Source organism: Olsenella sp. SW781 (assembly GCF_012027725.1).
Taxonomy (GTDB): domain Bacteria; phylum Actinomycetota; class Coriobacteriia; order Coriobacteriales; family Atopobiaceae; genus Thermophilibacter.
In genome coordinates, this window is record NZ_SJOU01000001.1 from 57672 (window position 1) to 115342 (window position 57671).

48 protein-coding genes and 1 tRNA gene (2 of these 49 cut by a window edge) are annotated in these 57671 nt (G+C 68.8%); 45 read left to right on the forward strand and 4 right to left on the reverse strand.

The genetic code is table 11. From position 1 onward, the window contains the following. Positions 1-593, forward strand: the final stretch of a protein-coding gene (rpoD, locus tag E0L17_RS00210; protein WP_167929291.1) for an RNA polymerase sigma factor RpoD. 763 nt of this gene lie to the left of the window's left edge; the window shows 593 of its 1356 coding nt (coding positions 764-1356); its start codon lies beyond the left edge, outside the window; it ends in the stop codon at positions 591-593. Positions 594-1074: 481 nt separating this feature from the next. Here the strand turns inward: rpoD and E0L17_RS00215 are convergent. Continuing rightward, positions 1075-1149, reverse strand: a tRNA-Asn gene (locus E0L17_RS00215). Between the two features lie 428 nt (positions 1150-1577). Here E0L17_RS00215 and E0L17_RS00220 point away from each other — a divergent pair. The 17 genes from E0L17_RS00220 (at position 1578) to holA (ending at position 16052) form a co-directional block, all read left to right on the forward strand. After that, a complete protein-coding gene (locus E0L17_RS00220; RefSeq protein WP_167929292.1) occupies positions 1578-2417 on the forward strand; it encodes an ABC transporter permease in 840 nt (279 codons plus the stop codon). A gap of 12 nt (positions 2418-2429) precedes the next feature. Next, a complete protein-coding gene (locus tag E0L17_RS00225) occupies positions 2430-3185 on the forward strand; it encodes an ABC transporter ATP-binding protein (RefSeq protein ID WP_167929293.1) in 756 nt (251 codons plus the stop codon). 174 nt (positions 3186-3359) lie between these two features. Beyond that, complete coding sequence (gene pyrR, locus E0L17_RS00230) at positions 3360-3911, forward strand: bifunctional pyr operon transcriptional regulator/uracil phosphoribosyltransferase PyrR (RefSeq protein WP_167929294.1); 552 nt, start codon at positions 3360-3362, stop codon at positions 3909-3911. A gap of 19 nt (positions 3912-3930) precedes the next feature. Beyond that, positions 3931-4866: an aspartate carbamoyltransferase catalytic subunit gene (locus E0L17_RS00235; RefSeq protein WP_167929295.1), complete on the forward strand. Its 936-nt coding sequence runs from the start codon at positions 3931-3933 to the stop codon at positions 4864-4866. Next, positions 4850-6163 carry a dihydroorotase gene (locus E0L17_RS00240; protein ID WP_167929296.1) on the forward strand — a complete coding sequence of 438 codons (1314 nt, stop codon included), beginning with the start codon at positions 4850-4852 and terminating at the stop codon, positions 6161-6163. The genes E0L17_RS00235 and E0L17_RS00240 overlap by 17 nt, the downstream gene beginning before the upstream one ends. Then, positions 6160-6948, forward strand: a complete 789-nt coding sequence (locus tag E0L17_RS00245; protein ID WP_167929297.1) for a dihydroorotate dehydrogenase electron transfer subunit — start codon at positions 6160-6162, stop codon at positions 6946-6948. Before E0L17_RS00240 ends, E0L17_RS00245 begins: the two co-directional genes overlap by 4 nt. Beyond that, complete coding sequence (locus E0L17_RS00250) at positions 6948-7892, forward strand: dihydroorotate dehydrogenase (protein WP_286163175.1); 945 nt, start codon at positions 6948-6950, stop codon at positions 7890-7892. Before E0L17_RS00245 ends, E0L17_RS00250 begins: the two co-directional genes overlap by 1 nt. Next, a complete protein-coding gene (gene pyrF / locus E0L17_RS00255; RefSeq protein ID WP_206108919.1) occupies positions 7886-8608 on the forward strand; it encodes an orotidine-5'-phosphate decarboxylase in 723 nt (240 codons plus the stop codon). The genes E0L17_RS00250 and pyrF overlap by 7 nt, the downstream gene beginning before the upstream one ends. A gap of 197 nt (positions 8609-8805) precedes the next feature. Next, the gene (gene mihF / locus E0L17_RS00260; protein WP_075280074.1) at positions 8806-9114 is read left to right on the forward strand and encodes an integration host factor, actinobacterial type; all 309 of its coding nucleotides are present in this window, start codon (positions 8806-8808) and stop codon (positions 9112-9114) included. Then, positions 9115-9720: a guanylate kinase gene (gmk, locus tag E0L17_RS00265; protein ID WP_075280075.1), complete on the forward strand. Its 606-nt coding sequence runs from the start codon at positions 9115-9117 to the stop codon at positions 9718-9720. Further along, positions 9695-9979 carry a DNA-directed RNA polymerase subunit omega gene (locus E0L17_RS00270; RefSeq protein ID WP_075280076.1) on the forward strand — a complete coding sequence of 95 codons (285 nt, stop codon included), beginning with the start codon at positions 9695-9697 and terminating at the stop codon, positions 9977-9979. Before gmk ends, E0L17_RS00270 begins: the two co-directional genes overlap by 26 nt. A gap of 7 nt (positions 9980-9986) precedes the next feature. After that, the gene (gene thiI, locus E0L17_RS00275) at positions 9987-11234 is read left to right on the forward strand and encodes a tRNA uracil 4-sulfurtransferase ThiI (protein WP_167929298.1); all 1248 of its coding nucleotides are present in this window, start codon (positions 9987-9989) and stop codon (positions 11232-11234) included. A gap of 197 nt (positions 11235-11431) precedes the next feature. Next, the gene (locus tag E0L17_RS00280; protein ID WP_167929299.1) at positions 11432-12130 is read left to right on the forward strand and encodes a ComEA family DNA-binding protein; all 699 of its coding nucleotides are present in this window, start codon (positions 11432-11434) and stop codon (positions 12128-12130) included. Continuing rightward, positions 12123-14456, forward strand: coding sequence for a ComEC/Rec2 family competence protein (locus E0L17_RS00285; RefSeq protein ID WP_167929300.1), 2334 nt, complete (start codon positions 12123-12125; stop codon positions 14454-14456). The genes E0L17_RS00280 and E0L17_RS00285 overlap by 8 nt, the downstream gene beginning before the upstream one ends. 44 nt (positions 14457-14500) lie before the next feature. Continuing rightward, positions 14501-14770 (forward strand): type II toxin-antitoxin system Phd/YefM family antitoxin, encoded by a 270-nt coding sequence (locus E0L17_RS00290; RefSeq protein WP_167929301.1) that lies wholly within the window; start codon positions 14501-14503, stop codon positions 14768-14770. Then, positions 14760-15071 (forward strand): type II toxin-antitoxin system RelE/ParE family toxin, encoded by a 312-nt coding sequence (locus tag E0L17_RS00295; protein WP_286163192.1) that lies wholly within the window; start codon positions 14760-14762, stop codon positions 15069-15071. Before E0L17_RS00290 ends, E0L17_RS00295 begins: the two co-directional genes overlap by 11 nt. 18 nt (positions 15072-15089) lie before the next feature. Beyond that, positions 15090-16052 (forward strand): DNA polymerase III subunit delta, encoded by a 963-nt coding sequence (gene holA, locus E0L17_RS00300; RefSeq protein WP_167929303.1) that lies wholly within the window; start codon positions 15090-15092, stop codon positions 16050-16052. Positions 16053-16440: 388 nt separating this feature from the next. On the opposite strand, the gene E0L17_RS00305 is transcribed toward holA, so the two are convergent. Further along, positions 16441-17118, reverse strand: a complete 678-nt coding sequence (locus E0L17_RS00305; RefSeq protein ID WP_167929304.1) for a GntR family transcriptional regulator — start codon at positions 17116-17118, stop codon at positions 16441-16443. Positions 17119-17395: 277 nt separating this feature from the next. On the opposite strand from E0L17_RS00305, the gene E0L17_RS00310 reads away from it, so the two are divergent. The 11 genes from E0L17_RS00310 to E0L17_RS00360 all read left to right on the forward strand — a co-directional run bounded on the left by E0L17_RS00310 (position 17396) and on the right by E0L17_RS00360 (position 37026). After that, the gene (locus E0L17_RS00310) at positions 17396-19009 is read left to right on the forward strand and encodes a mannitol dehydrogenase family protein (protein WP_167929305.1); all 1614 of its coding nucleotides are present in this window, start codon (positions 17396-17398) and stop codon (positions 19007-19009) included. A 45-nt stretch (positions 19010-19054) separates the two neighbouring features. After that, the gene (gene uxuA, locus E0L17_RS00315) at positions 19055-20137 is read left to right on the forward strand and encodes a mannonate dehydratase (RefSeq protein WP_167929306.1); all 1083 of its coding nucleotides are present in this window, start codon (positions 19055-19057) and stop codon (positions 20135-20137) included. 161 nt (positions 20138-20298) lie between these two features. Continuing rightward, positions 20299-21714 (forward strand): glucuronate isomerase, encoded by a 1416-nt coding sequence (gene uxaC / locus E0L17_RS00320; RefSeq protein WP_167929307.1) that lies wholly within the window; start codon positions 20299-20301, stop codon positions 21712-21714. A gap of 280 nt (positions 21715-21994) precedes the next feature. Next, entirely contained in the window at positions 21995-23035 is a 1041-nt protein-coding gene (locus E0L17_RS00325; RefSeq protein WP_167929308.1) for a sugar kinase, read from the forward strand. A gap of 22 nt (positions 23036-23057) precedes the next feature. Beyond that, positions 23058-23699 carry a bifunctional 4-hydroxy-2-oxoglutarate aldolase/2-dehydro-3-deoxy-phosphogluconate aldolase gene (gene eda, locus E0L17_RS00330; protein WP_286163177.1) on the forward strand — a complete coding sequence of 214 codons (642 nt, stop codon included), beginning with the start codon at positions 23058-23060 and terminating at the stop codon, positions 23697-23699. Positions 23700-24025: 326 nt separating this feature from the next. Beyond that, the gene (locus E0L17_RS00335) at positions 24026-25990 is read left to right on the forward strand and encodes a glycoside hydrolase family 2 protein (protein WP_167929309.1); all 1965 of its coding nucleotides are present in this window, start codon (positions 24026-24028) and stop codon (positions 25988-25990) included. 463 nt (positions 25991-26453) lie between these two features. Beyond that, positions 26454-27416: a hypothetical protein gene (locus tag E0L17_RS00340; RefSeq protein ID WP_167929310.1), complete on the forward strand. Its 963-nt coding sequence runs from the start codon at positions 26454-26456 to the stop codon at positions 27414-27416. Between the two features lie 419 nt (positions 27417-27835). Then, on the forward strand, positions 27836-31081 hold the full coding sequence (locus E0L17_RS00345; protein WP_167929311.1) for a glycoside hydrolase family 3 C-terminal domain-containing protein: 3246 nt from the start codon (positions 27836-27838) through the stop codon (positions 31079-31081). Between the two features lie 4 nt (positions 31082-31085). Continuing rightward, positions 31086-31535 (forward strand): hypothetical protein, encoded by a 450-nt coding sequence (locus E0L17_RS00350; protein ID WP_167929312.1) that lies wholly within the window; start codon positions 31086-31088, stop codon positions 31533-31535. A 399-nt stretch (positions 31536-31934) separates the two neighbouring features. After that, on the forward strand, positions 31935-34931 hold the full coding sequence (locus E0L17_RS00355; RefSeq protein ID WP_167929313.1) for a glycoside hydrolase family 3 C-terminal domain-containing protein: 2997 nt from the start codon (positions 31935-31937) through the stop codon (positions 34929-34931). 493 nt (positions 34932-35424) lie between these two features. Continuing rightward, positions 35425-37026, forward strand: a complete 1602-nt coding sequence (locus E0L17_RS00360; RefSeq protein WP_167929314.1) for an MFS transporter — start codon at positions 35425-35427, stop codon at positions 37024-37026. Positions 37027-37382: 356 nt separating this feature from the next. On the opposite strand, the gene E0L17_RS00365 is transcribed toward E0L17_RS00360, so the two are convergent. Together E0L17_RS00365 and rpsT are read right to left on the reverse strand one after the other, a co-directional pair. Beyond that, the gene (locus E0L17_RS00365; RefSeq protein ID WP_167929315.1) at positions 37383-38414 is read right to left on the reverse strand and encodes a type IV toxin-antitoxin system AbiEi family antitoxin domain-containing protein; all 1032 of its coding nucleotides are present in this window, start codon (positions 38412-38414) and stop codon (positions 37383-37385) included. 432 nt (positions 38415-38846) lie between these two features. Continuing rightward, on the reverse strand, positions 38847-39110 hold the full coding sequence (rpsT, locus tag E0L17_RS00370; RefSeq protein ID WP_167929316.1) for a 30S ribosomal protein S20: 264 nt from the start codon (positions 39108-39110) through the stop codon (positions 38847-38849). A 108-nt stretch (positions 39111-39218) separates the two neighbouring features. Here rpsT and lepA point away from each other — a divergent pair, with 108 nt between their 5' ends. The 16 genes from lepA to E0L17_RS00450 form a co-directional block, all read left to right on the forward strand. Beyond that, positions 39219-41030, forward strand: coding sequence for a translation elongation factor 4 (lepA, locus tag E0L17_RS00375; protein WP_167929317.1), 1812 nt, complete (start codon positions 39219-39221; stop codon positions 41028-41030). Next, on the forward strand, positions 41027-42040 hold the full coding sequence (locus E0L17_RS00380; RefSeq protein WP_353652918.1) for a tRNA dihydrouridine synthase: 1014 nt from the start codon (positions 41027-41029) through the stop codon (positions 42038-42040). The genes lepA and E0L17_RS00380 overlap by 4 nt, the downstream gene beginning before the upstream one ends. Before the next feature lie 437 nt (positions 42041-42477). Next, positions 42478-43698 carry a radical SAM family heme chaperone HemW gene (gene hemW, locus E0L17_RS00385; protein WP_167929318.1) on the forward strand — a complete coding sequence of 407 codons (1221 nt, stop codon included), beginning with the start codon at positions 42478-42480 and terminating at the stop codon, positions 43696-43698. 182 nt (positions 43699-43880) lie between these two features. Then, complete coding sequence (locus E0L17_RS00390) at positions 43881-44351, forward strand: deoxycytidylate deaminase (protein WP_167929319.1); 471 nt, start codon at positions 43881-43883, stop codon at positions 44349-44351. 374 nt (positions 44352-44725) lie between these two features. Next, positions 44726-45826, forward strand: coding sequence for a DnaJ domain-containing protein (locus E0L17_RS00395; RefSeq protein ID WP_167929320.1), 1101 nt, complete (start codon positions 44726-44728; stop codon positions 45824-45826). Between the two features lie 102 nt (positions 45827-45928). Then, positions 45929-47152: a molecular chaperone DnaJ gene (gene dnaJ, locus E0L17_RS00400; protein WP_167929321.1), complete on the forward strand. Its 1224-nt coding sequence runs from the start codon at positions 45929-45931 to the stop codon at positions 47150-47152. Next, entirely contained in the window at positions 47149-48444 is a 1296-nt protein-coding gene (locus E0L17_RS00405) for a MiaB/RimO family radical SAM methylthiotransferase (RefSeq protein WP_167929322.1), read from the forward strand. Before dnaJ ends, E0L17_RS00405 begins: the two co-directional genes overlap by 4 nt. 413 nt (positions 48445-48857) lie before the next feature. Continuing rightward, entirely contained in the window at positions 48858-49832 is a 975-nt protein-coding gene (locus E0L17_RS00410; RefSeq protein WP_167929323.1) for a PhoH family protein, read from the forward strand. Beyond that, positions 49822-50334, forward strand: a complete 513-nt coding sequence (gene ybeY / locus E0L17_RS00415; protein ID WP_167929324.1) for an rRNA maturation RNase YbeY — start codon at positions 49822-49824, stop codon at positions 50332-50334. The genes E0L17_RS00410 and ybeY overlap by 11 nt, the downstream gene beginning before the upstream one ends. Then, a complete protein-coding gene (locus E0L17_RS00420) occupies positions 50331-50708 on the forward strand; it encodes a diacylglycerol kinase family protein (RefSeq protein WP_167929325.1) in 378 nt (125 codons plus the stop codon). Before ybeY ends, E0L17_RS00420 begins: the two co-directional genes overlap by 4 nt. A gap of 28 nt (positions 50709-50736) precedes the next feature. Continuing rightward, positions 50737-51660, forward strand: coding sequence for a GTPase Era (gene era, locus E0L17_RS00425; protein ID WP_167929326.1), 924 nt, complete (start codon positions 50737-50739; stop codon positions 51658-51660). Between the two features lie 2 nt (positions 51661-51662). Next, on the forward strand, positions 51663-52415 hold the full coding sequence (gene recO, locus E0L17_RS00430) for a DNA repair protein RecO (protein ID WP_167929327.1): 753 nt from the start codon (positions 51663-51665) through the stop codon (positions 52413-52415). A gap of 175 nt (positions 52416-52590) precedes the next feature. Beyond that, the gene (locus tag E0L17_RS00435; protein ID WP_167929328.1) at positions 52591-53307 is read left to right on the forward strand and encodes a gamma-glutamyl-gamma-aminobutyrate hydrolase family protein; all 717 of its coding nucleotides are present in this window, start codon (positions 52591-52593) and stop codon (positions 53305-53307) included. Between the two features lie 568 nt (positions 53308-53875). Then, complete coding sequence (gene rpsO / locus E0L17_RS00440; protein WP_167929329.1) at positions 53876-54154, forward strand: 30S ribosomal protein S15; 279 nt, start codon at positions 53876-53878, stop codon at positions 54152-54154. Positions 54155-54283: 129 nt separating this feature from the next. Next, positions 54284-56518, forward strand: coding sequence for a polyribonucleotide nucleotidyltransferase (locus E0L17_RS00445; RefSeq protein ID WP_167929330.1), 2235 nt, complete (start codon positions 54284-54286; stop codon positions 56516-56518). A gap of 407 nt (positions 56519-56925) precedes the next feature. Further along, a protein-coding gene (locus tag E0L17_RS00450) for a ribonuclease J (RefSeq protein WP_167929331.1) crosses the window boundary here: on the forward strand, positions 56926-57671 show its 5' portion. It continues 919 nt past the right edge of the window; 746 of the gene's 1665 nt are visible here — the first part of the coding sequence; its start codon is at positions 56926-56928; its stop codon lies beyond the right edge, outside the window.

Sequence of the window (57671 nt, forward strand, 5' to 3'; positions counted from 1 at the left end):
AGAAGTTCGACTACACCAAGGGCTTCAAGTTCTCCACCTATGCGACGTGGTGGATCCGCCAGGCCATCACCCGCGCCATCGCCGACCAGGCGCGCACCATCCGCATCCCGGTGCACATGGTCGAGACCATCAACAAGCTCATCCGCGTGCAGCGCCAGCTCCTGCAGGACCTCGGGCGCGACCCCACCCCCGAGGAGATCGGCGCCGAGATGGGCATGAGCCCGGACCGGGTGCGCGAGATCCAGAAGATCTCCCAGGAGCCCGTCTCCCTGGAGACCCCGATCGGCGAGGAGGAGGACTCCCAGCTCGGCGACTTCATCGAGGACTCCTCGGCTGTGGCGCCCCCTGAGGCCGCCTCCGACTCCATGCTGCGCGAGCAGCTCGACCAGGTCCTCGACGGCCTCGCTGACCGCGAGCGCAAGGTCATCAAGTTCCGCTTCGGCCTCGAGGACGGGCACCCGCGCACGCTCGAGGAGGTCGGGCGCGAGTTCGGCGTGACGCGCGAGCGCATCCGCCAGATCGAGTCCAAGACCCTCGCCAAGCTGCGCCACCCGAGCCGCTCCGGCCGTCTCAAGGACTACATGGAAGACTAGACCGTCCCTCTGGCCCTGCCCGCGGTCCCGCGCCCCTCACGGTGCGGGGCCGCTTCTCGTGCGGGGGCGAGAGCGCCGAGCATGCCCCCGTGCACGGTTTTTGCCCACTCGACCCCGATCCGTGCGCGGTGGCATGCTCAAGCACGTCTTGCGAGAAGAACGTGCGCCCCTCACGCCTCATCGAGCATGCCTCCACTCACGGAAGCCCCGTCGAGCCCGCAGCACGCGGTCCTTCTCGTCTCGCAAGCCATTTCGTGCACGGGGGCATGCTCGGGTCCGTCTGCCAACAAGAAGAACCCGCTCCCAAGCCCCGTCGAGCATGCCTCCACTCACACAGTCGTCGAGCATGCCCCCGCGCACGGAACCGGCCGTCTCAGGCCCGGAAACCGTGCGTCAAGGCATGCTCGAGGGACATCGTGGGTTTCGTCTGCGGATAACAAAAAAAGGGACCGAAGCTCGAACTTCGGTCCCTCGCATGTCCTGGCTCCCCGGGTAGGATTCGAACCTACGACACGCTGATTAACAGTCAGCTGCGCTACCACTGCGCCACCGGGGAATGTGGTGTGCGCGTTCGCACAAGAGAAGAGTATACAGATTCCTCTGAGGCGCGCAAGGGAAAATCGCAGATTTCTTTTGGGACGGGGCCGGGGAGGGCAGCTCTTCTCGCCCGCGCCGACGGACCTCCTTCACTGACGTTGTCGATATGTGGGTTGTGGCAGCCCTGCGGGTGAAGGCGTTGCTGAATCTGGGGTCGTGGCAGTATCTGGCCTGCCATGACCCCAGATTCAGCAACGGGGCGAGAAGAACGTCCAGCTGGCTCTTTCCTGCGGTTGCCACAACCCCAGAAGCGGCAACACAGCAGCTCCGAGAATTGCCATGGCCCCCTTTTCAGAAGCGGCGACGGCAGGAGCCCTACCCCCGGCCTCTGCCGTTTCTATGACTCCCGACGCCCTGTGTTAGGATTTCAACGCAACAGCCATCCGCATGCCGGGAGGAACCGTGAGCCACACCATCGAGGCGGCCGACAGGGCCGCGCACGTCACCGGCGCGCTCGCCAAGGACCGCTTCATCCTTCAGCAGCTCGTGACCAAGGACTTCAAGCTGAGGTACCGCCGCTCGGTCCTCGGCGTCATCTGGAGCGTCCTCAACCCGCTGCTCATGATGATGATCATGAGCTTCGTCTTCTCGTACTTCCTGCGCGGATCCAACGTGGAGAACTACCCGCTCTACCTCATCGTGGGCAACATCACGTTCTCGCTCATGAGCGAGGCCACCAACGGCGGCCTGACGTCCATCATCAGCGCGGCCCCGCTGCTCAAGAAGGTCAAGGTCGACCGCTGGGTGTTCCCGGTCCAGAAGGTCTTCTCCGCGATGATGAACTTCGGGTTCTCGCTCATCGCCGTCGTCGTGGTCATGCTGTTCTTCCAGGTCATGCCCACCTGGCATATCGTCTGGATGATCCCGGCGCTCTTCCTGCTCATGCTCTTCTGCATAGGCATCAGCCTGCTCATCGGTGCCGCCGCGGTCTTCTTCCGCGACATGATCCACCTCTGGAGCGTCGCCCTCACGGCCTGGACCTACCTCACGCCCATCTTCTGGGACCTCTCCCTGCTCACCAACGCCGGCGCCCCCCAGTTCGTGGTGTGGGTCGTCAAGGCGAACCCCATGTACAACTACCTCGAGATGATGCGCTGCGCCATCGTGTACCAGTCGAGCCCCACCACGACGGTGCTCCTGCTCGCGGCCTTCTGGGCGCTGCTCATGCTCGTCATCGGCTACCTCGTCTTCCGCAAGACCGAGCACAAGTTCATCCTCTTCATCTAGGGCGGTATCCCCATGGCTGACACCACCGGCTCCGAGTACGCGATCGAGGTCAACGACGTCTCGATGATCTTCAACATCGCGAGCGAGCAGCTCAACAACCTCAAGGAGTACTTCATCAAGATCATGAGGCACGAGCTCTTCTTCAAGGAGTTCCGCGCGCTCGACCACGTGAGCTTCAAGGTGCGCCGCGGCGAGGTCGTCGGCCTCGTGGGCACCAACGGCTCCGGCAAGTCCACGATGCTCAAGTGCATCGCCGGCGTGCTCGAGCCCTCCGAGGGCTCGATCGTCGTGCGCGGCAACATCGCCCCGCTCATCGAGCTCGGCGCGGGCTTCGACGCCGAGCTCACCGCCCGGGAGAACATCTACCTCAACGGGTCGCTGCTCGGCTACTCCCGCGAGTTCGTCGACGAGCACCTCCAGGAGATCATCGACTTCGCCGAGCTCCAGGACTTCATGGACATGCCGCTCAAGAACTACTCCTCCGGCATGGTGGCGCGCATCGCCTTCGCCATCGCCACGGTGACCGAGCCCGACGTCCTCATCGTCGACGAGACGCTCTCCGTCGGCGACGTCTTCTTCCAGGAGAAGTGCGAGGCGCGCATCAAGAGCTTCATCGACTCGGGCAACGTCACGGTGCTCTTCGTGTCCCACTCCATGAAGCAGGTGGAGCGCATCTGCGAGCGCGCGATCTGGATCGAGAAGGGCGTCCAACGGATGGACGGCCCCGTCGAGGAGGTCGTCGAGGCGTACGAGCGGCAGTTCGGGTAGGTGGTCCGCGCGGTCGCGTCCCGGCGCGCCCGAATGGTGTACACTGTGGGGGATTCTTTAAGCCGGTGCGAGACGCCAGCAAGGTCAGGTCCTCCCATGGGGACGCTCTCATAGCCTTATCTCGACGCTCGTGCCGGCATACGGCAGGGCGTCTTTTTGTGAGAAGGGAGTCCCATGGAACAGCCACAGCTCAAGGCCCAGATTATGGACGAGCAGGCCATGAGCCGCGCGCTCACCCGCATCGCCCACGAGATCATCGAGAAGAACGAGGGGGCCGAGGGCATCGCGCTCGTGGGCATCGTGCGCCGCGGCGCCGCGCTCGCGCCGCTGCTCGCCGACGAGATCGAGAAGATCGAGGGCACCCGCCCGCCCGTGGGCACGCTCGACGTGAGCTTCTACCGCGACGACGTCCGCCGCAAGATCGCGCCCGTGGAGTTTGGCACGGACATCCCCTTCGACGTCGACAAGCGCGACATCATCCTCGTCGACGACGTCCTCTACACCGGGCGCACGATCCGCGCCGCGCTCGACGCGCTCATCGACCTCGGCCGCCCGAGGACCGTCCAGCTGGCCGTCATGATCGACCGCGGGCACCGCGAGCTTCCCATCCGAGCCGACTACGTGGGCAAGAACGTCCCCTCCTCGCACGAGGAGGACGTCCGCGTGACCATCGCCCCGTACGACGAGACCAACTCGGTCTCCATCTGGACCAAGCCCACCGAGTAGCACAGGAGGTGCCAACCACATGCTGTCCGTCAAGCACCTGATCGACACGACGAGCCTCACCGCGGACGACATCACGCAGATCCTCGACACGGCCCGCTCGTTCTCCGAGGTCAACAAGCGCGCCATCAAGAAGGTCCCGGCGCTGCGCGGCCGCACGATCGTGAACCTCTTCCTCGAGCCGTCCACGCGCACCAAGAGCTCCTTCGAGCTCGCCGAGAAGCGCCTCTCCGCCGACTCCCTCTCCATGGGCGGCGCCACGAGCTCCGTCGTGAAGGGCGAGAGCCTCGCCGACACCATCGAGACGATCGACGCCATGAACGTCGACATGTTCATCTGCCGCGCCAAGCTCGCCGGCACGCCGCAGAAGATCACCGAGCACACCGACGCCATCGTCATCAACGCCGGTGACGGCAAGCACCAGCACCCCACGCAGGCGATGCTCGACCTCTACACCATCCGCGAGAACTTCGGCCACCTCGACGGCCTCAAGGTCGCCATCGTGGGCGACCTCTCCCACAGCCGCGTGTGCGGCAGCCTCGTGCCCGCGCTCAAGACCATGGGCGCCGAGGTCACGCTCGTGGGCCCGCCCACCTTCCAGGTGGACGACCCGGACTACTACGGCGTCCCGCAGACGGCCGACCTCGACGCCGTCATCCCCGAGATGGACGTCGTCTACATGCTGCGCGTCCAGCTCGAGCGCATGGAGGGCGCCGCGATCCCGTCCCGCCGCGAGTACAACCGTCTCTGGGGCCTCGACATGGCCCGCGTCAACAGGATGAAGCCCGAGGCCATCATCTGCCATCCCGGCCCCATGAACCGCGGCATGGAGATCAACGCCGACGTGGCCGACTGCGCGCGCTCGCGCATCCTCGACCAGGTGAACGCCGGCGTCCTCACGCGCATGGCTGAGATGTACCTGCTTCTGGGAGGAGAGAACAATGGCGTATCTGCTTAAGGGTGCCCACGTCGTCGACCCGCAGGTGGGCCTCGACGACGTCCGTGACGTGCTCATCGACGGCGACAAGATCGCCGCGGTGGGGGAGGGCCTTGACGCCCCGGAGGGCGCGGAGGTCATCGACGCCGCCGGCAAGTACCTCGTGCCCGGCCTCGTGGACATGCACGTGCACTTCCGCGACCCCGGCTTCGAGTACAAGGAGACCATCGAGACCGGAGCCCGCGCGGCCACCCACGGCGGCTTCACCGACGTGGCCACGATGCCCAACACCGACCCGGTGACCGACAACGGCGCCGAGGTCCGCTACCAGATCGACCGCTCCCGCCACGCCGGCCTCTGCCACATCCGCCCGATCGGCGCGCTCACGGTGGGCGAGAGGGGCGAGACGCTCGCGGAGATCGGCGACATGGTCATGGAGGGCGCGGTCGCCTTCTCCGACGACGGCCACGGCGTCCAGAGCGCCGGCATGATGCGCACCTGCATGGAGTACGTCTCCCAGTTCGACAAGGTCGTCTCCGCCCACTGCGAGGTGGAGTCGCTCACCACGCACGGCGTCATCAACGAGGGGCGCGCCTCCACGCGCCTTGGCATGTTCGGCTGGCCCGCGCTCGGCGAGGAGCTGGAGATCTACCGCGACATCGAGCTCTGCCGCATGACCGGCTGCGCCCTGCACATCGCCCACATCTCCACCGAGAAGGGCCTCGAGCTCGTGCGCGCCGCCAAGGCCGAGGGCCTGCCCGTCACCTGCGAGGTCACCCCGCACCACCTGTTCCTGTGCGAGGACGACATCACCGACGCCTACGACACCAACCTCAAGATGAACCCGCCGCTGCGCACCGCCGCGGACGCGGCCGCGCTGCGCGAGGGCATCCTCGACGGCTCGATCGACTGCATCGTGACCGACCACGCCCCGCACGCCCCGCACGAGAAGGACTGCGAGTGGGAGATCGCCTTCTTCGGCATCGTGGGGCTCGAGACGTCGCTGCCGCTCATGCTCACCAACCTCGTGCTGCCCGGCACGATGAGCTGGTCTCGCCTCGTCGAGGTCATGGCCGTGAACCCGCGCCGCTGCCTGCGCCTGCCGGAGATCCGCGTGGAGGCGGGCAGCACCGCCGACCTCACGCTCATCGATTCCGCGGCCGAGGTCACGGTCACCGAGGACTGGCTCCAGAGCCGCTCCAAGAACTCCGCGTGGCTCGGGGCAACCCTTACGGGTGCCGCGTGTGACGTCTTCGTCGCCGGTCGCCACACGCTCACCGACGGCGAGGTCACCCCGGTCAAGCGGGTCCTGCGATGAGCGCCGGGCTTGACGTCCACGGCTTCACCGTCGTCTCCAACGAGCCGGTGGCCGACGGCCTCATGCGCATCGTGCTCCGCGCGCCCGAGCTCGCGGCCGCGCTCGCCCCGGGCCAGTTCGTGAACATCCACGTGCCCGGCGACGCGAGCCAGGTCCTGCGAATCCCACTGTCCTTCAGCTGCGCGGACGCTGAGGCCGGCACCGTGGAGATTGTCTACGCCGTCGTGGGCGACGGGACGCGGCGCCTCTCCGAGATGGCGGCGGGGGAGACCTCGACCGCCGTCGGGCCCTGCGGCAACCCCTGGCCGTCCGTCGCGGGCGCGCGTCGCGCCTGCGTCGTGGCCGGCGGCGTGGGTGTGACCCCCATCGTCGCGTGCGCCCGCATGCTCGCTGCCTCGGGTGTGGCCTTCGACGCCGTCGTGGGCGCGCAGACCGCCGGCAGGCTCTGGGGAACGGACGTGCTCGAGGGCCTTGGTGCCGGCGCCGTCGCCGTGACCACCGACGACGGTACCGCCGGGCGCCGCGGCTTCACCACCGACGCCCTCGCCGACCTTCTCGCCGCGGGCGACTACGACGTCGTCTACACCTGCGGTCCTGAGGTCATGATGGCGGGCGTCGCGCGCCTCTGCCGCGAGGCCGGGGTCGCCTGCCGCGTCTCCATGGAGCGGATGATGTGCTGCGGCTTCGGCGCGTGCGGCACCTGCAACGTGGCCATGGCCGACGGCACCTACAAGTCCTGCTGCAAGGACGGTCCGGTCTTCGACGCCGAGGAGGTGGCGTGGTGATGGGCGAGAAGAACCTGGTCGAGAAGGGCGTGAGCATGGCCGTCGACCTCGGCGGCGTGCGCATGCAGAACCCCGTCAACACCGCCTCGGGCACCTTCGCCTTCGGCTCGGTCTTCGAGGACTTCTTCGACGTCTCGCGCCTCGGCGCGATCACCCTCAAGGGCTGCTCGGCCGAGCCGTGGAGCGGCAACCCGGCGCCGCGCATGTGCGAGGTGCCGAGCGGCATGATGAACACCGTCGGCCTCGCCAACCCCGGCGTCGTCGGCATGGTAGAGCAGTACGGCGAGTACCTCGCCGGGCTCGAGGGGCGCGGCTGCCGCGTCATCGTGCAGGCGGCCGGACACTCCGTCGAGGAGTACGTGGCCGCCGTCGAGCTCATCGAGGAACTCTGCCCGTGGGCAAGCGGCGTCGAGATGAACATCTCCTGCCCCAACATCGCCCGCGGCGGCGTCCTCGTGGGCGGGACCCCCGAGAGCGCGGCCGAGGTCGTGCGCGCGGTGCGCCCGCGCGTGCACCGGCCGCTCCTCGTCAAGATGGCGCCCGTCCGCGTTCCCGAGATCGCGCGCGCCTGCGAGGCCGAGGGCGCGGACGCCCTCTCGCTCATCAACACGATCAACGGCATGTCCATCGACGTGCGCACCAGAAGGAGCCGCCTCTCCAAGCCCACGGGCGGCGTCTCCGGCCCCGCCATCCACGCCATCGCCGTGCGCATGGTCTGGGAGGCGGCGCAGGCCGTCAAGATCCCCATCAACGGCATGGGCGGCATCGCCACGTGGAGGGACGCCGCCGAGATGATCCTCGCCGGCGCCACCTCGGTCACGGTGGGCACCGCCAACTTCTACGACCCCACCTGTGCGGCGGACATCGTGGACGGCCTCGCCTCCTGGGCCGCCGAGCAGGGCGTCACGGACATCAACGAGCTGATTGGAGCCTTCGAATGCTGACGTACGAAGAGGCAAGCGACAAGATCATCATCGCGCTGGACTGCTCCCGCGAGCGCGCCTTCGAGCTGGCGGACCTGCTCGCCGGCAAGGCCACCTGGGTCAAGGTGGGCATGACGCTCTTCTACGCGGAGGGTCCCGCCATCGTCGACGCCATGCGCGAGCGCGGGCTGCGCGTCTTCCTCGACCTCAAGGTCCACGACATCCCGTTCCAGGTGCAGGGCGCCGTCCGCGCGGCGTCCCTTACGGGCGCGGACATCCTCTCCATCCACGGCCTCGGCAGCTCCGCGATGATCGCGGCGGCGCGCAAGGGCGCCGAGGAGGCGGCCGAGCAGCGCGGCGGAGACCGCACGCGCCTCGTGGCCATCTCCGTGCTCACGAGCATGGACCAGGCGGCGCTTGCGGAGATTGGCGTGGAGTCGCCGGTCGCCGAGGAGGTCGCGCGCCTCGCGAGCCTCGCCTACGGCTCGGGTGCCGACGGCATCGTCTGCTCGCCGCAGGAGGCCGCCGAGATGCGCGCCCTTCTCGGCCCCGACGCCCTGATCGTCACCCCGGGCGTGCGCCCCGCGGGCGCCGAGGTCGGTGACCAGAAGCGCATCGCCACGCCGTCGGCCGCCATCGAGGCCGGCGCGTCCAAGCTGGTCATCGGCCGGCCCATCACGGGCGCCGAGGACCCCGTGGCCGCCTTCGACGCCATCTGCGCGGAGCTGATGGCGTAAACGGCCTCAATGGCCCTGAGCTGCGCTTTTGTCGCACCTGGCCCAGACGGCGCATGGCGTCGACGTGAGGGTTTGCCCCTTGACCTGCACCTTTGGTGAAGAAGGGTTGCAAAAGCGGAGCTAAATGGGCACACTAGTTTCTTGCGAAGCCGTCGGGCAGGGTCCTGCGGCTCACCGGATTGAAATGGAGGAACACCATGGCTCTACCCCAGCTTACCGACGAGCAGCGCAAGGCCGCTCTCGAGAAGGCCGCCCAGGCTCGTCACGAGCGCGCGGAGCTCCGCGAGAAGATCAAGAGCGGCAAGGTCGCCCTCGAGGACGTCCTCGACTCCGACGACCCCATCGCCAGCCGCATGAAGGTCTCCACCCTCATCGAGTCGCTCCCCGGCTACGGCAAGGCCAAGGCCTCCAAGATCATGGACGAGCTCGGCATCTCCGCCACCCGTCGCGTCAAGGGCCTCGGCGCCCGCCAGCGCGAGCAGCTCGTCGAGGCTCTCTCCAAGTAAGTGGCGAGAAGAGCCAGGCTCTTCGTCGTATCCGGACCGTCAGGCGTGGGCAAGGGAACGCTCGTCTCGCTCCTTCGCGAGAGGCTCCCGCGCCTGGGCCTGACGGTCTCTGCAACGACGAGGGAGCCACGACCGGGCGAGAAGGACGGCGTCTCCTACCACTTCCTCGATGACGACGAGTTCGAGCGTCGCGTCGAGGCGGGGGAGTTCCTCGAGTGGGCGTGGGTGCACGGGCACCGCTACGGCACGCTGAGGAGCGAGGCCGACCGGCTGCTCTCCGAGGGCCGCTCGGTGGTCCTGGAGATCGACGTGCAGGGCGGCATGAGCGTGCGCGCGGCCCATCCTGACGCCGTGCTCGTCTTCATCGAGCCCCCCAGCATGGAGGAGCTCGAGCGGCGCCTGCGCGGCCGCGGGACCGAGGACGAGGCGTCCGTCGAGCGCCGCCTCGCCAACGCCCGCAGCGAGATGGAGCGCGCCGGCGAGTACGACGCCCGCGTCGTCAACGACGACCTCGAGCGCGCCGTGCGCGAGCTCGCCAGTGTTATTGAACGCTTTGAGACTAACGGAGGTCCCACGAACGATGTCTGTGACCAAGCCCGAGATTGACGCCCTGCTCGACAAGACCGAGCACAACCCCTTCCTGCTCTGCTCGATCGCGTCCAAGCGCGCCTGCGACATCAACAACATGGTGCGCGGCCAGCACCTGCGCGTGACCGCCATCCAGGACTTCGACGACATCACGACCGTCGTCTCGGGCAAGGACCCCGTGTCCGTTGCCATGAAGGAGATCGAGGACGGCACCCTGAGCTTCGTCAAGGAGGACTTCGACGAGGACATCAGGGGCGCCAACACGATCGCTCTGTAGGCGCTCCATGACGGAGAGACTCTGCCTCGTCCACTATCACGAGATCGGCCTCAAGGGAAAGAACCGCTCGACCTTCGAGAACCAGCTCGTCACGAACCTCCACCGCGCGCTCAGGGCCTTCGAGCCCTCCAAGATAGCGCGCGTGTCCGGGCACCTCGTGGTCGAGGTGGCGGACGGCCGCGCGAGCGAGGAGCTGGCCGCCGCCATCCGGCGCGTGCCGGGCGTCGCGCGCGTCTCGCTCGCCTACAAGTGCGGCCTCGACGAGGGCGAGTACGTCGCCGCCGCCATCCGCGCCCTCGGCGAGGCGGGGGAGTTCGGGAGCTTCAAGGTCCATGCCCGCAGGTCGTCGACGACCTACGAGCTGCACAGCCTCGACATGAACCGCCTCGTCGGGGCCGCCCTCTGCGAGGCTTTCCCCGACAAGAAGGTCGACGTCCACAACCCCGACGTCACGGTCGTCGTCCATGTGGTCCAGGGCAGCACCTACGTCTACGCCGCGTCGGCGCCGGGCGTGGGCGGCCTTCCGGTGGGCACCGCCGGCAAGGTCGTCACGCTGCTCTCGAGCGGGTTCGACTCGCCCGTGGCCACCTGGATGGTGGGGCGGCGCGGCGCCACCTGCATCCCCGTGCACTTCTCCGGGCGCCCCATGACCTCGGACACGAGCGAGTGGCTCTGCCAGGACGTCGTCGACGCGCTCGCGCCCTCCGGCATCGTCGGCCGCCTCTACGTGGTCCCGTTCGGCGAGCGCCAGCGTGAGATCTCGCTCGCCGTGCCCCAGGGCCTCAGGATTATCATGTACCGTCGCGTCATGATGCAGGTCGCCGAGCGCATCGCGCGCCTCGAGGGCGCCAAGGCGCTCGTCACCGGCGAGTCCCTCGGCCAGGTCGCATCCCAGACGCTCGACAACATCGCCGTCGTGAACGAGGCCGTCACCATGCCGGTGCTCCGCCCGCTCATCGGCTCCGACAAGCAGGAGATCATCGCCCGCTCGCACGAGATCGGCACCTACGACATCTCGTGCCAGACGGCGCCCGACTGCTGCACGCTCTTCATGCCGCGCCGGCCCGAGACGCACGCCCGCCTCGAGCAGGTCCTCGAGGCCTGGGGGTCCTTCGACCACGAGGCCATGGTCGACGACCTCGTGAGCAACGTCGAGTGGCGCGACTTCACCCAGTGCCCGTCGTATCACGCGCCCAGGGGAGGCCTTCGGGAGCACCATAACGAGCTCTCCCCCTGGATGGGCGGCGAGCGGTAGCGTCCGCCTCGCGAGCGGAGCCCCCGAGGGGGCACCCCATATCAAACCCTGTAGTGGCGTGCCCCGGCTGAGCTGGGGCGCGCCCTTTTCCGGTCAGCGTCGCGTCCGCCTCGTGGCAGCGAGCTGGCGAGAATCTCGCCGTTCCCGGGCCGAGGACGCCCCCGGGGGAGCACGCTGGGTGGGGGAGGCGATGTGGAATGGCTCAGCGAAGGTCATCGGCGCCGCTTGGGAGGCTGGCGCGCAGGTACGGGGTCGTGGGGCGGGGCGCGGTCGCAGCCGCGCTCGTGCTCGCGCTGCTCGTCGCTGGGGGCGCGGCCGCGGCCGCGATGGCGGCGACGGGCGGCGTCGAGGTCGTGCGGGGCGAGCCCTCCGCCGCCGGGGCGGCGGAGGGCTCGCCCGAGCGGGAGGGCGAGGTGACGACGCGCGGCGACGAGACGTTGGGGGAGGGCGAGGAGGCCGACGAGGGGGTCGTGGTGGTGCATGTCGACGGCGCGGTCGGCTCGCCCGGGGTCTACGAGCTCGAGGGCGAGCCGCGCGTGAACGACGCCATCGCCGCCGCGGGAGGGCTCGCGGAGGGCGCGGACACCTCCGGGCTCAACCTCGCGGCCCGGCTCGCTGACGGGGAGAAGGTCCACGTGCCGCTCGTCGGGGAGGCGCCCCAGGCGAGCGCGGAGCCCGCGTCCGGCTCGGGGGGTGGGTCGGACGGCCCCGTGAACCTCAACACCGCCACCGTCGAGGAGCTCGACGAGCTCCCCGGCGTCGGCGAGGCCACGGCGCTCGCGATCGTCGAGGACCGCGAGACGAACGGGCCCTTCTCCTCGCCCGAGGACCTCATGCGGGTCTCGGGGATAGGGGAGAAGAAGTTCGCGAAGCTCGAGGGGCTCGTCTGTGTCTGAGCGCATCCCGCCGCCCCCGCGCCCGGCGCTCCCCCACGCGTTCTGGGCCCTGCTCGTCGCCCTCGGGGCCATGCGCGCCGCCCTCGCCCTCACGCCGCCCGCCCTCGCCCTCGCGGCGGGGTCGGCGCTCGCCGGCGCCGCCGCGCTCGCGGCCTTCGGGCCGCGACGCGGGCCGAGGCTGCTGCCGCTCGCCGCCGTGATCCTCGCCGCGCTCTCGGCCTCGGGCCTCGCCTGCGCGGCGGAGCTCTCCCGGCAGGGGGCGCTCGCGGCGGCGCTCTCCTCGAGCCCCGTCTCCACTTGGGAGCTCAGGCTCGCGAGCGACATGTCCCGCGGCGCGGACGCGTGGCGCGGCAGGGCCGTCGCCTCGCGCGACGGGGCGGTCGCGGGCGAGGTCTGGCTGCTCTTCGACGATCCGATCGAGCAGGGGCTCACGGTTCGGTGCGTCGGGCGCTTCTCGGCGAACGGTGACGACGACTGGGGCGCGTCCTCGCGCGCCCAGGGGATCGCGGGGACCGTGCGCGTGGTCCGCCTCTTGGGCGCCGAGCCGCCGGGCGGCATCGCCGGGGCGGTCCTCGGGCTTCGAGAGGCGGTGCTCTCGAGCTTCGACGCGGGCTCCTCGGACGCCCGGGCCCTCCTCGCGGGCAGCGTCTGCGGGTCGACTGCGGCGATCTCAGAGCGCGGGCTCGACGAGGCGTTCGCGCGCTGTGGCGTCTCGCACCTCGTCGCGGTCTCGGGCGGGCATCTCGTGCTCGTCTGCGCGCTCGCGGCCGCCCCGATCGAGCGCTCGCGCCTCGCCCCGCTCGCCCGCGCCGCGGCCCTTCTCGCCCTCACGGCGCTCTTCGTCGCGTTCTGCGGGTCGCCCGCCTCGGCCGTGCGGTCGTGGGCCATGTCGCTCGTGGCCTCGCTGTCGCGCCTCGCGGGAAGGCGCGGGCATCCCCTGTCGTCCGCGAGCCTGGTGTCGCTCTCCATGGCGCTCGCCGACCCCGGCGTGACGGGGCAGCTCGGGTACCTGCTCTCGGTCGCCTGCGTCTGCGGCATCTGCGCGCTCGGCGGCTACGCGCGCTATCTCGTGCGCGTCCTTCTCCCCGCGCCGCGCCCGCCCGCGGCGGCGCCCCCGCGCCTGGCGCGGGCGCTCTCGCGCCTCGCGGGCGACGCCGGGGACGCCCTTGCGCTCACGCTCGTCTCGCAGGCGGTCACGCTGCCGCTCACCTGCGCCGCGTTCTCCCAGCTCTCGCTCGTGGCGCCGCTCGCCAACGTGCTGCTCGCACCGCTCTTCTCGCCGTTTCTGGGGGCGGGGCTCGTCGCCGCCTGCCTCGCCTGGGCGCCCCCGCTGCAGGCGCCCGCGCTCCTCGTGACCGACGCGCTCGGGGGCGTCGTGGCGTGGCTCGTCGCCGTGCTCGGGAGGATCCCGCTCGCGAGCGTGGCGGCGAGCGTCGACGAGGGCGTCGCGCTTGCCGTCATGCTCGGGGCGTCCGGGGCCCTGCTCGTCTGGTGGCCGCCCGTCTCGCGCCGCGCGCTCGCCGCCGGGCTCGGGCTCGCCTCGGCCGTCGGCCTCGCCTGGCTGCTGCGCTGGCGCCTGCTCGCCCCGGCGCGCGTCGTGGTCATGGACGTGGGGCAGGGCGACGCCATCCTCGTCACGGACGGCGCCTCGTCGCTGCTCGTGGACACCGGGCCCGGCGACGCCGTCGTGGCGGCGCTCGCGCGGGCCAACGTCACGCACCTCGACGCCGTCCTGCTCACGCACCTGCACGACGACCACGCGGGGGGACTCGGGGACGTCATCGGGGCGGTGTCGGTGGGCCGCGTCATCGTGGGCGAGGGCGTGGACCCGGGCGATGCCGCGGCGGGCCTGCCGGTGGGGCTGGTCGGATACGGCGACGCCCTCTCCGTCGGGCGCTTCTCGCTCGAGGTGGTCTCGCCCCTCGAGCCGGCCGACGGGTCCGGCAACGAGGGCTCGCTCGAGCTCCTGCTCTCCTTCGACGGCGGCGCGAGGAGCCTCACGGCGCTTCTCGCCGCCGACGCCGAGGAGCCTGAGACGTCGGCGGCCGTCGCGCGCGGGGACGTGGGCGACGTCGACCTCCTCAAGGTGGGCCACCACGGGTCTGCCGCGTCCGTCGGGGCTGGGACCGCCGCGGCGCTTGACCCCGAGGTGAGCGTCGCGAGCGCGGGGGAGGGCAACTCCTACGGCCATCCCGACCCGGCCTGCGTCGAGGTCCTCGAGGGGGCGGGGTCGCTCTTCCTGTGCACCATCGAATGCGGGGACGTGACGGTCGAGCCGGGGGAGTCCGGGCCGGTCGTTACCTGTCAGAAGGGGGTAGCGCCATGAGTGCTACACTAGGGGCCACGATTGTGGCCCAAAGGGGGTGTGAAATGCCGAGGTGCGTGCCCATCAAAGAGATCAAGAACACCGTCGAGTTCGCGCGGATCGTCGAGGAGTCGCCGGAGCCCGTCATCGTGACCCGCAACGGGCGTGAGGCCTTCGCGGCCATGTCCATGGAGGTGCTCGACGCGATGCGCATGGAGCGCGCCCGCGCCGAGCTCTACCGCCTCGTCGACGAGGCGGAGGAGGACTTCCGCGAGGGCAGAGTCGTGGACGCCCGCGAGTCGATACAAAGGACACGTGAGCGCTATGGCCTATGACGTCTTTTTTGCCAACGCCGCCCAGAGAGACAAGGAGCGGATTGCTTCCTACCTGCTGCACGAGGCTCGGAGTCAGACGGCCGCGCGGGGCTTCCTGGACGGTCTCGAGCGCGTGACGGGCAATCTCGCCCAGTTTCCCGAGATGTACCCGCGCGCCGCCGAGGGCAGACTCGCCGCGGGCGGCTACCGCAGGGCGCGCTTCGGGAGCTACGTCGCGCTCTACCGGGTCAATGACGACGAGCGCGCGGTCGAGGTCGCCCGCGTCTTCCACGCGCTTCAGGACTACGCGCGGCTGCTCTAGCCGCGAGGGGAGGAGAAGATGGCAGACAAGCCCGCGCTTCTGGCGGCCTATCTCATCGTGGGGCCGGACGAGCTCAAGCGCAAGCAGGCGCTCGCCCGCCTCAAGGCGCGCGTCGACGGGCCCTTCGCGGCCTTCAACCTGGAGGAGCTCGTCGCCTCGGGGGACCTCGAGCCGGTGGGCGTGCTCGCCTCGCTCAACACGCTGCCGATGGGCGGCGACCGTCGCGTCGTCGTCATCGAGAACGCCGAGAAGCTCCCCAAGCCCGTCTCCGAGGCCCTCGTGGGGTACCTCGACAACCCAAACCCGAGCTGCACGCTCGCGCTCGTGGCAACGACGCTCGCCAAGACCACGCGCCTCTACAAGGCCGTTGCGAAGGTGGGCCCCCGCACGGTGATCGACTGCGCGGCCAAGAAGGGGCGCGACCTGCCGCCCTACGTGCAGAAGCTCGCGGCCGCCCACGGCGTCTCCATCGCGGCCGACGCGGCGCGCGAGCTCGTGGCGCGCGTCGGCGAGTCAACGACGATGCTCGACACGCAGGTCGCGACCCTCGCGGCGCTGCTCGGCGGCTCGGGGACGATCACCGCCCCCTTCGTCGAGGCCAACGTCGCGCGCGTGGCCGAGGTCAAGCCCTGGGAGTTCCTTGACCGGCTCTCCGCGCGGGACGCCCATCGCGCCCTCGCGCTCTACCGCCTGCTGGACGGCTCGGCGCTCGGGCTGCTCTCGCTCGTGGCGGGGCGCCTGCGCGAGCTCGTCTGCGCCCGCTCGCTCGCGGCGCGCGGTCAGGCCCACGCGCTGGCCTCGGAGCTGAAGAAGCAGGACTGGCAGGTGAGAAACCATGGCCGCTGGGCGCGCGCCTTCTCCGAGGGCGAGCTGGAGCGCCTGCTCGGCGCCTGTGCCGAGGCCGAGCGCGCGCTCAAGAGCGGCGCGGAGGCAGACGAGGTCATGCCCGCCCTCATCGCCCGCGTCTGCGGCGTGGCCTGATCCCGCGGGCGAGAAGAACGTCGCCATCCCCCCGCGCAGCCGTTATGCGGGGCCTTCGCGACAATCCGTCATCCCAAACCGTCGCGAAGCCCCCGCGCACCCGACCTGCGGGGCCTTCACGACAGAACGTCGCCCAAGACTGTCGCCAGACCCCTGCAAACCTACTCTGCGGGGCCCTCGCGACATTTCGCTGCCCGGAATCGTCGCGAAACCCCCGCGCACCTAGTCTGCGGGCGATTCGCGACGTTTCGCCGCCCGGAATCGTCGCGAAACCCCCGCACACCCGCCCTGCGGGGCCGAGGCGACGAGCCTGCGCCCAGAGACGTCGCGAGGGCCCCGCATCCGTTGTCCGCGGGGCCCTCGCGACGGTTCTTCTCGCCGTGCGCCGTCAGCTCTCCGTGAAGTACTCCGGGTGGGAGGCCGAGATGGGGTGGTAGTCGATGTGCGCCTTGCGCAGGTGGCGCGAGGTGAGGTAGGAGGCCTCGTTCGTGTCGTGCGCGGCGATGGCGTCGCGGATCTTGTGGTGCTGGTCCATGACGACGTCCCACTCGACGCCCGAGGTCAGCACCGCCAGCCAGCGGAAGCGCTCGTAGTGGACGTTGGTCATGTTGAGCCAGTCCCAGAGCGGCGCGCGGTCGGCGATGACGAAGAAGGTCTCGTGCATGAGGTTGTCCGACTCGAAGAACGCGAGCTCGTCGGCGGCCTCGACGGCCTCCTCCTGCTGCGCGATGATGGCGTCGATGCAGGCGATGTCCGCCTTCGTGGCCTTGGCGCAGCACTCGATGACGACCTGCCGCTCGAGGCACTCGCGGGCGAAGCGCGCGTCCTCGCACGCACGCATGTCGATCTTCGAGACGTAGGTACCGCTCTGGGGCACCGTGTTCACGAGCCCCTGCTGCTGGAGGAGCACGAGCGCCTCGCGCACGGGGGTGCGGCCGAGCCCGAGCTCCTCGCACAGGCGCTTGGGGACGAGGCGCTCCCCGGGCTTGTAGCGCGAGAACACGAGCGCGCGCCGCAGGGCCTCGTAGGCCTGGGTCTGCAGGGTGGGGGTGTCCTTCTCGTGCATGCTCGTCCTTCTCGCCGCTCGCTAGCCTGTTGCTAACGTCTTATTTTACGGGTTGCCGCATCCTCGCGCCGCCCCGATTCGAGTCCGCGACGCAATCTGCAGACCGCTCGGACACTCAAAGCGAAATACCGACCGCTGGCGGATTCCCGGCAAAACCTCGGGGAGTCACTGTTGAGTTGAAGGCACGCTCAAACTAATATATCAGTTCAAGGGGGAACCGACGGGCCCCGTGCGACGCCGACATCAGCGCCGGCGGGCGAGAAGGACGGAGGAGCAGATGGCAACACTCAAGAACTGGCAGGAGAGCCGCGACGAGCTCGAGGGCAAGGGGGTGTGCGTGCCCCAGTGCGACGTCGACGCCCTGCGCAAGGCGGGCGCCGAGCAGCCGGTGTGGATGCACTTCGGCGGCGGCAACCTCTATCGCGCCTTCCACGCCCAGATCGCCCAGGACCTCGCCGACAAGGGCCTGCTGAACCGCGGCGTGGTCGTCGCGGAGACCTTCCGCCCGTTCACGATCGACGAGGTCTACGCCCCCTACGACAACAACATCCTGCAGGTCGTCATGAACGCCGACGGCACGCTCGACGAGCGGGTGCTCGCGGTCACGGCCGGCGCCATCTTCGCGAACGCCGACCGCCCGACCGACTACGCCCTCGCGCGCCGCTACTTCGAGAGCCCCGACCTGCAGATGGTCACCTTCACCATCACCGAGAAGGGCTACGGCCTCACCGACGCATCCGGCAGGCTGCTGCCCTACGTCGCGGCCGAGATCGAGGCCGGCCCCGCGCACGCCACGAGCTCGATGGGCATCGTCTGCGCGCTGCTCGTCGACCGCTTCGAGGCGGGCGCCGCGCCCATCGCCATGGTCTCCACCGACAACTTCTCGCAGAACGGCCGCCGCTTCCAGGAGGCCATCCTCACGATCGCCCGCGGCTGGCTCGAGCACGGCCACGTCACGCAGGACTTCGTCGACTACGTCTCGGACGAGTCGCGCGTGAGCTTCCCCTGGTCGATGATCGACCGCATCACCCCCAACCCCTCGCCCGAGACCGAGGCCGCCCTCAGGGAGCAGGGCTGGGAGGACCTCGACCTCATCAAGACCTCCGGCCCGACCTTCGCCGGCTTCGCCAACACCGAGGCGGCCCACTACCTCGTCATCGAGGACTCGTTCCCCAACGGCCGGCCCGCGCTCGAGGAGGGCGGCGTGATCATGTGCGACCGCGAGACCGCGGAGCGCGCGGACACCATGAAGGTCACGGCCTGCCTGAACCCGCTGCACACGTGCCTCGCCGTCTACGGCTGCCTGCTCGGCTACACCCGCATCTGGCAGGAGATGGAGAACCCCGACCTGGTGGCGCTCATCAGGAAGCTCGGCTACGACGAGGACCTTCCCGTCGTCGTGGACCCCAAGGTCATCGACCCCAAGACCTTCATCGACGAGCTGCTCGCCGAGCGCCTGCCCAACAAGAGCCTGCCCGACGCGCCGCAGCGCATCGCGGCGGACACCTCGCAGAAGGTGCCCATCCGCTACGGCCACACCCTGAACGCCTACCTCGAGGCGGGGCGTGACGTCTCCGGCCTCGTGGCCATCCCCCTCGTGATCGCGGGGTGGCTGCGCTACCTGCTCGCCGTCGACGACAGGGGAGAGGCCTTCGAGCCGAGCCCCGACCCGCTGCTGGCCGACCTCAGGGCCCAGCTCTCCGGCATCTCGCTCGGCGAGACCGACCCCGCCAGGATCCACGAGGCGGTCAGCCCCATCCTGTCCAACGCCGAGATCTTCTCGCTCGACCTCTACGAGGCCGGCCTCGGCGAGAAGATCGAGGGCATGTTCGCGGAGCTCAACGCCGGTCCCGGCGCCGTCGCCGCGACCATCGGAAAGTACGTCGGCTAGGCAAACGAAGGACCGGGCGCGCGCCCGGAGAGAGAGGAGAGGGACATGGAGCTCACCTTCCGCTGGTACGGCCCCAACGAGGAGAAGATCACGCTCGAAGAGATCAGCCAGATCCCCGGCTGCAAGGGTATCGTCGGCACGCTCTTCGACATCCCCGCGGGCGAGGTCTGGCCGCGCGAGCGCATCCACGAGCTGCGCGAGATGGTCGAGGCCCACGGGCTCACGCTCAAGGTCATCGAGTCGGTGAACGTCTCCGACGACATCAAGATCGGCACCGACAAGCGCGACGAGCACATCGAGAACTACAAGGAGACGATCCGCAACCTCGCCGCCGAGGGCGTCAAGGTCATCTGCTACAACTTCATGCCGGTCTTCGACTGGGTGAAGTCCGACCTCGACTACGTCCTGCCCGACGGCTCGCGCACGCTCGCCTTCGTCAAGGCGAACATCCCCGACGACCCGCAGGTCATCATCGACCGCGTGGCCAACGGGTCGGGCGACTTCACGCTTCCCGGCTGGGAGCCGGAGCGCCTCGCGCAGGTGCGCGCGCTGCTCGACGCCTACAAGGACATCGACGACGACAAGCTGCGCGAGAACCTCGTCTACTTCCTCGAGGCCATCATGCCGACCTGCGAGGAGTGCGACGTCAAGATGGCCATCCACCCGGACGACCCGCCCTACTCGCTCTTCGGCCTGCCGCGCATCATCAAGAACCGCGAGGACCTCGACTGGCTCTGCACCGCGGTGGACACGCCCTACAACGGCATCACGCTGTGCTGCGGCTCGATCGCCGAGGAGCCGGGCAACGACATCTACGACATCCTCGCTGAGTTCACGCGCCGCGGTCGCATCCACTTCGTGCACATGCGCAACATCAAGTACATCTCCCCGGATGAGCCGGGCAACAAGGACTTCTACGAGGCCCCGCACCCCAGCCCCTGCGGCTCGCTCGACATGTACAAGATGATGAGGGCCCTCCACGACAACGGCTTTACGGGCTACATGAGGCCCGACCACGGCCGCATGATCTGGGGCGAGACGGGACGCCCGGGCTACGGTCTCTACGACCGCGCCCTCGGCATCGCCTACATCAACGGAATGTGGGAGGCAATCGAGAAGGGCGCGTAGGCCACCCCAACGGGGCGTGCCGCACATGCCCCGTCCTCAAACAGCGCTGCGCGAACTGCGGGCGGGGCATGTGCGGCACGCCCTGACCGCAGTTCGCGCCCTTCTCGGTTGCTCCCACGCGATTCCCACCCTCTGGCTTCTGGGAGAAAGGGGACTCTTCCATGCTGCTGAACGACGACTTCCTGCTGACAACCGAGTGGGCGCGGAGGCTCTTCCACGACCACGCGGAGAAGATGCCGATCATCGACTACCACTGCCACCTCGACCCGAGGCAGATCTACGAGGACGTGCACTTCTCGGACCTCGCCCAGCTCTGGATCTGCGACAACGGCGCGGGCGACCACTACAAGTGGCGCCTCATGCGCGCCAACGGCACGCCCGAGCGCCTCATCACCGGCGACGGCGAGCCCTACGAGAAGTTCCTCGCCTACGTGGACACCATCGAGCGCGCGCCCGGCAACCCGCTCTACGAGTGGAGCCACCTGGAGCTGCGCCGCGCCTTCGGGATCGACCTCACGATCTGTCGCGCCAACGCCGACGAGATCTGGCGCCGCGCCAACGAGCGCATCGCCGAGGCGGGCTTCTCCGCCAAGGGCCTCATCCGCGCCTTCGACGTCCGCTGCGTCTGCACCACCGACGACCCGGCGAGCGACCTCGCCTGGCACAAGCTGCTCGCCGCCGAGGAGGCCGAGAACGGCTTCAAGGTCCTGCCGACCTTCCGCCCCGACGGCCTCATGGGCATCGACAAGCCCGACTTCGCCGCCTACCTCGCGCGCCTCGCGCAGGTCTCCGGCGTGGCCGTCACCGGCTGGGAGAGCCTGAAGGCCGCCGCCGCCCAGCGCGTCGACTACTTCCACGAGGTCGGCGGGCGCCTCGCGGACCACGGCATGAACTCGTTCACCTATGTCGGCGCCACCGAGGACGAGGTGGCCGGCATCGTGGCGCGCGCCCTTGCGGGCGATGCCCCGAGCAAGACGGAGGTGGACGCCTACCAGAGCGCGCTCACGCTCTTCCTCATGGGCGAGTACGAGCGCCACGGCTGGACGCTCCAGCTGCACGCCAACGTCTTCCGCAACGCCAACTCCCGCGGCTTCGCCGCGCTCGGCGCCGACGCCGGCTTCGACTCCGCCGGCGACCAGCCGGGGCTCGTGGGCCAGCTCGCCCTGCTCCTCGACGCGGCCAACAGCGCCGAGGCCCTGCCCAAGACGATCATCTACACGCTCGACGAGTCCCAGTACATGGGCATCGCCACGCTCATCCAGTCCTTCCAGGGCGGCTGCCGCCAGCGCCTGCAGCTCGGCTGCGCCTGGTGGTTCTTCGACCACTTCGCCGGCATGAAGAGCCAGCTCACGATGTACGCGCAGGAGAGCCTGCTCGCCAACTTCACCGGCATGCTCACGGACTCCCGGAGCTTCCTCAGCTACCCGCGCCACGAGTACTTCCGCCGCGTCCTGTGCCACACCGTCGGCGAGTGGGTCGAGATGGGCCGGCTCCCCGAGGACGAGGCCTACCTCGGCGGCCTCGTGGAGGACATCTGCTACAACAACGCGCACGACTACTTCGGCTTCTTCGAGTAGGGGCCGGCGCCATCGACGCCCGCTTCCCGTTTCCGTCGCCGGGGCCCCGCAGATCAGCTCCGCGGGGCCCCGGCGACGTTTCTTGCCCGGGAAGCGTCGCCAGCGCCCCGCACGGCGACTCGGCGGGGGTCCGGCGACGCTTTCGGGGAGCTGGGGGGCGCGGGCCGGGGTCCTGCCGCCCGTCGAATTGCGGCGCCGCTCGCTGAACCGTCGTGATGGGGGCGGCGCCCAGCGGATAAACTACTCTCATTAGTGATATATCACAGGGCAAGGAGATACCATGGCTGATGATGCTACGGGCCGCAGAAAGGTCCTTGCGCTCGGCGAGATCATGTGCCGCCTCTCCGTGGGCGGCGGGGTGCGCCTGGCGGACGCCTCGTCCTTCGACGCGCACTACGGCGGCGCGGAGGCCAACGTCGCCGTCTCGCTCGCCAACTTCGGGCACGACGCCGCCTTCGCCACGAAGGTGCCGGACAACCCGCTCGGCGACGCGGTGGTGCGCCACCTCCGCAAGAACGGCGTCGACGCCTCCCAGGTCCTTCGCGGGGGCGCGCGCCTCGGCACCTACTACCTCGAGATCGGCACCGCCAACCGCGGGTCGGTCGCCGTCTACGACCGCGCCGGCTCCTCGTTCGCGACGATGGCGTCCTGCGAGTGGGACGTCGACGAGCTCCTCTCCGGCGTCGGGCTCTTCCACGTGACGGGCATCTGCCCGGCGCTCTCCGCGTCCTGGCGCGCGCTCACGCTCGAGCTCGTGCGCGCCGCCGCCGAGCGGGGCATCCCCGTGAGCTACGACGTCAACTTCCGCGGCAAGCTCTGGACGTGGGACGAGTGCATGGACGCCTTCCGCGACGTCCTGCCCTACGTCACCTACCTCGCCGCGAGCTGGGGCGACGTCCAGAGCGCCCTCGGCCTCGAGCGCACGCCCTGGAGCGAGGAGGCCATGGTCGCGGCCTACGACGCGCTCGTCGCCGCGCGCCCGGGCGTCCGCGCCATCTACTGCACGCGCCGCGTCGCGCACTCGAGCAGCTCCAACGACCTCACCGGCTACCTCTACACGGCCGACGGCACCGGCGCCGCGGGCGCGCTCGCGCGCTCCCGCACCTGGCACGTCGAGCCCATCGTGGACCGCGTGGGCGGCGGCGACGCCTTTGCCGGCGGCGTGCTCCACGGGCTTCTCGCCGAGATGGCGCCCGCGGACGCCATCGAGTTCGCGGCGGCCGCGAGCGTGCTCAAGCACAGCGTGGCCGGCGACGCCAACCGCTTCACCGCTGCCGAGGTCACCGACTTCATGGCCAGCGGCGCCGACGTCAAGCGCTAGCAACCCAGGAGGGGAGACGCACATGTACATGGATAGCTACTACGAGAAGGTCGAGAGGCTCGCGATCATCCCGGTCGTCGTGCTGGACGACGCCGCCGACGCCAGGCCGCTCGCCGACGCCCTCGTGGCCGGCGGGATGCCCTCGGCCGAGGTGACGTTCCGCACGGCCGCGGCGGCCGACTCCATCCGCGCCATGCGCGAGGCGCACCCGGACATGGCGGTGGGCGCGGGCACCGTGCTCAGCGTCGAGCAGGTCGACGAGGCCGTCGACGCGGGCGCGGAGTTCATCGTGAGCCCCGGCTTCGACGAGGAGGTCGTGCGCCACTGCATGGAGCGCGAGCTCCCGGTCTTCCCGGCCTGCGTCACGCCCACGGAGGTCATCGCCGCGCGCAAGCTCGGCATCCACGTGACCAAGTTCTTCCCGGCCGCGCAGTACGGCGGCCTCTCCACCATAGGCGCGCTCGCCGCGCCCTTCGTGGGGCACCGCTTCATGCCCACGGGCGGCGTCTCTCCGGCCAACGTGGCCGAGTTCCTCGCGAGCCCGCACGTGATCGCCTGCGGCGGCACCTGGATGGTCAAGGCCAACCTCATCAAGGAGGGACGCTTCGACGAGGTCGAGCGGCTCTGCCGCGAGGCCATGGAGATCGTGGCCACGGTGCGGTAGCGCGCCGCGCGTCCTTCTCGCGCGTCCCTGTCGGCGGCGGGCCCCTGCGGGCCTGCCGCCGCCTTTCTGCCGCATTCCGCCCTCGCCGCTCCCGGTCCGTCCGGCGCCCAGGGGATGAGTGACGGGTTTTGGACGGATGATGCCCCTCTGAGCGCCCTGTCCATCCAAAACGCGTCACTCGCCCTCATTTCTGCCCGATATCCCGCTCAGGCGTCCAAACCGTCCGGTCAGGGGTACGACACCGGAAAGGCCGCGTTATGCGCTAGACTAATATATCAGTTGGAAGTGCCGTACTGGAGCGGCGGGGAGCCGAGGAAAGAGGGAGCATGCGCACGTATACGAACCTGAACGCGGGCTGGACCTTCACCAAGCCGGGGGACGCCCCGATCACGGTGGACGTCCCGCACACCTGGAACAACCTTGACGGCCAGGACGGCGGCAACGACTACTGGCGCGGGACCTGCGCCTACGAGCGCCGCTTCACGGTCCCGGCCTTCGACCCCACGAAGCAGGTCGTCTACCTCGAGTTCGAGGGCGTCAACGCCACGGCCGACGTCGAGGTCAACGGGATCGCCTGCTGCCACCACGACGGCGGCTACTCCACCTTCCGCACCAACGTCACCGAGCTCGTGAAGCCCGGCGAGAACGGCCTGCTCGTCCACGTGGACAACTCAAAGAACGACCGCGTCTACCCTCAGAAGGCCGACTTCACCTTCTACGGCGGCATCTATCGCGACGTCAAGCTCCTCGTGGCCGACGCCACGCACTTCTCGCTTGACTACCACGGCGGCCCCGGCATCGCCGTCACGCCCAAGATCGCCGACGGCGAGAAGGACGCGGACGTGCGCGTGCAGACCTGGGTGGACGGCCCTGAGGCCGACTCCGCGGAGGTCCGCGTGACCCTCACCGACGCCTCCGGCGCCACGGTGGGGACCGCGACCGGCACCGACGTCACCCTCGCGCTGCCCGACGCGCACCGCTGGGACGGCCTCGACGACCCGTACCTCTATGCCGCGAAGGCGCAGCTCGTCGTCGCCGGCACCGTCGTGGACGAGGTCTCCACGCGCTTCGGCGTGCGCAGCTTCTCCTATGACGCCAAGGGCGGCTTCTTCCTCAACGGCCGCAGCTACCCCCTCCGCGGCGTGTGCCGCCACCAGGACCGCAAGGCCCTCGGCAACGCCCTCACGGAGAAGGAGCACCGCGAGGACATGGCCCTCATCCGCGAGATCGGCGCCAACACGCTGCGCCTCGCGCACTACCAGCAGGCCCAGTTCTTCTACGACCTCTGCGACGAGGCCGGCATCGTCGTGTGGGCGGAGATCCCCTACATCTCCGAGCACATGCCCAACGGCCGCGAGAACACCATCTCGCAGATGACCGAGCTCATCACCCAGAGCTACAATCACCCCTCGATCGTGTGCTGGGGCGTCTCCAACGAGATCACCATCTCCACCAAGGACAAGGCGGACATGCTCGACAACCACCGCGTCCTCGACGAGCTCTGCCACAAGCTCGACCCCACGCGCTTCACCACGCTGGCCTGCTACGCCATGTGCGGGCCCTTCAACAAGTCCGCCTTCGTGACCGACGTCGTGAGCTGGAACCTCTACCTCGGCTGGTACGTGCCGGGCCTCTTCCTGAACGACCTCTGGTTCGGGTTCTTCCACCTCGTGCACCCCAACCGCGTCATCGGCATGTCCGAGTACGGCTGCGAGGCCATGCCCAACCTCCACTCCTCGCGGCCGCGCCGAAACGACCACACCGAGGAGTACCAGTGCGTGTACCACGAGTACATGCTCAAGTTCTTCGCCAAGCACCCGTACCTGTGGGCCACGCACGTCTGGAACATGTTCGACTTCGCGGCCGACGCGCGCGACCAGGGCGGCGAACCCGGCATGAACCACAAGGGCCTCATCACCTTCGACCGCAAGACCAAGAAGGACTCCTTCTACATCTACAAGGCCTGGTGGAGCAACGAGCCCTTCGTGCACCTGTGCGGCAAGCGCTACGTCGACCGCGCCGAGGAGGCCACGAGCGTCAAGGTCTACTCCAACCAGAAGGAGGTCACGCTCTTCGTCAACGGCTCCAAGCTTGAGACCCGCCGCGAGGACCCCAAGAACCCGCACGTCTTCACGTTCTTCGTCCCGCTCAAGAAGGGCGAGAACAGCATCGAGGTCACGTCCGGCCAGCTCGCCGACTCCGGCACGATCCGCCGCGTCGACACGCCCAACCCCGACTACGTGCTCCAGAAGAAGAGCACCCAGAAGTCCAACTGGGCGGACAACGAGTAGCCTAAGCCCGACCATCCTTCCCGGGAACGCCCCGGCGCCGCGCGCGTCGGGGCGTTCCCGTTCTTCTCGCCAGCCCTTCCGGATACGTACGCGCCCCGTCCGGGTACGTACACCTCCTCTCCGGGTACGTACGCGCAGCGGGGGCTGTGGGCACCGGCATCCCGAAGAACCCGCAGGTAGAGGGCGGGCGAGAAGAACATCAAGCCGTAAACCTCGTACGTATCCGGAGGTGGGGTGTACGTATCCGGGAGAAGGCCTGGGCACCCGGGGGTGCGCCCGGGCGGGGCGGCATCTGGAGAAGCCGTGACGCCGGATGTCGTCGGGCGAATCGCCGCATATGAGAAACTGTTGCGCACCGTGGGCCATGAGCTGCGGTGGCATGCATCTCGGAAGGGCCTTCTCGCAAGGGGCGTCAGCGTCGTGCGCGCTTGGTGCAAGGGGCCGGGAAGCGCCCATCGCTAGCATGGGCGCCATGATTACCGTATGTGACATATCGGCACTTGCGCGCTGGGGAGAGGTCGGCCTGGCGCAGCGGCTGGGGGAGCCATGTCCCGAGCCGCCGGAAAAGGCGTGGTCCCTCGCCTCGGCGGCGGCCCTCGGGGCAAACGACCTGCGCGGCGCACGCATCGAGGCAACGGAGGCGCGCCCCCTCCACATCCTCGTGAGCGGGGAGGCGAGAAGGGTGAGGACGCCCGTGGTGCGCTGCCACATCTGGTCGACCGCGCTTCCCCCTGACGCGCTCTACCAGCTTACTGACGAGGTCCTTCTTGCCTCGCCGGCCTTCTGCCTGCAGCAGATGGCCGCGCGCTCGAGCCTTGCGCGGGCGGTTGCGGTGGGTACCGAGATATGCGGGAGGTACGCGCGCTCCCCGCGGGCCAAGGACGGCTTTCACCGCAGGCCGCCGCTCATGACTCCCGACGAGCTCGCCCGGCGCTTTGCGGACGCCCGCGGCTATGGGACGCGGCGGGCGCGCGAGGCCGTGGCGTTTGTCGTGGCCGGCTCGCGCTCTCCCATGGAGACGGTCGTCGTCCTCCTGTTCACGCTGCCCGTCGAGGCGGGCGGCTGCGGGCTGCCCGCGCCGCGGCTCAACGCCACCATAGAGATTCCCGCCTCGCTGCAGCTGGCCCTGGGGAAGCCGTACCTCGTCGTCGACCTCTGCTGGGAGGAGCTCGGGATCATCCTCGAGTACGAGAGCTACCTCTTCCATCGCACCAGGCAGCAGATAGACTCCGACAGCGCGCGCAACGAGGGGCTCCGGGACCTCGGCTGGATGGTCCGCTCCGTGACGGAGGGGATGCTCGCGGACCCGCAGATGCGCCGGGAGCTCGTCGAGAAGGTCTCCGCCCGCGCCGGGATCCGCCTGCCGACGGACGAGGACTACTGGCTCCGTCAGGAGGCGCTCGTGCGGGAGCTCCTCGCCCTCTAGCTCCACCTCTCCGGGTACGTACACGCCCCCTCCGGGTACGTACGAAGTTCACGGCTTGATGTACTTCTCGCTAAGCACTTTACCTGCGGATTCTTCAGAAGTGCTGCGCCTGCCGGCTTTGTGGCGTGTACGTATCCGGGGGAGGGGCGTACGTACCCGGAGGAATCGCCTCGGCGTCGGCCGCGCCCCGCCATCTACCGCAGGGCGAGAAGAACCGTCCGCTGGCGGGTCGCGAAGATTATTTTCCACCCCCGCGGGCGGTTTGTGGTTAAACTGATATATCAGTTTCCAGCCGCCCCGTGGAGGGAGGGGGAATTCCCGTACGGGACGCGGAGCGCACGCAATGCGAACGCACGCAGAGAAAGGAAGGGAAGGTACATGCACGACGTAAGGGAAAGCGTACAGAGGGGGGATCTCTCATGAGCAACGATGCTCGTCCCAAGACGCTGGTGACACGCCGCGGCCTCTTCGGCCTCGGTGCCCTCGGCGCCTCCGTCGCCGTGGGCGCGGGCGGCGTCATGGAGCAGTTCGCCTCCACGCTCGACACCAACCTCGGCACCCAGAGCGAGAAGCTCACCTCCCAGAGCACGGAGAACGAGCCCCTCTATGAGGCGTTCAAGCCCTCCGACGAGGTTCTGAACGAGGACGGCACGGGCAACTCCCACGCGCTCATCCAGAAGGCCATCGACCTCAACCGCAAGCAGGCGGCCGAGGGTGCGGTCCTGATGAAGAACAGCTCCGAGGAGGGGAGGGGCCTGCCGCTCGCCGAGGGCTCCAACGTGACCCTGCTCGGCATCAGGTCCCACATGCCCATGCTCGGCTCGAGCTTCGGCCTCAAGCTCTACGGCCCCTGCATCACGCTCGAGCAGGCGCTCACCCAGAGCAAGACCGACTTCGCCAACACCATCACCACGAACGTCGACCGCAGCACGGGCGCGATCGCCCCGACCATCTCCGCCTGGTCGGGCGACGAGTTCGACTTCGACGGCGCCGGCTTCAACGTCAACCCCACGATGGTCGACGCCTATGAGGCGCTGGGCGAGTCCTTCCCGCACGCCACGTGCGAGATGACGGTCACGGAGTACGACCCGAAGGAGCCCGGCGTCGCCGACATCGAGGGCGTCAACGGCGACTTCCGCTCGAGCTTCGCCGAGTACGGCGACGCCGCGATCGTGGTCATCTCCCGCCCGTCCGCCGAGTCGATCGACTACCTGCCCGGCAGCGTCGTGGCGGGCCTCGGCGCCGACGAGCCGCTCCAGCTCACCGACAACGAGCGCGCCGCGATCGACCTCGCCAAGGAGTGCTCCGACAACGTCGTGGTGATCCTGAACACCGCCAACGCGGTCGAGATCAGGGACCTCGCCGACGACCCGGACGTCTCCGCCATCCTGTGGATCGGCTTCCCGGGCTGCTACGGCATGCTCGGCGTGGCCGACGTGCTCTGCGGCAAGGTGAGCCCCTCGGGCGCCCTCACGGACACCTACGCCACGCACAACCTGAGCGCCCCCGCCATGCAGAACATGGGCGACTACCACTACGCCAACACCGACGTCCTCACCCGCAAGGGCGGCATGTTCGGCGACCTGTCCTCGAACTACGTCATCGAGTGCGAGAGCATCTACGTTGGCTACAAGTACTACGAGACCCGCTACTTCGACCAGGTCATGGGCCAGGGCAACGCGACATCGGCCGCCGGCGCGACCGCGGGCGACACGTGGAACTACGCTGACGAGATGGTCTACCCGTTCGGCTACGGCCTCTCCTACACCACCTTCAGCCAGGAGCCGGTCGGCGAGCCCGAGCTCGAGCTGACCACGCTCGACAACGGCGCCACCACCGCCTACGTGACCTTCAACGTCAACGTCACCAACACCGGCGACACGGCGGGCAAGTCCATCGTCGAGGTCTGGGGCCAGGCCCCCTACACCGCGGGCGGCGTGGAGAAGTCCGCGATCCAGCTCCTCAACTTCGAGAAGACCGACGAGCTCGAGCCCGGCGCCTCCCAGCAGGTTGCCGTGAAGGTCGACCTCCAGTACATCGCGAGCTGGGACAGCTCCCACGAGAACGAGGACGGCACCCAGGGCACCTACGTGCTCGACCCGGGCATGTACTACTTCGCGCTCGGCAACGGCGCGCATGAGGCCGTGAACAACGTCCTGGCCGCCCAGGGCGTCGAGGCGAGCCGCCTTACCGGCACCGGCGACGCGGCCAAGGTCTGGTCCATGGCCATCACCGAGGCCGAGGTGCCCCGCACCGCGCTCTCGATCTCCAAGAACGGCTACCAGGTCTCCAACCACCTCGAGACGGCCGACTGGAACTACTTCCAGCCCGGCGAGGTCACCTACCTCTCCCGCTCCGACTGGGAGGGCACCTGGCCTGTCGAGTACGCCGAGATGACGCTTGAGAACGAGCAGCTCATCGACTACCTCAACGGCCACTACTACGAGGTCAAGACCGACGACGACGTCTCCGGCATCACCTGGGGCGCCGACTCCGACCTCATGATCTGGGACATGGCCGGCAAGACCTACGACGACCCCGCCTGGGGCGAGCTGCTCGACAAGATGACCCTCGAGGAGGCGCTCTACCTCGCCACCTTCGGCGGGCCCTCCATCCCCGGCGTCGAGTCGATCGGCCTGCAGGAGCACTACCTCACCGAGAACGCCGGCAACGGCATCGTCATCGCCCTCAACGCCACGCAGGACTCCAACGCCCCGTGGACCATCGGCGCGGACGACCCCAACGGCGCCTGGAACGGCGCGGTCTTCGGCAACGCGCCCCTGACCGCCGCCTCGTTCAACAACTCCCTCTACTACGAGATGGGCGAGTTCATGGGCGAGGAGTCGCTGTTCACCGGCATCGCGATGCTCTGGGGCCCGGGCCTCAACATCCACCGTCAGCAGTACAACGGCCGCAACGGCGAGTACTACTCCGAGGACCCCGTGCTCTGCGGCAACACCGCCATGGAGTACTCCATGGGTGCCCTCGAGTACGGCCTCATCGCGTCGCCGAAGCACTTCGCCTTCAACGACCAGGAGACCAACCGCTCCGGCGTGGCGCCGTACATGACCGAGCAGCAGGCCCGCGAGGGCGAGCTGCGCGGCTGGCAGATCGCCTTCGAGGCCACCGACTACGACACCGAGGACCACAACGCCAACATGACGGGCCTCATGACGTCGTTCTCCAAGATCGGCCCGGTCGAGTGCACCTGCTCCACCGGCCTCATGACCGACATCCTCAAGAACGAGTGGGGCTTCCGCGGCTACGCCGTCACGGACATCTACGACGACACCGACCTCTGGGCGGCCGTCCTGGTCTCCGGCACCACCTGCTTCGACACCCGCGGCATCTCCGGCTTCTATGACTCCACCACGCTCGAGAACTGCTCGACCTTCGCCAACCAGGTCGACGGCATCTCCATCGGCGTGGACAAGGTCAAGGGCGACGCCACGGTGCAGGCTGCCGTCAAGGAGTCCGCGCACATGATCCTGTACGCCATGACCCAGTCCAACCTCACCAACCGCTACAACAGCACCACGCACATGGAGCCGCAGCTCACCTGGTGGCGCGGCGCGTACATCGGTGCGGCCGCCGCGTTCGGCGTGCTCGCCGTGGGCGCAGCCGCCTCCGCGGCCATGAGCTCCAAGAAGAGTAAGGAGGCGTAGGGGCATGTCCACCACTACCGCTAAGAAGGGAATCGGCTTCTTCATCGAGGCCGTCGCCCTGGTGCTCGCCGTCGTCGGCATCGTCGCCATGGTCGTGAGCGGCAGCATGGGCGTTGGCTATGAGTTCCCCAACATGCCCGTCTACCTCGTCCTCTCGGTCTTCGCTATCGCGCTCGTCGTGGTCTCGATGACGCTCGACGCCAAGAGTGCCGACAAGGGCCCCGGCATCGTGTCTCTTCTCGCCCTCGGCGTCGCCGTCTTCATCCTGGCGTACGCCGGCATCCAGGTCGTCGCGTCCCGAGCCCTCAACATCTCGGCGATCTTCTCCTGGAACTCGGGTGACACCACCGGCTGGAACATGTTCTATGCGGCCGCGGCCTCCGCGGGCTGCATGGTGGTCTCGGCCGTGCTGCTCACCGTGGCCGGCTTCATGCCCACCTTCAAGCGTCGCTAGGTCCGTCCGCAGAGCCTGCCGACCGACCGGTCGGCAGGCAGCACGGGGCCGCGGGGACACGTCTCCGCGGGCCCCTTCTCATGCCTTGGGCCGCCGCGGCGGCGGACGGGCCCGCGCCGCGCGCGGGGACCTGCCGCAGGGCGAGAAGAACCGTCCGCTGGCAAGGTTGAGGAGGCATTCTCACAAGTTTGTGAAGAATCTGCGACTAATCTGATATATCAGGTTATGAGCTCCCCTCGGTACGGGGGAGCGCCGGTGGGTCATGGCGGCAAGCGTTTCCGCGTCATGGAAGGGAGGGGAGTCTTGCGCCCCGCGATGTCCCTCGAGGCGACGCGACCGCACGGGGACGGGCGCGTCGCGGCATAGCGCACGCATTGGAAAGGAAGGGGGATGCCAAGCATGAGCAACCCAACTAAGAAGCGGAAGGGGAAGGTGTTCTGGGGCGTGCTCGCCGGCGTCGGCGTCGTGCTCACGGGCGCCCTGGCGTTCGGTACGAACTACGCGCTCAGCAACGCAACCGTAGTCAACACCTACCTCGACACGCCGACCTCGCAGGTCGTCAAGGGCGAGGACGACGGCACCGACACCAACTACTTTACGAGCGCCTTCGAGACCGAGGAGGAGCTCTCCGAGTACGAGCAGGGCATCGCCGAGCAGGTCGAGGCTGAGGGCGCGGTCCTCCTCATGAACAACGGCGCCCTGCCGCTCGCCAAGGGCGACAAGGTCAGCGCCGTGAGCCACTCCTCCGTGGACATCGTCTACGGCGGCACGGGCTCCGGCTCCGTTGACGCCTCGAGCGCCCCGACGCTCCAGCAGTCGCTGACCGACGCGGGCCTCGAGGTCAACCAGACCCTCTGGGACTTCTACCTCTCCGAGGAGATCGACGGCACCTACAGCCGCCTCATGGCCGGCGACATCGCTGACGACCCGCAGGCCTCCAAGGAGTTCGGCGTCAACGAGGTGCCTTGGGACAAGGTCCTCGCGGGCGCGGGCGACTCCTTTGCCGAGTACGGCGACGCGGCGATCTTCGTGATCTCCCGCTCTGGCGGCGAGGGCGCCGACCTGCCGATGGGCGACAACGGCCAGGGCCTCGACTATACGAGCGGCGTCGAGGGCAACTACCTCGAGCTCACGCAGGAGGAGCAGGACAACCTTGCCGGCCTCAAGGCGCTCAAGGACGAGGGCACCATCTCCAAGATCATCGTGCTCATCAACTCCTCCAACGCCGTCGAGGTCGACTTCCTCAACCCGGAGGTCTGCGGCGTTGACTACGGCATCGACGCGGCGCTCTGGATCGGCGACCCGGGCCAGGTGGGCCTCAACGCCGTGGGCGACATCCTCGTGGGCGACATCAACCCGTCCGGCAGCCTCGTCGACACCTACACCTACGACAACCTGTCCTCCCCGGCGGCGCGCAACTTCTACCCGCTGCAGTACGAGGGCTGGGAGGGCTACGGGCTGGGCACCGACTCGGCAACCGGCCGCCCCAACTACAACGTCAACAACTCCTATAACGTCTACCAGGAGGGCATCTACGTAGGCTACCGCTACTACGAGACCCGCTATGAGGACGCCGTCATGGGCACCGGCAACGCCGGCGACTACGACTACGCGAGCACCGTGGCCTTCCCGTTCGGCTACGGGCTCAGCTACACCGACTTCACGTTCTCCAACTTCCAGGTGAGCGAGGGCACCGACGCCTTCACCGTGACCGTCGACGTCACCAACGCGGGCGACGTGGCCGGCAAGAAGGCCGTCCAGGTCTACCTGCAGTCCCCCTACACCGAGTACGACCGGCAGAACGGCGTTGAGAAGGCCGCCATCGAGCTCGCCGGCTACGCCAAGACGGGCCTGCTCGAGCCGGGCGAGACCCAGACCGTCACCATCGACGTCGACAAGACCGAGCTGAGGGCCTATGACGCCAACGGCGCCAAGACCTACATCCTCGACTCCGGCGACTATTACCTCACCGTCGCCACCGGCGCCCACGAGGCCCTGAACAACGTGCTCGCCGCCAAGGGCTACACCGTGGCCGACGGCATGACCGCCGAGGGCGACGCCGCCATGGCGTGGAAGTGGACCAACCCGACGCTCGACACCGAGGTCTTCTCCACCTCCGCGGCAACCGGCGCCGAGATCACCAACCTCTTCGACGAGGCCGACCCCAACAAGAGCTCCGTCGAGCCCGGCGAGGTCACCTGGCTCTCCCGCTCTGACTGGGAGGGCACGTTCCCCACGGAGAACATCGTCCTGACCGCCAACGATGCTCTCGTCGAGTCCATTAAGGACGTCAACTACGACGCCGCCACCTATGACGGCGAGTATGCCGGCGCCGAGATGCCCACGCTGGGCGCTGACAACGGCATGACCCTTGCGCAGATGATCGGCAAGGACTATGACGACCCCGACTGGGAGCCCCTGCTCGACCAGATGACCTTCAGCGAGATGAACAACCTCATCACGCTCGGCTTCCACACCACCGCCGAGGTCCAGTCCGTCTCCAAGCCCAAGACCAACGACGAGAACGGCCCGCAGGGCTTCACCGCCAACGTCGTGGGCGGCGGCTCCGGCATGGCCTACACCTCCGAGGACGTCATGGCCGCCACGATGAACGACGAGCTCATCAACACCATGGGCTCCTGCATCGGCGAGGACGTGCTCTGGGCGGGCTACTCCGGCCTCTACGGCCCGGGCGTCAACATGCACCGCACCCCGTACGGCGGGCGCAACTTCGAGTACTACTCCGAGGACCCGTTCATCGCCGGCCACATCGCCGCCGCCGAGATCCAGGGCATCCAGTCCAAGGGCGTCTACGTCTTCATGAAGCACGCCGCCCTCAACGACTCCGAGACCTACCGCATGGGCCAGAGCGTCTGGATCAACGAGCAGGCCGCCCGTGAGATCTACCTCGAGACCGTCGAGACCGCGGCCGTCGAGGGCGACGCCTCCGGCGTCATGAACGGCTTCAACCGCTGGGGCACCAAGTGGTGCGGCGAGTACGGTGCGCTGCAGGATGGTTTCCTCCGCGGCGAGTGCGGCATGGAGGGCGCCTTCATCACCGACATGTCCGCGTTCAGCGAGTACATGAACCCGATGGACGGCATGCTCGGCGGCTCCGACCTCTGGGACAACATGTCCACGGCGGTTCAGACCACCATGCTCGCCGAGTACGAGGACGACCCGGTGATCGTCTCCGCCATGCGCGAGGCCTCCCACCGCATCCTCTACACCGTCGCCAACTCCAACGCCATGAACGGCATGGGCCCGAACGACACCATCGAGCCCGTCACCCCGTGGTGGCAGACCGCGCTCTACGCCCTGACCGGCGTCTTCGCGGTGCTCACCGTCGGCGCCGTGGTCATGTGCGTCCGCGCCCCCAAGAAGGGCGTCCAGTAGGGGAGGGCTGCCTGAGAAAGGCGCCTCCGGCACGTGGTCGAGCCTGGGCCCCGCGGGTTCTTCTCGCCCGCGGGGCCCTCTCTGTGAGGTGGCGTTGCGGGATCTGGGCTTGTGGCAGCCGCACCCCTTGCAGCGTTGTCGGATTTGGGGTTATGGCAGGCGAGAAGAACGACGAGCTGCGGCTCTTCTCATTGTCGTTGCGAGGATTGGGGTTATGGCAGCCCACACCCTGCCATAACCCCAATCCCCGCAACGACAAAGCCACGTCGATCGCCATAACCCCTGGTCTCGCAGCGTCGCGACAGGCCGACGCCGAGTGGCCGGTCCTTCTCGCCTCGACAGCCGCCCACGGGACCACCCACGCCGCTGTTTCCGCCGCTCGCGGAAGAAGCCTGTTTTTGAAGATTCTATTGGCCTGTTCACGCTAAACTGATATATCAGTTAGAGGGGCAAGAAGCCCCGTGGAAGGGCCGCAACAACAAGGGGAGAGTGTATGGCAGAAAAGACAGCGCAGGCGCCGCATCACAATGCCGGTGCCACCAACCGGGCGAAGATGTACCAGCTCGTCCTGTTCCCGTTCAACAACGGCGCGACGAACGTGTACTACGTCCTGCTCATGAACTACATCGCCTACTATGCCAACGGCGTGCTGGGCCTGCTTCTGGCCTTCGCGACCACCATGGTCACGGTCACACGCATCTTCGATGCCGTGATCGACCCGTTCATCGGCGTCTTCATCGACCGCACCGAGACCAAGATCGGCAAGTTCCGCCCGTTCATCATCCTGGGCAACGTGGTCATGGCCGTCTCGTCGCTGCTGCTCTTCTACGGCACGCGCCTCATCCCTGCTGACATGGAGCTGCTGCGGTATGTGGGCTACACCCTCTGCTACATGCTCCTCATGGTCGGCTACGCCATGCAGACCTCCTGCACGCGCTCCGGCCAGACCTGCCTCACCAACGACCCCAACCAGCGCCCGACGTTCACGATGTTCAACACCATCGCGTCGCTCGTCGGCATGGGCGTGACCATGGCCACCGCCTCCATCGTGGGCGGCCAGGTCGGCTTTGGCACCGAGGCCTTCTTCAACTTCCTCATCCCGCTCGTCATCATCCTCTCCGCCGCCCTCACCGCGCTCGCCGTCGTCGGCATCGCCGGCAAGGACCGCAAGGAGTACTGGGGCTTCGGCGAGTCCGAGGGCGAGAAGACCCAGCTCAAGATCAAGGACTACATCGAGATCGTCAAGGGCAACAAGGAGCTCCAGCGCCTCATGGTCGCGGCCTCCGGCACCAAGTTCGCCTTCGCCGTCGCCACCAACACCACGGTCGGCGTCCTGCTCTATGCCTGCATGATGGGCGACTACAACCAGTTCTACCTGCCCATGTACGTGATGGGCTACGTCTTCTCCGCTCCGTTCTTCATCGGCGGCCTGCGCATCAGCCAGAAGTTCGGCCAGAAGAAGACCCTCGTCACCTTCACCTCGGTCGCTCTCATCTGCTACATCGGCGTCGTCGTGCTGCTTGGCATGTGGAACCCCAACGACCCGGCGTTCGGCCTCTCGCTCTGGAGCACCGAGGGCGGCTTCCACCTTACGCTCAACGCGTACACGCTCATCTTCATCGTGCTCTATGGCCTCGGCTACGGCGCCTACTACTCCACCGCCGACATGGCCATCCCGATGGTCGCCGACGTCTCCGACTACGAGATGTTCCGCTCCGGCAACTACGCCCCGGGCGTCGTGGGCACGCTCTTCTCGTTCGTTGACAAGCTCGTGAGCTCGCTCTCCACGACCGTCGTCGGCATCGCCATCACCGCCGTTGGCCTTGCCACGCTGCCCGACACCGACACCCCCTACATGGAGGGCATGAACGTCCTCACGATCGTCCTGTTCTGCATCATCCCCATCGTCGCGTGGATCCTCACCCTCATCGCCATGAAGGGCTACAAGCTCACCGGCCCGCGCATGAAGGAGATCCAGGCCGTCAACGCCTGCCGCAAGGACGCCATCGCCGACGGCATGACCGTCGAGAAGGCCCTCGAGACCTACAAGGACGTCGAGGACATCCCCGCGGAGTACAAGGCCTCGCTCTCGTAGCGCCGCCGCGCTCTGGCGCAACCTAGATAGCGTCTCCTCCCTGGGGCGTCCGGTCTCTGCCATGCACCGGACGCCCCACTCCTTTGAGAGGGCGTCCTGCACGGGTCTTCTCGCCATGCTCTCCTCCTCATGCCTCCTCCCCATGCCTCCCGAGTGTCTCGTTTCGGACGGACGCGCCCTCTCCGGAGCCCTCGTCCGTCCGAAACGAGACACTCGACCGGCAGGCCACCCCGGCCGTGACGCCACGCCTCGTCTCTCCCCGGCTGAGTGACGCGTTTCGAACGGATGGGGGCCTCAGAGGGCGTTCATCTGGTCTAAAGCTGTCACTCAGCGCGAGTGGGCCGAGGGCGGGCGCCTCACGCCAGCCCGTATGCCTCCGCCGGAACGAGGTCGTGGGTCGGGCCGTCCGGAATGGAGACGAGCGGCTCGTGGTCGCGCGGCACGCCGAAGGTCCCCAGCAGGCGGTTGAACTCGTACAGGTCGCCGACCTCCTCGGGGGAGAAGCGGATAATCTTCGGCCGGTCGATGGTGATGCGGGACTCGCGCCGGCGCTCTCGTCTCAGCGCAACGAGTGGACTGCCGCCGTTCATCTCCGGGTTCCATACCTTCTCGCCCCCGTCGAGCTCACCGATGATAATGGTGCCGTCAGGGAGCACCCACATGAAGTCGACGTGAAGGATGCGCCCGGGGCTCATGGGATCCTGCACGGGGACCTGCAGGTCAGGCATCTGGTATCCCAGCTGGTACATGGTCGCGCGGGCGATTGACTCCATGCCGTTGTCGGGTCGCGGGTCGGCAAACGACGCCGTCATCTCCGCCTGCCTGAAGCCGCGGTATCGTGACCCCATGGACCTGACGTACGCGATGAGCGCATCCCCGCCCAGCTTGCCCGCATGCAGGGCGGAGTCGGCGATCGCGAGCCCCTCGGGAAAGCTGTGGCGACGCATGCAGTCGAAGACCGTCCTTTCCAGTGCGGTCACGGGAACGCCGGACGCCATGACGGCGGTCTCGTCGCGCATGTGAACCGCCGCAATCCTGCCCCCGTGATATCGTCTCGCTCCGGACGACGTGGCAACCTGCAGCGGCTCCTGGAGGCGGTTTGACACGCTGAGGCCGTGCGCGACCGCGGCCGAGGTGCCGCAGAAGACCCAGTCGGGATGGAGCTCGTGGAGGGCGCGCATCATGGAGAGCGTCTGCTCGGTCTTGCTGAGCGCGTGCCAGACCTCCGCCCGCGCATACAGCCGCGGGAGCGGGGAGACGAGCTCGCCAGACCTCACACGACGCTCAAGGGCGCGATGGAGTCTCCCCGGGAACGACTCGAGGCACGCGCCGCGTCGCTCCGCCTCCCGCATGAAGACGTCAATCTCGTGGTCCACGCTCTGCCACACGCCCCCTCCTCTCCGTCTTGGTGGGGATGATAGGGGAGAGACGGACTGCGGTGTCTTCCCGGCCTCTGACGCGTCGCTGACACCGCAGGTGGGAGGGGCTGTGCCGGCCTTGGTGACTTCGCGGGCGGAGCGCCTGGGCCGGCAGGCGGCGTCCTGGCGGCGTCATGTACAGGGGGGCGGGCCACGAGATGTCGTTTTTCTCGCCATTCGTCACGATTGCTGCGTGAGTGACGCGTTTTGGACGGACGCGACCTCCGAAAGGGCATCGTCCGTCCAAAACGCGTCACTCAGGTGAGGCGAGGGGGCGTGCCGAGAAGGGCGTACCGAGAAGGACGTGCCGAGAAGGACGCACGGCCCGCCCGTTCTTCTCGGCACGAAAAAGCGGACCCGGGCAGCACCCCGGGTCCGCTCACGCGCTCTATGAGAGAGAAGCTACTTGATGGTGTTCACGAGCTTCTGCACGCCGCTCTTGCGCTGGGCGGCCTGGTTCTTGTGGATGATGCCCTTGGAAGCGGCCTTGTCGAGCAGGCGGCCGGCCTTGTTGGCGGCGTCCTGGGCGGCGTCGACGTCCTTGGCCTCGACGGCGAGGCGGACCTTCTTGATGGCGGTCTTGAGCTCGGAGCGGACCGCGCGGTTGCGCTGACGCGCCTTCTCAGCGGTGATGATGCGCTTCTTCTGAGACTTGATGTTAGCCACGTGCAGTTCCTTTCGGTTCTTAACTATGTGAGGCCTCTGTGCTGAGACACGGCGAGGTCAACCCGATGAATATAGCATATCCCCTCAGAGTTCGCTATCATTCACCTCATGTCTACTAACGATACCTCACATATCCGCAACTTCTCGATCGTTGCGCACATCGACCATGGCAAGTCGACCATCTCGGACCGCATCCTCGAGCTTACCCACACGGTGGAGGAGCGCGACATGGAGGCCCAGCTGCTCGACACGATGGACATCGAGCGGGAGCGCGGCATCACGATCAAGTCCAACGCCGTGCGCGTGACCTACGACTCCGATGACGGTGAGACCTACCAGTTCAACCTCATCGACACGCCGGGCCACGTGGACTTCACCTACGAGGTCTCCCGCAGCCTCGCGGCCTGCGAGGGCGCGGTGCTCGTCGTGGACGCCACGCAGGGCGTGGAGGCGCAGACCGTCTCCAACGCCAACCTCGCGATGAACGCGAACCTCGACATCGTGCCCGCGATCAACAAGATCGACCTGCCGAGCGCCGAGCCCGACCGCGTGAAGGAGGAGATCGAGGAGGACCTCGCCATCCCGGCCGAGGACGCCGTGTGCGTCTCCGGCAAGACGGGCGAGGGCATCCACGACCTGCTCGAGGCCATTGTCATGCTCGTCTCGCCGCCCAAGGGCGACTACGACGCGCCGCTCAAGGCCCTCATCCTCGACTCCTACTTCGACGAGTACCGCGGCGTGGTGGCCACGGTGCGCGTCTTCGACGGCCACATCCGCAAGGGCGACCAGCTCCGGATGATGCAGGCCGGCGAGGGCTTCCTCGTGGACGGCGTGGGCGTCAAGCGCCCGGCCGAGCAGCTCGTGGAGGAGCTCGGCGTCGGCGAGGTCGGCTTCGTCGTCACGGGCCTCAAGAACCCCGAGGCCGTGCGCGTGGGCGACACGCTCACGTACGCGAGCCGCCCCTGCGATGAGGCGCTTCCGGGCTACCGCGAGGCCAAGCCGATGGTCTACACCGGCATCTTCCCGATAGACAACAAGGACTACGAGAACCTGCGCGACGCCCTGGAGAAGCTGCGCGTGAACGACCCCTCGCTTACGTGGAGCCCCGAGACCTCGGTGGCCCTGGGCTTCGGCTTCCGCGTGGGCTTTTTGGGCCTGCTCCACATGGAGGTCGTGAAGGAGCGCCTGGAGCGCGAGTTCGCGCTGTCGCTGATCGCGACCAGCCCTTCCGTGGACTATCACGTCTACAAGACCGACGGCGAGATGATCGAGGTGAGAAGCCCCCAGGACCTGCCCGACGTCACGCGCATCGAGCGGATCGAGGAGCCCTACCTCAAGGCCAAGGTCATCGTGCCGCCCGAGTACACGGGCGCCGTCATGCAGCTCGCCATCGAGCACCGCGGCATCACGCAGGACATGGTCTACCTCTCCGAGAAGTCCGTCGAGATGCACTTTGACGTCCCGCTCGCCGAGCTCATCCTGGACTTCTTCGACCAGCTCAAGAGCCGCACCAAGGGCTACGCGAGCCTGGACTACGAGTTCTCCGACTACCGCGCGAGCGACCTCGTGAAGCTCGACATCCTGCTCTCCGGCGACGAGGTGGACGCCCTGAGCTTCATCGTGCACCGCGACAAGGCCTACGCGATGGCGCGCGGCCTCTGCGACAAGCTCAAGGAGATCATCCCGCGTCAGCAGTTCGAGGTGCCCATCCAGGGGGCCATCGGCAACAAGATCATCGCCCGCAGCACCGTCAAGGCCGTGCGCAAGGACGTCCTGGCCAAGTGCTACGGCGGCGACATCTCGCGCAAGCGCAAGCTCCTGGAGAAGCAGAAGGAGGGCAAGAAGCGCATGAAGCAGATCGGCTCCGTGGAGGTGCCGCAGGAGGCGTTCCTCGCCGTCCTCAAGGTGGACGACCAGTGACGGCCGCCGAGGTCCTGGCCGCCTACGCCCCCGCCGCCCACCTCGAGTTGCCTAAAAGGGGCCAGGCCCCTTTTAGGCAACTTTCCCTCGCGGGGCGCCTCTCGGGCAAGCTGCTCATGGCGCCGATGGCGGGCGTCTCCGACGCGGCGTATCGCCTCATGGCGCGCGCGGGCGGGGCGGCCTTGGCCTACTCCGAGATGGTCTCGTGCGCGGGGCTCCACTACGGCGAGAAGAGCTGGGAGCTCGTGGACCCCGACCCGGCAGAGCCGGAGATCGCGGTGCAGCTCTTTGGGTCCAAGCCGGAGCTCTTTCGCGAGTCCGCGGAGCGCGTGGCGGCGCGCCTGGGCGAGCGTCTCGCGCTCATCGACATCAACATGGCCTGCCCCGTGCCCAAGGTGACCAAGAAGGGCGAGGGGTCGGCGCTGCTGGAGGATCCGGCGCTCGCGGCAGAGATCGTGCGCGCGTGCCGCGAGGGCGCCCCGGGCATCGCCGTGACGGTGAAGATCCGCCGCGGCCGCTACATGGGGCAGGAGGTGGCGCCCGAGTTCACGCGCGCGATGGAGGCCGCGGGCGCGGCGGCGGTGGCCGTGCACGGGCGCTTCGCCACGCAGATGTATCACGGCGAGGCGGACTGGGGCGCCGTGAGCCGCGTCGTGGATGCCGTGGACATCCCCGTCATCGCTTCTGGCGACATCCTCTCGCACGACGCCGCGCGCCGCGCGCTCGCGGAGACCGGCGCGACGGCCGTGATGGTGGCGCGCGGGACCTACGGCAACCCGTGGGTCTTCTCGGGCCACGAGGCTACGGTCGCCGAGAGGATCGCGGCCTTTGAGTGTCACGTGCGCCTGCTCGAGGCCACGGGCGCCCACCTCAAGCGCGCCCGCAGCCTTGCGGGGTGGTACTTCAAGGGCATGCCCGACGCCGCGCGCTGGCGCAACGCCGCCATGAGCTGCGTCACCGCCGAGGAGTTCCTCGCCGTGGCCGCCGAGGTCCGCGCGCACGTGTGCTGACGCGCCGGGCGCGCCAAACGAACCCGACTTAATTTGCATGCGCGCTCGGAGAGGCGAGAAGAGCTGGCGCTGCGTTGCGGCTTCGGGCATCGTGGCAATCTCCGCCGTCTCGGCGTTGTCGGATTTGGGATTGAGGCAATCTGTCGCGGACGCCAACTGCGCGCTCTTCTCCGCTCGCTTCGAATTCGGGGGTCGTGGCAGCGCAAAACCTGCCACGACCCCCATCCGCGCAACGCCCGCGAGGCGAGAATTGCCACGACCCCAGATTCCGCAGCGGCGGCGATTGCGCCCCGTCGCGTGAGATCCAGGCATAGAATACTTCGCATGTACGTGGGATTCATGGCAGCGCCGCCTCTGCCGGACCGATGCCAGCGATGAGCGCGGAAAGACGGGGCGGGTCGTTGACATCGCCGCGCGGACACGATAATGGAGCCCCTATGACCGGTGCCCTCTACCTGCACGTTCCGTTCTGCGCACGCAAGTGCGCGTACTGCGACTTCGCCTCATGGGCCACGCCCGCGGGAGACGCGCTCATGGGGACGTATGCCCGCGCGCTCGAGGCGCAGCTGGACGAGGTGGCGGCGCTGGGGCTGCTTCAGGGCTGCGAGACGGCCTACGTGGGCGGCGGCACGCCGACGCTTCTGGGCGAGAAGGACCTCGCTCAGCTGGTCGGGAAGGTCGTGAGCATCACGGCCCCCTCCGAGCTCACCTGCGAGGCCAACCCGGACTCGCTCGCCGACGAGGTCCTTCTCGCCGTCCGGGAGGCGGGCGCGACGCGCCTCTCCATTGGCGTCCAGAGCTTGGACGACGGGGAGCTCGCGGAGCTGGGGCGCCTGCATGACGCCGCCTGCGCCCGCGAGCGCGTGTCGGCTGCCGTGGCGTCGGGCCTCGACGTCTCCGTCGACCTCATGTGCGCGACGCCGGGACAGACGGGCGAGAGCTGGCTTCGGTCGCTCGGCGGCGTGCTCGCGCTCGGCGTGGGCCACGTGAGCGTCTATCCGCTCCAGATCGAGGAGGGGACCGCCCTCGACCGGCGCTTTTCGAATGACCCGTGCACGTGGAACGACCCCGAGGTTCAGGCCGAGCGAATGAGCAAGGCTCAGGTCGTGCTTGAGGGTCGAGGCTATGCTCGCTATGAGGTCGCGAGCTACGCGCGCGCAGGTAAGGAGTGCCGTCACAACAAGGCCTACTGGACGGGTTTATCCTACGTGGGGCTGGGCACCGGAGCCTCGAGCATGCTCGACCTTGAGGGTTACCTGAGACTTTCAAAGGCCTGCCCACGGCTCCCCACTGCCCCGGCGGACGTCCGGCGTGTCCGGCTCACGGTCGAGACGCCCCGACGCGAGCTCGCCGAAGCCCCGCGCCTCTCCGCGCTGTCCTTCTCGCTCGAGTTCCTGACCGAGCCCCAGGCGGTTGCCGAGGACCTCATGCTCGGGGCCCGGCTCGTGGATGGGCTGCGCCCCGAGCTCGTGAGGCGCGCCCGCGAGCTCTTCGGGGCCCGTCTTGACGACACCGTCGACGTTCTTCTCGCCCGCGGCCTTCTGGGCGAGAAGAACGGCCGGCTTGCACCCACCGAGCAGGGCTGGCTCCTGGGCAACGAGCTCTACGGCGCCCTCTGGGACCTCGCCCCCGGCGAGGTCGCGACGGCGAGCTGCTGAGGGCGGTCGCGCCGATGTGATTAACGCGCGCCCGCGCAGGCCTTTCTCGCGTTTGCCCAGTTGCGCTCTCAGGGTCCGTGCGCGAGTGCGCGTTTATCTGGGAGACGGCCCGAGGCCCCCTCTTGCGCCGCATCCGCAAATGCGCCATGCTAGCAGCGGAAACGTCGCGAGAGGGGAGCGTCATGCCGGGAAAGCGCACCGATGTCATCAGCTGGGACGAGTTCTTCATGAAGGCCGCCGTCGCGGCGAGCCTGCGCAGCAAGGACCCCAACACGCAGGTCGGGGCCTGCATCGCCGACACCAACCACCGCATCCTCTCGGTGGGCTACAACGGCACGCCCTCGGGCCTGAACGACGACGAGTTCCCCTGGGGCACGGACGACGACCCGCTCTACGACAAGCACAACTACGTCATCCACGCCGAGGCCAACGCCATCCTCAACTACCGCGGCTCGCTCAAGGACATGACCGGCGCCACGGTCTACGTGACGCTCTTCCCGTGCCACGAGTGCGCCAAGACCCTCGTGCAGGCGGGCATCGGCGAGGTCGTCTACCTCGACGACAAGTACGACGGCACGGAGGACAACCTCATCTCCAAGAACATCCTGCAGCGCTGCGGCGTCTCCTACCGGCAGATCTCGTTCGAGGAGTAGGGCGGGCCGCGATTCGTCGCGAGTGCCCCGCGGATTCGCTGCGCGGGGGATTGGCGACACTTTGGCCGTTGGAAACGTCGCGTGGCCCCCGCTCTGTGGCGGTGCGGGGGATTGGCGACACTTCGGCGGCTGGAAACGTCGCGAGACGCCCGCACGGTGGCGGTGCGGGCCCGAGGCGACACTTTGGCGGCGCAAACCGTCGCGAAGCCCCCCACGGCGACGACGCGGGGCCGAGGCGACGCCCGGCCCGGTCCGCCCCACCCCGCCCCTCGGCCGTGTGGACCGCGCGGATAACGGCTCCCCTGTGAATGACCTCGCCTTCCGGCGGATATAATCAACCCATCTGTGTCACCACCAGCAGGGAGACCCGCCACATGGCATCGATGAACGACAAGGACTACTACGCCATCCTCGGCGTCGAGAAGGACGCCTCCACCGACGAGATACGAAAGGCCTTCCAGCAGAAGGCGCGCAAGCTCCACCCCGACGTCAACAAGGCGCCGGATGCCGAGGAGCGCTTCAAGGAGGTCTCCGAGGCGTACGCCGTGCTCTCGGACGCCGACAAGCGCAAGCGCTACGACGCCATGCGCTCCGGCTCGCCCTTCGCGACGGGCGGCTACGGCGGTCCCTCGCCCCAGGGCGGCTACGACCCCTTCGGCGGGAGCCCCTTCGGATGGGGGCCCTTCGGCTCCGGCTTCGGGGGCGCCGCCTCGCGCCGCCGCTCGCGCGCGTACAACCCGCGGGCCGGCGCGGACGTCGTCTACGAGCTCACGGTCGACGCCAAGACGGCCGCCGAGGGCACCCGGCGCGGGGTCACCTACCAGCGCTACGCGCCCTGCGGCGTCTGCCACGGCTCGGGCTCCGTGGAGGCCGAGCATCCCGAGACCTGCCCCACGTGCGGCGGCTCGGGCCACATCACCGTCGACACGGGGCTCTTCGGCGTCATGATGATGACCTGCCCGGAGTGCGAGGGCACGGGCAAGGTGGTCGCCGACCCCTGTCACGCCTGCGGCGGCACCGGCCGCACGCTCTCGGCGAGCGAGGTCGTGATCGACGTCCCTGCCGGGAGCCATGACGGCGACGAGGTCCGCAAGCCCGGCATGGGCAACGCCGGCACCAACGGCTCCGCGGCGGGCGACTTCGTCTGCCGCGTCTGCGTGCCCGAGGAGCGGCTCACGCGCCGTCAGGCGGGCGGCTTCAACCTGGTGGGCTTTGCCGTGCCCTTCGCCGTGCTCGGCGCGCTCACGGGCACGCTCGCCTCGATGTCCCTCATCATCGTCATCCCGCTCGTCGTGGGGATCTACATGGTCGTCCGCGACGGCGTGCGCGCGAGCGGGCGCTGGTGGAGGAACGCCGGCGTCGCCGTCGCCAACGGCGCGTCCAACGGCCTCATGCTCGCGCTCTTCATGGTGATGATGTTCTCATGCACCTCGGGCCTCGGCCGCGCGGGCTACATGGGGTACCGATACTGGTAGTTTCAGAAAAGTGATAGCTTTGTGGGAGGCGGGGGCTCGCACCCCGCCTCTTTCAGGGTATAAGTACCCGCGGACAAGAACCGACCAGCTCTGGAGATGCACGTGGAACCAAAGAGGGACTACTACGAGGTGCTCGAGGTGCCTCGTGACGCCGACGCCAAGACGATCAAGCGCGCCTTTCTCAAGAAGGCCCGCAAGCTCCACCCGGACGTCTCGGACGCCCCCGACGCCGAGGAGAAGTTCAAGGAGGTCAACGAGGCCTACTCGGTCCTCTCGGACGACCAGAAGCGCGCCAACTACGACCGCTACGGCGACCCGAACGGCCCGGCGGGCTTCGGCTCCGACTACGTGGACGTCTCCGACATCTTCGGCGGGGGAGGCTTCGGCTTCGGCGACATCTTCGACTCCTTCTTCGGCGGCGGCGCGGGCCGCGCGGGCGCCCAGGCGCGCACGCGCGGGCGCGACATGGGGATACGCCTCACGGTGACGCTCGAGGAGGCCGCGGCCGGCTGCCACAAGACCGTCGCCTACACGCGCCTCGCCCCGTGCGAGGACTGCGGCGGCACCGGGGCGGCCGAGGGCGGCCGCATGCACACGTGCGAGCGCTGCCACGGCACCGGGCGCGTGGTCGAGGTCCAGCGGACGATCTTCGGCCAGATGCAGACGCAGACGACCTGCCCCGCCTGCAACGGCCAGGGCCAGGTCATAGACCACCCCTGCGAGACCTGCGAGGGTCAGGGCCGCACGCCCTCGCGCGAGAAGGTCGAGGTCCAGGTGCCCGCCGGCGTCCACTCCGGCCAGACCCTCACCGTCGAGGGCAAGGGCGAGGCGGGCGTGCGCGGCGACGCCTCGGGCAACCTCGTCGTGAGCATCGAGGTCCAGGAGTCCGACCGCTTCGAGCGGCGCGGCGACGACCTCCTCTGCACCGTGCGCGTGGACGCGCTGCAGGCCATCCTCGGCACCACCGTCACCATCGACGGCATCATGGAGGGCGAGCGCGTGACCGTGGAGGTCCCCGCGGGCTGCCAGTTCGGCCAGCAGGTCGTGGTGGAGCGCAAGGGCATGCCGCGCATGGGCATGATCGCCCGCGGCAACCTCGTGGCGGTGGTCCAGGTGGAGACCCCGCGCGACCTCACCAAGAAGCAGCTGCTCGACGTCGCCGCCATCGTCGCGGAGCGGGCCCTCGGGGAGGACGCAGCCCCGGGGGAGGCCGAGAAGGGCGCGGCCGAGGCCGAGGGGTTCTCGGCGGCGGCGGAGAACGCGGCCGAGCACTTCGCCAAGGAGCGCTGGCACGCGCCCAAGAACCCCTTCAGGGGCCGCAAGTGACGCCCGACCCGCGCGGGCGTCGCGCGGGCGTCGCCCTCGTGAACCTCGGATGCCGCGTCAACCGCGTCGAGCTCGACCTCATGGCATCCGAGCTCGAGCGGGCGGGCGTCGCGCTGGTGGGGGAGGAGGACGCCTCCGCGGTGGTGGTGAACACCTGCGCCGTCACCGGCGAGGCGGAGGCGAAGACGAGAAAGGCCGTCCGGCGCGCCGCCGGCCTGCCGCAGGCGCCCTTCGTGGTGGCCACCGGCTGCGTCGCCAACCTGTTCTCCGACGAGCTCTCTGCGCTCGCCCCCAACGTCGTCGTTGAGCGCGACAAGTCCCGCGTGGCGGCGCGCGTGCTCGAGGGCCTGGGCCTTGCCCCCGCCGCCGACGGCCCTGCGGCGGGCGCGTCGTGCGGCGCGGACACGGTGACCCCCACCGGCCGCACGCGGCCCGGCATCAAGATCCAGGACGGCTGCGACAACCGCTGCACCTACTGCATCGTCTGGAGGGCGCGGGGCGCCGCGCGCAGCGAGGCTCCCGGCCGCGTCCTCTCCGAGGTGCGCGCCGCCATGGAGCGCGGGGCGCACGAGGTCGTCCTCACGGGCATCAACCTGGGGAGCTATCGCGCCGCCGACGAGCGCGGGCGCGAGCTGGACCTTCCCGCCCTACTCGAGGTCCTTCTCGCCGAGACCGGGGTCGAGCGGGTGAGGCTCTCGTCGATCGAGCCGCCCGACGTGACGGAGCGGCTCTGCTCCGTCATGGCCGCCTCGGGCGGGCGCGTGGCGCCCTTCCTGCACGTGTGCCTCCAGTCCGGCTGCGACGAGACGCTCAGGCGCATGGCGCGCGTCTACCGCACGGACCTCTTCCGGCGCGTGGTGGAGACGGCCCGCTCGCACGTCCCCGACATCGCCCTCAGCACGGACCTCATCGTGGGCTTTCCCGGGGAGACCGAGGAGGAGTTCGGGCGGAGCCTCGCCTTCTGCCGCGAGATGCGCTTCTCGTGGATGCACGTCTTCCGCTACTCGCGTCGCCCGGGGACGCCTGCGGCGACGATGCCCGGCCAGGTCCCGGCCGACGTCTCAGCCGAGCGGGGACGACGGGCGCGCGAGCTCGCCCGCGAGATGCGCCGCGCCGAGGCCGAAAGGCTCGTGGGCGCGGAGGACCTCGTCGTCGTGCAGTATCCGGGGCGCGCGGTCTCCGGAGGCCTCTTCGACGTCGTGGTGGACGACTCCATCCCCGTGGACTCCCTCGTGCGGGTGCGCCTCGCCTCGGTGCGTGACGACGCCACCCTCGTGGGGGAGGCGCTCTGAGGCGCGACCGCCCTTCTCGCGTGCGCCGATTCCCACGCCCGGCCCTCGCGGTTGCCCGCCCCGCCCCTTCTCGCCCTGCGGCCGCTCGGTCGTGCCCTTCCTCGCCCTGTGGCCGCTTAGGTGAGCACAGACTTCGAACCATCGCGCACGGATTTCTTAGGTGAGTCGCAAAATCCCTGCTCACGGGTGACTATTCTGCTTAGGTGAGCGACGATAGTTAAACATCCTTGCTCACCTAAGCTAGGTGAGGGACGGCTGGCGAGAAGGACGCGGGACGGCTGGCGAGAAGGACGAGGGGCCCGCGGGCGAGAAGGACGTGCGCTGCTGCGCGGCGCAGGCGAGAGGGGCGCACGCCGCGGCACCTCGGCCGCGCCATCGGCTATCATCGAGTGAGCCTACCCAACAGGAGGAGCATGGAGCCAACCCAGGTTCGTCTCACAATTCCCGACTCCGTCGACCCGACGGCCGTCATGGGCCCCGCGGACGCGCTGCTGCGCCGCGTCGAGTCGGCCTTCGACGCCATGATCTCCGTGCGGGGCAGCTATGTCACCGTCTCGGGCCCCGCGGACGTCGTCGACCAGGTGACCTCGGTCTTCTCGCGCGTCATCAGGCTCGTCGAGGCGGGGGAGGCGCCCAGCGCCGGCGAGGTGGACGTCATCGTCGACCAGGTCCGCCACGGCGCGGCGCGCGTCGACCTCGGGGGCGACGACATCCTGCTCACGTACCGGGGCCGCGCGATCCGGCCCAAGACGGCCGGCCAGAAGCGCTACGTGGACTCCATTCGCCGCAACACCGTCACGTTTGGCGTCGGCCCCGCGGGAACCGGCAAGACCTACCTCGCCATGGCGATGGCCGTGGCCGCGCTCAAGCGCCGCGAGGTCGGCAGGATCGTGCTCGCGCGCCCCGTCGTGGAGGCGGGGGAGTCCCTCGGCTTCCTCCCCGGCACGCTGCAGGAGAAGCTCGACCCCTACGTGCGCCCGCTCTACGACGCGCTCTTCGACATGACGGACATCGAGAAGGGCAACGCCCTCATCGAGCAGGGCATCATCGAGATAGCGCCGCTCGCCTACATGCGCGGCCGCACGTTCAACAACGCCTTCGTCATCCTCGACGAGGCCCAGAACACCACGCCCGAGCAGATGAAGATGTTCCTTACGCGCCTGGGCTTCTCGTCCACCTTCGTGGTGACCGGCGACGCCTCCCAGCGCGACCTGCCGGGCGAGGGCGGCCTCGAGTCGGCGCGGCGCGCCCTCGCGGGGCTCGACGACATCGCCTTCGTCGACCTCGACCGCAACGACATCGTCCGCCACACGCTCGTCGCCCGCATCGTCGACGCCTACGAGGCCGCGGCGCGCGACGGGCAGGAGGGAGAGCAGCATGGCCGATAACGAGTACGACCTCCTCTTCGAGGACGGCGTCGCGTGCGCGCTGGGCGAGGACGAGATCCGCTCCGCCTGCGACGCCGTGCTCGCACACGAGGGCGTCGGGCGGCCGTGCGCCGTGTCGGTCTCCGTGGTGGGGGAGGAGCGCATCCGCGCGGTCAACGCCGAGTGGCGCGGCGTGGACGCCGCCACGGACGTCGTCTCCATCGAGTGCGAGCGCCCGGACGACCCGTCGCTCGCGCCCGGCGAGCCCTGCGAGCTCGGCGACATCGTCGTCGCGCCTGCCTACATCGGGCGCCAGGCGGCCGCCTTCGGCACCACGCCCGCGGACGAGACGCGCCTCATGCTCGTTCACGGCATGCTCCACCTGCTCGGACACGACCACCTCGACGACGCCTCGGCCGAGGCCATGGAGGCGCTCGAGGAGGACATCCTCGCCGGGATGCCCACCGACGGCACCATCGACCGCGTGGTCCTCACGCGCCACCGCGAGGAGGACGACGCATGATCCCCGGCTCCAAGAGCGACCACCCTGGCTTCCGTAAGAGCTTCCTCTTCGCGATGCAGGGCTTCCGCACCGCCGTCACCACCGAGCGCAACATCAAGGTGATGCTCGCCGCGGGCGCGTGCGCCGTCGTGGCCGGGCTCGTGGTCGGGCTCGACCTCCTGAGCTGGGCGGTCGTCATCCTGTGCTGCGGCGTCGTCATCATGGCCGAGCTCTTCAACACCGCGGTCGAGACCGTGGTGGACCTCGTGTCCCCGGAGTTCCACCCGCTCGCCGGCCGCGCCAAGGACATCGCCGCCGCGGCGGTCTGGGTGCTCTCGACGCTCGTCGCCGTCGTCGGCATCCTCGTCTTCGTCAACGCAATCTTCTTCGACTAGGGGCCCCGCGCCCCATGGAGGTCCTCGCATGAGCAAAGAGCGTGCCGAGAAGGACGTGCCGTTCAGGAGCGGCTTCGTCGCCCTGGTGGGACGTCCCAACGCCGGAAAGTCCACCCTGCTCAACGCCTGCATGGGCGAGAAGGTGGCCATCACGAGCCCCGTGGCGCAGACCACGCGCCGCCGCATGCGCGCCGTCATCAACACCCCGACGTCGCAGCTCGTGATCATCGACACGCCGGGCCTGCACAAGCCAAAGGACGCCCTGGGCAGCGAGCTCAACAAGAGCGCCCTCGGCGAGCTCGCCGACGCCGACGCCGTCGCCTTCCTCGTGGACGCCACCAAGCCGGTGGGGCGCGGGGACGAGTGGGTGGCCAACCACGTCGCGCGCGCCGATGCGGACTACAAGCTCCTCGTCCTCACCAAGGCGGACATCGCCGGCCCCGAGCAGGTGGCGGCGCAGCTCGAGGCCGCGCGCGCCCTCTGCGACTTCGACGACGAGCTCGTGGTCTCCGCGCGGGAGGGCTTCAACGTGGACGCCTTCGTGGGCCTCGTCTCCGAGCACCTGCCGGAGGGGCCGCGCTGGTTCCCCGAGGGCATGGACGTCGACGCCACCCCCGAGGACCTCGTCGCGGAGTTCGTGCGCGAGAAGCTCTTCCTTCACCTGCGCCAGGAGCTCCCTCACTCGGTGGGCGTCCTCTGCGAGAGCCTCGAGTACGCCGACGACGGGCATGCCTCCATCGAGGCCACCATCCTCGTGGAGCGCTCGGGGCAGCGCGGGATCGTGCTCGGGAAGGGCGGCCAGATGATCAAGCGCGTGGGCATCGAGGCGCGCCGCGACATCGAGCGCCTGCTCGGCTGCAAGGTGTTCCTCGAACTCACGGTGCGCGTCGCCCCCGCCTGGCGCCGCGACGAGCGTGAGATCCGCCGCCTGGGCTACTCCTCGGAGGACTAGGCGTGCCCGGCGGGAAGCGCACCTATCGCGCCCGCGCGGTCGTCCTTGACCGCACCAAGCTCGGCGAGCAGGACCTCATCCTGACGCTTCTCGGCTCCGACGGCTCCCAGCTCCGCGCCGTCGCGAAGGGCGCCCGCAAGCCCGGGGGCCGTCTCGCCGCCCGTGCCGAGCTCTTCTCCGAGGACGACTTTCTGCTCGCCAAGGGGCGCTCGCTCGACGTGGTCTCAGAGGCCTCGCTCGTCGAGCCCCACGCCTGCCTGCGCGGCGACTACGAGCGCGTCTCCGCGGCGAGCGCCGTCGCCGAGGTAGCGCGCCTCACCTGCTACGAGGACGCCCCCGACCCCTTCCTGTACCCCATCTGCTCGCGGGCGCTCGCCGCCTGCGAGGAGGCCGCCGACCAGCCCCATCTCGACCTCGTCGTCGCGGCCTATGTCATGAAGGTGCTCGCCCACGGCGGCTGGCGCCCGGAGCTTGCCGGCTGCGCCGCGTGCGGCGACGAGGCCGTGTCGTACTTCTCGGCGGCCATGGGCGGGGCGCTCTGCTCCTCCTGCGCGCGCGAGGTGGCTGGGGCGCAGGAGCTCACCTCCTCGCAGCTCGCGTGGCTGCGCGCGCTCATCGGCCTCACCTTCGATGAGCTCCTCGCCGCCCCGATCGACCCCGAGACGGCGGTATTCCTCCTCGGCCTGGCCCACACGTGGGCGGTGACCCACCTCGACAGCCGCCTGCGCGCGATGGAGTTCTGCCTCTCCGCGTAGGAACCTGACGCCTTCGCCGCCGCCAGGTCGTGGCATAATGGGCGGCCGGTAAAGGCGTGCAAAGGGGGCCGTGCAAAGGGGACAGGCACTTTTGCACGGTGAAGAAGCCGTGCAAAAGTGCCTGTCCCCTTTGCACGGCCCCCTTTGCACGATGTTCTCTCGAGAGGGGAGTCCCATGCCCAAGAAGCCCGTCATCGGCGTCGTGCCGCTCGTGGACTACGGCCGCGAGAGCCTGTGGATGCTGCCCGGGTACTTCGACGCCGTCCTCGAGGCGGGCGGCGTGCCCGTGATGCTGCCGCTCTCCGACGACGGCGACGCCCTGGATCGGGCCCTCGACGCCGTGGACGGCCTCGTCGTGACCGGCGGCCAGGACGTCGACCCCGCCCGCTATGGCGAGAAGGACCCCGAGGCCGTCGCCCTCTGCGGCGAGCTCTGCCGGGAGCGCGACGCCATGGAGGCCCTTCTCGTCCCGGCCGCCCTCGAGCGCGACCTGCCGCTCCTCGGCATCTGCCGCGGCCTCCAGGCGCTCAACGTCGTCCTCGGCGGCACGCTCTGGCAGGACCTCCCCAAGCAGCTCCCCTCCGAGGTCGAGCACCATGGGAAGGCGCCCTACGAGAACCCGGTCCATGAGGTGGACGTGCTTCCCGGCACGCCGCTCGCCGCCTGCGTGGGTGAGGGTGAGCTGCCCGTGAACAGCTTCCATCACCAGGCGCTGCGCGACGTGGCGCCCGGGCTCGAGGTCATGGCGACGGCACCGGACGGCGTGGTCGAGGCCGTGTGGCGCCCGGCCTCGCGCTTCTGCTGGGCCGTGCAGTGGCACCCCGAGTTCTCGCACGCCGTCGACGAGCCAAGCAGGAGGATCTTCTCGGCGCTTGTGGAGGCGTGCGAGTAGACGGCCCCGCTCCGGCCTCGGCCCTGGTCCAGCTCCGGCCCTGGCTGCGCTCCGGCCCTGATCCCGCTCCGGCGCCGACCCCACCCGCCGCCGAGTGACGCGTTTCGACCGGATGACGGCCCAGCCCGCCGCCGAGTGACGCGTTTCGACCGAATGACCGCCATAATAGAGGCTCGTCCGTACAAAGCGCGTCACTCATGCGACGGGGGCGCGGTTCACACCCCGCAATGGGAGACGCTGCCACGTCCTCCGATGAGTGACGGGTTTTGACCGGATGACGGCCGAAAAGCGGTCACGTCCGTCCAAAATGCGTCACTCATCGGCGGCGCGCGGTTCCGTCCGTACAAAACGAGTCACTCGGGCGGAGGGCGGGGCTGGCGGAGGGCGGACGCGTCACTTATGCGGCGGGAGCCGGCCCCACGCCCGCAACCGTGGATTTTCTGCCGAGAAGGACCTGCGGGCGCGGCTGTGCTACACTACCGCAGGTCAGTACCCCGTACCTGGAGGCCCGCCAACTGCCTGACGGCCATCCCAGTTCGGGGCGAATCCATGAGAAAGGTGGTTTGACATGGCAGTTTCGAAGGAGCGCAAGGCTGAGCTCGTCGCGCAGTACGGCGCCAACGACAAGGACTCCGGCTCCGCCGAGGTCCAGGTGGCCCTGCTCACCGAGCGCATCAAGGGCCTGACCGAGCACATGAAGACGCACCCGAAGGACTTCCACACCCGTCGTGGCCTCCTCATGCTCGTCGGCAAGCGCCGTCGCCTGCTGTCCTACATCAAGGCTCGCAACATCGAGGACTACCGCACCCTCATCAAGAGCCTCGGCATCCGCGACAACATCCAGTAGAGCGGTTCTTCGGAGGGGCGCCCGCGGGCGCCCCTTCTTTGGTTTGTCCGCGAGAAGCGCGGACGGGCGGCCATGGGGCCGCCGAGACGGCCCGCCTGCAATGGGGCAGGCGGAGATAAGGGAAAAGACATGGCAAAGGTTACACACGAGTTCGATCTCTACGGCAAGCACTACGTGCTCGAGACCGGCGAGCTGGCCAAGCAGGCCACCGGCTCCTGCCTCGTCAAGTGCGGCGACTCCACGGTCCTTCTCACCGCGGTGGTCTCCAAGGAGCGCAAGGACTACGACTTCTTCCCGCTGACGGTCGACTTCATCGAGAAGATGTACGCCGTGGGCCGCATCCCCGGCGGCTACCTCAAGCGCGAGGCGCGCCCGTCCGAGAAGGCCACCCTCACGGCCCGCATGATCGACCGGCCCCTCCGCCCGTCCTTCCCGGCCGGCTTCCGCAACGAGGTCCAGGTCGTGGCCACCACGCTCGTTGCCGACCAGATCAACCCCGTCGACACCATCTGCATCATGGCGGCCTCGGCGGCCCTCACCGTGGGCGGCGTGCCCTTCGAGGGCCCGCTCGCGTGCGTGCGCATCGGCCGCGACCGCGACACCCACGAGTTCATCGTGAACCCGACCTACGAGGAGCGCGACAACTCCGACCTCGACCTCGAGCTCGGCGGCGCCGAGGGCTTCATCTCCATGCTCGAGGCCGGCGCCGAGGAGATCTCCGAGGAGGACATGCTCGCCGCCATGGCCTTCGGCCAGGAGGCCATCGCCGCCTTCTGCGCCGAGCAGCAGAAGTTCTTCGCCAAGGTCCGCGAGGTCAACGGCGAGTTCCCCGTGCGCGAGTACATCCTCGACGAGCCCATTGCCGAGGTCCACGACCGCGTCTTCGCCCACTACGACGAGATGGAGGCCGCCCTCAAGGACGCCGACAAGCTCTCGCGCATCGGCAAGGTCGAGGCCCTCAAGGCCGCCATCAAGGCCGAGTTCACCGAGGAGGAGCAGGCCCAGTGGAGCCGCGCCATCCCCGTCGAGCTCAAGGCCCTCGAGAAGCACGCCATGCGCCTCATGGTCGTCGAGACCGGAGAGCGCGTCGACGGCCGCACGCCCACCGAGGTGCGCCCGCTGATGATCAAGGGCGACTACCTCCCGCGCGTCCACGGCTCCGGCCTCTTCCAGCGCGGCCAGACCCAGGTGCTCTCCGTCTGCACCCTCGGCATGCTCAACGAGTGGCAGCGCCTCGACACCATCGAGCCCGTCGACGGCAAGCGCTACATCCACCACTACAACTTCCCGCCCTTCTGCACCGGCGAGACCGGCCGCATGGGCAGCCCCAAGCGCCGCGAGATCGGCCACGGCAACCTCGCCGAGCGCGCCCTGCTCCCGGTGATCCCGTCCGAGGAGGAGTTCCCCTACACCATCCGCGTGGTCTCCGAGGTCATGGAGTCCAACGGCTCCTCCTCGATGGGCTCTACCTGCGGCTCCACGCTCGCCCTCATGGACGCCGGCGTGCCGCTCAAGCGCCCGGTCTCCGGCGTGGCCATGGGCCTCATCCAGGAGGAGGGCAAGACCGTCGTCCTCACCGACATCCAGGGCCTCGAGGACTTCCTCGGCGACATGGACTTCAAGGTGACGGGCACACCTAAGGGCATCACCGCCATGCAGATGGACAACAAGGCCACCGGCCTCACGCCCGAGATCCTGCGCTCCGCGCTCATGCAGGCGCACGAGGGCCGCATGTTCATCCTCGACGCCATGCTCGACGCCGTGCCCGCCGTCCGCGCCGAGACCAAGGAGTCCGCGCCGCAGATCATCAGCCTGCAGATCCCCACGGACAAGATCCGCGACGTCATCGGCTCCGGCGGCAAGGTCATCCGCGGCATCCAGGAGGACACCGGCGCCACGATCGACATCCAGGAGGACGGCACCGTCTTCATCGCCGGCGTGGGCGCCGCTGCCGACGCGGCGGCCGAGCGCATCAAGGCGATCGTCAAGGTCCCCGAGGTCGGCGAGGAGTACACCGGCCGCGTCGTGGGCATCCAGCCCTTCGGCGCCTTCGTCGAGCTCCTGCCCGGCAAGGACGGCCTGCTCCACATCTCCCGCGTCGCCCAGGGCCGCGTCGACAAGGTCGAGGACGTCCTCAACATCGGCGACGAGGTCAAGGTCCGCGTCCTCGAGGTTGACGAGAAGGGCAAGATCAGCCTCGACCGCATCGACAAGCCCGAGGCCCCGGCCGGCTCCGGCCACGCCCACGGCCACGAGGGCGAGAAGGACCGTCCGCGCCGCGAGCACCGCGCCCCGCGCCGCCGTCCCGGCGACAAGGGCGAGGGCGGCGAGAAGCGCCAGCCGCGCCGCCATCATGGGGCGTAGGGACATCCTCTGACGCAGGGGGGGCGGCCCGGGCGTTCCTGGGAGAAGTGCGCTTCGCGGAACTTCTCCCAGGAGGGCCCGGGCCACCCGTCACTCGGCTGGCATCCTTACCGCTGGGAAGAGCGTCACAGCAGGCTGTCGCTGGCGGAACGATGCCGTTGCCGGCTCGCGACCCCCTCGGGCGCCCGCCCGCGCGCAGTTCTGCAGCCGCGCGCTCTTTGCGCGGCGAAGCTGTCTGAGCACGGGCGGACGCCCGAGGGGGCTGTCCGCGCGCTCCGTGTAACCATCGTGGAACATGCAAGCGTCGGGTCCTTCTCGGGTAGAATCGGTGGGTATGCGAATTGGTACGGCCCGAGGGGCCGTCTGATATGACCCGACCGACCACCCCCGAAAGGAATCGCCCAGGAATGCCCAAGAAAGACACCGCCCTCAAGATCATCCCGCTGGGGGGCCTTGACGGCATCGGCAAGAACATGACCGCCTTCGAGTACGGCGGAGACATGGTCCTTGTCGACGCCGGCCTGATGTTCCCCGACGAGGGCCAGCCCGGCATCGACCTCATCCTGCCCGACTACACCTACGTTCTGGAGAACGAGGAGAAGCTCCGCGGCGTCATCATCACGCACGGGCACGAGGACCACACCGGCGCGCTCCCGTTCCTCCTGCAGGACCTCACCCGCAAGGTCCCCATCTACTCGAGCAAGCTCACGCTCGGCATCATCGAGGGCAAGCTCGCCGAGCACAACATCCGCTCGCCCAAGTTCCGCGAGGTGAGCGATGGCTCCACGATCACGCTCGGCGCCTTCACTATCACGTTCTTCTCGATGACCCACTCCATCCCGGCCGCCTTCGGCGTCTTCATGTCCACGCCGGCGGGCACCGTCATGCACACCGGCGACTTCAAGTTCGACCAGACGCCCATCGACGGGCGCCGGCCCAACTTCCAGGCCATCAACAAGTTCGGTGCCTCGGGGGTGGACCTCCTGCTCTCCGACTCCACCAACGCCACGCGCCCGGGCTTCACGCCGTCCGAGGCCGCCGTGGGCCGCGACCTGCGCCACGTCATCAAGAACGCTCCGGGCCGCGTCTTCGTGGCCGCGTTCTCGAGCCACATCCACCGCCTGCAGCAGATCTGCGACGCGAGCGTGGCCGT

What these genes read in the sequence shown, in the direction of transcription:
- E0L17_RS00220 (WP_167929292.1), top strand. Translation starts at nt 1,578, where the DNA reads ATGCCGGGAGGAACCGTGAGCCACACCATCGAGGCGGCCGACAGGGCC.
- E0L17_RS00225 (WP_167929293.1), top strand. Translation starts at nt 2,430, where the DNA reads ATGGCTGACACCACCGGCTCCGAGTACGCGATCGAGGTCAACGACGTC.
- pyrR (WP_167929294.1), top strand. Translation starts at nt 3,360, where the DNA reads ATGGAACAGCCACAGCTCAAGGCCCAGATTATGGACGAGCAGGCCATG.
- E0L17_RS00235 (WP_167929295.1), top strand. Translation starts at nt 3,931, where the DNA reads ATGCTGTCCGTCAAGCACCTGATCGACACGACGAGCCTCACCGCGGAC.
- E0L17_RS00240 (WP_167929296.1), top strand. Translation starts at nt 4,850, where the DNA reads ATGGCGTATCTGCTTAAGGGTGCCCACGTCGTCGACCCGCAGGTGGGC.
- E0L17_RS00245 (WP_167929297.1), top strand. Translation starts at nt 6,160, where the DNA reads ATGAGCGCCGGGCTTGACGTCCACGGCTTCACCGTCGTCTCCAACGAG.
- E0L17_RS00250 (WP_286163175.1), top strand. Translation starts at nt 6,948, where the DNA reads ATGGGCGAGAAGAACCTGGTCGAGAAGGGCGTGAGCATGGCCGTCGAC.
- pyrF (WP_206108919.1), top strand. Translation starts at nt 7,886, where the DNA reads ATGCTGACGTACGAAGAGGCAAGCGACAAGATCATCATCGCGCTGGAC.
- mihF (WP_075280074.1), top strand. Translation starts at nt 8,806, where the DNA reads ATGGCTCTACCCCAGCTTACCGACGAGCAGCGCAAGGCCGCTCTCGAG.
- E0L17_RS00270 (WP_075280076.1), top strand. Translation starts at nt 9,695, where the DNA reads ATGTCTGTGACCAAGCCCGAGATTGACGCCCTGCTCGACAAGACCGAG.
- thiI (WP_167929298.1), top strand. Translation starts at nt 9,987, where the DNA reads ATGACGGAGAGACTCTGCCTCGTCCACTATCACGAGATCGGCCTCAAG.
- E0L17_RS00280 (WP_167929299.1), top strand. Translation starts at nt 11,432, where the DNA reads ATGGCTCAGCGAAGGTCATCGGCGCCGCTTGGGAGGCTGGCGCGCAGG.
- E0L17_RS00290 (WP_167929301.1), top strand. Translation starts at nt 14,501, where the DNA reads ATGCCGAGGTGCGTGCCCATCAAAGAGATCAAGAACACCGTCGAGTTC.
- E0L17_RS00295 (WP_286163192.1), top strand. Translation starts at nt 14,760, where the DNA reads ATGGCCTATGACGTCTTTTTTGCCAACGCCGCCCAGAGAGACAAGGAG.
- holA (WP_167929303.1), top strand. Translation starts at nt 15,090, where the DNA reads ATGGCAGACAAGCCCGCGCTTCTGGCGGCCTATCTCATCGTGGGGCCG.
- E0L17_RS00305 (WP_167929304.1), bottom strand. Translation starts at nt 17,118, where the DNA reads ATGCACGAGAAGGACACCCCCACCCTGCAGACCCAGGCCTACGAGGCC.
- E0L17_RS00310 (WP_167929305.1), top strand. Translation starts at nt 17,396, where the DNA reads ATGGCAACACTCAAGAACTGGCAGGAGAGCCGCGACGAGCTCGAGGGC.
- uxuA (WP_167929306.1), top strand. Translation starts at nt 19,055, where the DNA reads ATGGAGCTCACCTTCCGCTGGTACGGCCCCAACGAGGAGAAGATCACG.
- uxaC (WP_167929307.1), top strand. Translation starts at nt 20,299, where the DNA reads ATGCTGCTGAACGACGACTTCCTGCTGACAACCGAGTGGGCGCGGAGG.
- E0L17_RS00325 (WP_167929308.1), top strand. Translation starts at nt 21,995, where the DNA reads ATGGCTGATGATGCTACGGGCCGCAGAAAGGTCCTTGCGCTCGGCGAG.
- eda (WP_286163177.1), top strand. Translation starts at nt 23,058, where the DNA reads ATGTACATGGATAGCTACTACGAGAAGGTCGAGAGGCTCGCGATCATC.
- E0L17_RS00335 (WP_167929309.1), top strand. Translation starts at nt 24,026, where the DNA reads ATGCGCACGTATACGAACCTGAACGCGGGCTGGACCTTCACCAAGCCG.
- E0L17_RS00340 (WP_167929310.1), top strand. Translation starts at nt 26,454, where the DNA reads ATGGGCGCCATGATTACCGTATGTGACATATCGGCACTTGCGCGCTGG.
- E0L17_RS00345 (WP_167929311.1), top strand. Translation starts at nt 27,836, where the DNA reads ATGAGCAACGATGCTCGTCCCAAGACGCTGGTGACACGCCGCGGCCTC.
- E0L17_RS00350 (WP_167929312.1), top strand. Translation starts at nt 31,086, where the DNA reads ATGTCCACCACTACCGCTAAGAAGGGAATCGGCTTCTTCATCGAGGCC.
- E0L17_RS00355 (WP_167929313.1), top strand. Translation starts at nt 31,935, where the DNA reads ATGAGCAACCCAACTAAGAAGCGGAAGGGGAAGGTGTTCTGGGGCGTG.
- E0L17_RS00360 (WP_167929314.1), top strand. Translation starts at nt 35,425, where the DNA reads ATGGCAGAAAAGACAGCGCAGGCGCCGCATCACAATGCCGGTGCCACC.
- lepA (WP_167929317.1), top strand. Translation starts at nt 39,219, where the DNA reads ATGTCTACTAACGATACCTCACATATCCGCAACTTCTCGATCGTTGCG.
- hemW (WP_167929318.1), top strand. Translation starts at nt 42,478, where the DNA reads ATGACCGGTGCCCTCTACCTGCACGTTCCGTTCTGCGCACGCAAGTGC.
- E0L17_RS00390 (WP_167929319.1), top strand. Translation starts at nt 43,881, where the DNA reads ATGCCGGGAAAGCGCACCGATGTCATCAGCTGGGACGAGTTCTTCATG.
- E0L17_RS00395 (WP_167929320.1), top strand. Translation starts at nt 44,726, where the DNA reads ATGGCATCGATGAACGACAAGGACTACTACGCCATCCTCGGCGTCGAG.
- E0L17_RS00410 (WP_167929323.1), top strand. Translation starts at nt 48,858, where the DNA reads ATGGAGCCAACCCAGGTTCGTCTCACAATTCCCGACTCCGTCGACCCG.
- ybeY (WP_167929324.1), top strand. Translation starts at nt 49,822, where the DNA reads ATGGCCGATAACGAGTACGACCTCCTCTTCGAGGACGGCGTCGCGTGC.
- E0L17_RS00420 (WP_167929325.1), top strand. Translation starts at nt 50,331, where the DNA reads ATGATCCCCGGCTCCAAGAGCGACCACCCTGGCTTCCGTAAGAGCTTC.
- era (WP_167929326.1), top strand. Translation starts at nt 50,737, where the DNA reads ATGAGCAAAGAGCGTGCCGAGAAGGACGTGCCGTTCAGGAGCGGCTTC.
- E0L17_RS00435 (WP_167929328.1), top strand. Translation starts at nt 52,591, where the DNA reads ATGCCCAAGAAGCCCGTCATCGGCGTCGTGCCGCTCGTGGACTACGGC.
- rpsO (WP_167929329.1), top strand. Translation starts at nt 53,876, where the DNA reads ATGGCAGTTTCGAAGGAGCGCAAGGCTGAGCTCGTCGCGCAGTACGGC.
- E0L17_RS00445 (WP_167929330.1), top strand. Translation starts at nt 54,284, where the DNA reads ATGGCAAAGGTTACACACGAGTTCGATCTCTACGGCAAGCACTACGTG.